The 55,354-nt window shown below is 60.0% G+C and carries 61 protein-coding genes and 1 tRNA gene (1 of these 62 cut by a window edge); 48 read left to right on the top strand and 14 right to left on the bottom strand.

Translation table 11 applies throughout. From position 1 onward, the window contains the following. The 4 genes from surE to rpoS all read left to right on the top strand — a co-directional run. Positions 1-61, top strand: partial view of a 5'/3'-nucleotidase SurE gene (surE, locus tag BMY45_RS21360; RefSeq protein WP_047227585.1) — the final stretch only. It extends 689 nt beyond the left edge of the window; only the last 61 of its 750 coding nucleotides appear in the window; the start codon falls outside the window, past its left edge; its stop codon occupies positions 59-61. A 41-nt stretch (positions 62-102) separates the two neighbouring features. After that, entirely contained in the window at positions 103-738 is a 636-nt protein-coding gene (locus tag BMY45_RS21355; RefSeq protein WP_161796107.1) for a protein-L-isoaspartate(D-aspartate) O-methyltransferase, read from the top strand. A gap of 226 nt (positions 739-964) precedes the next feature. Continuing rightward, the gene (locus BMY45_RS21350; RefSeq protein WP_092401154.1) at positions 965-1,810 is read left to right on the top strand and encodes a peptidoglycan DD-metalloendopeptidase family protein; all 846 of its coding nucleotides are present in this window, start codon (positions 965-967) and stop codon (positions 1,808-1,810) included. Positions 1,811-1,916: 106 nt separating this feature from the next. After that, entirely contained in the window at positions 1,917-2,924 is a 1,008-nt protein-coding gene (rpoS, locus tag BMY45_RS21345) for an RNA polymerase sigma factor RpoS (RefSeq protein WP_047227588.1), read from the top strand. A 497-nt stretch (positions 2,925-3,421) separates the two neighbouring features. Here rpoS and fdxA read toward each other — a convergent pair whose 3' ends face one another. The 3 genes from fdxA to BMY45_RS21325 all read right to left on the bottom strand — a co-directional run bounded on the left by fdxA (position 3,422) and on the right by BMY45_RS21325 (position 7,373). Further along, positions 3,422-3,745, bottom strand: a complete 324-nt coding sequence (fdxA, locus tag BMY45_RS21340; protein WP_092401151.1) for a ferredoxin FdxA — start codon at positions 3,743-3,745, stop codon at positions 3,422-3,424. Between the two features lie 139 nt (positions 3,746-3,884). Next, entirely contained in the window at positions 3,885-6,452 is a 2,568-nt protein-coding gene (gene mutS / locus BMY45_RS21335; protein WP_177193377.1) for a DNA mismatch repair protein MutS, read from the bottom strand. Between the two features lie 567 nt (positions 6,453-7,019). Further along, entirely contained in the window at positions 7,020-7,373 is a 354-nt protein-coding gene (locus BMY45_RS21325; protein WP_092401145.1) for a DUF6124 family protein, read from the bottom strand. Between the two features lie 605 nt (positions 7,374-7,978). Between BMY45_RS21325 and BMY45_RS21320 the strand changes: the two genes are divergently transcribed. The 38 genes from BMY45_RS21320 to recX all read left to right on the top strand — a co-directional run bounded on the left by BMY45_RS21320 (position 7,979) and on the right by recX (position 38,137). Beyond that, a complete protein-coding gene (locus BMY45_RS21320) occupies positions 7,979-8,713 on the top strand; it encodes a LexA family transcriptional regulator (RefSeq protein ID WP_092401339.1) in 735 nt (244 codons plus the stop codon). Positions 8,714-9,230: 517 nt separating this feature from the next. Continuing rightward, on the top strand, positions 9,231-9,581 hold the full coding sequence (locus BMY45_RS21315; protein WP_092401143.1) for a phage holin family protein: 351 nt from the start codon (positions 9,231-9,233) through the stop codon (positions 9,579-9,581). A gap of 44 nt (positions 9,582-9,625) precedes the next feature. Continuing rightward, a complete protein-coding gene (locus BMY45_RS21310; protein WP_092401140.1) occupies positions 9,626-10,135 on the top strand; it encodes a hypothetical protein in 510 nt (169 codons plus the stop codon). A gap of 3 nt (positions 10,136-10,138) precedes the next feature. Then, positions 10,139-10,750, top strand: coding sequence for a phage baseplate assembly protein V (locus BMY45_RS21305; RefSeq protein WP_092401137.1), 612 nt, complete (start codon positions 10,139-10,141; stop codon positions 10,748-10,750). A gap of 11 nt (positions 10,751-10,761) precedes the next feature. Beyond that, a complete protein-coding gene (locus BMY45_RS21300; protein ID WP_092401134.1) occupies positions 10,762-11,094 on the top strand; it encodes a phage baseplate protein in 333 nt (110 codons plus the stop codon). Further along, positions 11,091-12,086 (top strand): baseplate J/gp47 family protein, encoded by a 996-nt coding sequence (locus BMY45_RS21295; RefSeq protein ID WP_092401131.1) that lies wholly within the window; start codon positions 11,091-11,093, stop codon positions 12,084-12,086. The genes BMY45_RS21300 and BMY45_RS21295 overlap by 4 nt, the downstream gene beginning before the upstream one ends. Beyond that, positions 12,083-12,718: a phage tail protein I gene (locus BMY45_RS21290; protein WP_092401128.1), complete on the top strand. Its 636-nt coding sequence runs from the start codon at positions 12,083-12,085 to the stop codon at positions 12,716-12,718. Before BMY45_RS21295 ends, BMY45_RS21290 begins: the two co-directional genes overlap by 4 nt. Further along, a complete protein-coding gene (locus BMY45_RS21285) occupies positions 12,719-14,269 on the top strand; it encodes a phage tail protein (protein ID WP_092401125.1) in 1,551 nt (516 codons plus the stop codon). It abuts the gene before it with no gap. Between the two features lie 79 nt (positions 14,270-14,348). Then, entirely contained in the window at positions 14,349-14,786 is a 438-nt protein-coding gene (locus BMY45_RS21280; RefSeq protein ID WP_092401122.1) for a phage tail protein, read from the top strand. A gap of 101 nt (positions 14,787-14,887) precedes the next feature. Beyond that, a complete protein-coding gene (locus tag BMY45_RS21275) occupies positions 14,888-15,097 on the top strand; it encodes a hypothetical protein (protein ID WP_092401119.1) in 210 nt (69 codons plus the stop codon). Positions 15,098-15,099: 2 nt separating this feature from the next. Then, positions 15,100-16,266 carry a phage tail sheath protein gene (locus BMY45_RS21270; protein WP_092401116.1) on the top strand — a complete coding sequence of 389 codons (1,167 nt, stop codon included), beginning with the start codon at positions 15,100-15,102 and terminating at the stop codon, positions 16,264-16,266. Further along, positions 16,266-16,772 (top strand): phage major tail tube protein, encoded by a 507-nt coding sequence (locus BMY45_RS21265; RefSeq protein ID WP_092401113.1) that lies wholly within the window; start codon positions 16,266-16,268, stop codon positions 16,770-16,772. Before BMY45_RS21270 ends, BMY45_RS21265 begins: the two co-directional genes overlap by 1 nt. Positions 16,773-16,974: 202 nt before the next feature. After that, on the top strand, positions 16,975-17,550 hold the full coding sequence (locus BMY45_RS21260; RefSeq protein ID WP_092401110.1) for a phage tail assembly protein: 576 nt from the start codon (positions 16,975-16,977) through the stop codon (positions 17,548-17,550). Between the two features lie 128 nt (positions 17,551-17,678). Then, on the top strand, positions 17,679-19,856 hold the full coding sequence (locus BMY45_RS21255; RefSeq protein WP_092401107.1) for a phage tail tape measure protein: 2,178 nt from the start codon (positions 17,679-17,681) through the stop codon (positions 19,854-19,856). Beyond that, positions 19,856-20,239 (top strand): phage tail protein, encoded by a 384-nt coding sequence (locus tag BMY45_RS21250; RefSeq protein WP_092401104.1) that lies wholly within the window; start codon positions 19,856-19,858, stop codon positions 20,237-20,239. Before BMY45_RS21255 ends, BMY45_RS21250 begins: the two co-directional genes overlap by 1 nt. Next, complete coding sequence (locus BMY45_RS21245) at positions 20,232-20,444, top strand: tail protein X (protein WP_092401101.1); 213 nt, start codon at positions 20,232-20,234, stop codon at positions 20,442-20,444. The genes BMY45_RS21250 and BMY45_RS21245 overlap by 8 nt, the downstream gene beginning before the upstream one ends. Positions 20,445-20,453: 9 nt before the next feature. Next, positions 20,454-21,470: a contractile injection system protein, VgrG/Pvc8 family gene (locus BMY45_RS21240; protein WP_092401098.1), complete on the top strand. Its 1,017-nt coding sequence runs from the start codon at positions 20,454-20,456 to the stop codon at positions 21,468-21,470. Positions 21,471-21,626: 156 nt separating this feature from the next. Continuing rightward, on the top strand, positions 21,627-22,211 hold the full coding sequence (locus tag BMY45_RS21235) for a phage tail terminator protein (protein WP_092401095.1): 585 nt from the start codon (positions 21,627-21,629) through the stop codon (positions 22,209-22,211). Next, positions 22,208-22,390, top strand: coding sequence for a DUF2635 domain-containing protein (locus tag BMY45_RS21230; protein ID WP_047230004.1), 183 nt, complete (start codon positions 22,208-22,210; stop codon positions 22,388-22,390). The genes BMY45_RS21235 and BMY45_RS21230 overlap by 4 nt, the downstream gene beginning before the upstream one ends. Further along, positions 22,390-23,886 (top strand): phage tail sheath subtilisin-like domain-containing protein, encoded by a 1,497-nt coding sequence (locus tag BMY45_RS21225; protein ID WP_092401092.1) that lies wholly within the window; start codon positions 22,390-22,392, stop codon positions 23,884-23,886. The genes BMY45_RS21230 and BMY45_RS21225 overlap by 1 nt, the downstream gene beginning before the upstream one ends. A 163-nt stretch (positions 23,887-24,049) precedes the next feature. Further along, on the top strand, positions 24,050-24,397 hold the full coding sequence (locus BMY45_RS21220; RefSeq protein ID WP_003198314.1) for a phage tail tube protein: 348 nt from the start codon (positions 24,050-24,052) through the stop codon (positions 24,395-24,397). Continuing rightward, positions 24,394-24,690 (top strand): phage tail assembly protein, encoded by a 297-nt coding sequence (locus BMY45_RS21215; RefSeq protein ID WP_047230006.1) that lies wholly within the window; start codon positions 24,394-24,396, stop codon positions 24,688-24,690. Before BMY45_RS21220 ends, BMY45_RS21215 begins: the two co-directional genes overlap by 4 nt. Before the next feature lie 130 nt (positions 24,691-24,820). After that, positions 24,821-26,395, top strand: coding sequence for a phage tail tape measure protein (locus BMY45_RS21210; RefSeq protein ID WP_092401090.1), 1,575 nt, complete (start codon positions 24,821-24,823; stop codon positions 26,393-26,395). Further along, positions 26,382-27,620 carry a DNA circularization protein gene (locus BMY45_RS21205; protein WP_092401087.1) on the top strand — a complete coding sequence of 413 codons (1,239 nt, stop codon included), beginning with the start codon at positions 26,382-26,384 and terminating at the stop codon, positions 27,618-27,620. The genes BMY45_RS21210 and BMY45_RS21205 overlap by 14 nt, the downstream gene beginning before the upstream one ends. A gap of 3 nt (positions 27,621-27,623) precedes the next feature. Next, positions 27,624-28,664 (top strand): phage baseplate assembly protein, encoded by a 1,041-nt coding sequence (locus BMY45_RS21200; protein ID WP_092401084.1) that lies wholly within the window; start codon positions 27,624-27,626, stop codon positions 28,662-28,664. A 251-nt stretch (positions 28,665-28,915) separates the two neighbouring features. After that, positions 28,916-29,425: a phage baseplate assembly protein V gene (locus BMY45_RS21195; RefSeq protein WP_092401081.1), complete on the top strand. Its 510-nt coding sequence runs from the start codon at positions 28,916-28,918 to the stop codon at positions 29,423-29,425. Beyond that, positions 29,425-29,823: a phage GP46 family protein gene (locus BMY45_RS21190; protein WP_047230011.1), complete on the top strand. Its 399-nt coding sequence runs from the start codon at positions 29,425-29,427 to the stop codon at positions 29,821-29,823. Before BMY45_RS21195 ends, BMY45_RS21190 begins: the two co-directional genes overlap by 1 nt. Continuing rightward, positions 29,813-30,853: a baseplate J/gp47 family protein gene (locus tag BMY45_RS21185; RefSeq protein ID WP_092401077.1), complete on the top strand. Its 1,041-nt coding sequence runs from the start codon at positions 29,813-29,815 to the stop codon at positions 30,851-30,853. The genes BMY45_RS21190 and BMY45_RS21185 overlap by 11 nt, the downstream gene beginning before the upstream one ends. Beyond that, entirely contained in the window at positions 30,841-31,440 is a 600-nt protein-coding gene (locus BMY45_RS21180) for a YmfQ family protein (protein ID WP_092401075.1), read from the top strand. The genes BMY45_RS21185 and BMY45_RS21180 overlap by 13 nt, the downstream gene beginning before the upstream one ends. A gap of 11 nt (positions 31,441-31,451) precedes the next feature. Then, positions 31,452-32,615 (top strand): phage tail protein, encoded by a 1,164-nt coding sequence (locus BMY45_RS21175; RefSeq protein ID WP_092401072.1) that lies wholly within the window; start codon positions 31,452-31,454, stop codon positions 32,613-32,615. Then, entirely contained in the window at positions 32,612-33,121 is a 510-nt protein-coding gene (locus tag BMY45_RS21170) for a phage tail protein (protein WP_092401069.1), read from the top strand. The genes BMY45_RS21175 and BMY45_RS21170 overlap by 4 nt, the downstream gene beginning before the upstream one ends. Positions 33,122-33,172: 51 nt before the next feature. Next, entirely contained in the window at positions 33,173-34,273 is a 1,101-nt protein-coding gene (locus BMY45_RS21165; protein WP_092401066.1) for a phage tail protein, read from the top strand. Between the two features lie 7 nt (positions 34,274-34,280). Next, positions 34,281-34,838: a tail fiber assembly protein gene (locus BMY45_RS21160; protein ID WP_092401063.1), complete on the top strand. Its 558-nt coding sequence runs from the start codon at positions 34,281-34,283 to the stop codon at positions 34,836-34,838. Between the two features lie 34 nt (positions 34,839-34,872). Continuing rightward, positions 34,873-35,436, top strand: a complete 564-nt coding sequence (locus BMY45_RS21155) for a glycoside hydrolase family 19 protein (RefSeq protein WP_092401060.1) — start codon at positions 34,873-34,875, stop codon at positions 35,434-35,436. A 255-nt stretch (positions 35,437-35,691) separates the two neighbouring features. Continuing rightward, the gene (locus tag BMY45_RS28690) at positions 35,692-35,907 is read left to right on the top strand and encodes a lysis system o-spanin lipoprotein Rz1 (RefSeq protein WP_371913969.1); all 216 of its coding nucleotides are present in this window, start codon (positions 35,692-35,694) and stop codon (positions 35,905-35,907) included. 117 nt (positions 35,908-36,024) lie between these two features. Then, entirely contained in the window at positions 36,025-36,525 is a 501-nt protein-coding gene (locus BMY45_RS21145) for a CinA family protein (RefSeq protein ID WP_092401054.1), read from the top strand. 83 nt (positions 36,526-36,608) lie between these two features. Next, positions 36,609-37,661: a recombinase RecA gene (gene recA, locus BMY45_RS21140; RefSeq protein WP_047230023.1), complete on the top strand. Its 1,053-nt coding sequence runs from the start codon at positions 36,609-36,611 to the stop codon at positions 37,659-37,661. 8 nt (positions 37,662-37,669) lie between these two features. Continuing rightward, the gene (gene recX / locus BMY45_RS21135; protein WP_092401050.1) at positions 37,670-38,137 is read left to right on the top strand and encodes a recombination regulator RecX; all 468 of its coding nucleotides are present in this window, start codon (positions 37,670-37,672) and stop codon (positions 38,135-38,137) included. A 46-nt stretch (positions 38,138-38,183) separates the two neighbouring features. Here recX and BMY45_RS21130 read toward each other — a convergent pair whose 3' ends face one another. Beyond that, positions 38,184-39,302 (bottom strand): LOG family protein, encoded by a 1,119-nt coding sequence (locus BMY45_RS21130; RefSeq protein ID WP_092401047.1) that lies wholly within the window; start codon positions 39,300-39,302, stop codon positions 38,184-38,186. Positions 39,303-39,752: 450 nt separating this feature from the next. On the opposite strand from BMY45_RS21130, the gene BMY45_RS21125 reads away from it, so the two are divergent. Further along, a complete protein-coding gene (locus tag BMY45_RS21125) occupies positions 39,753-39,947 on the top strand; it encodes a hypothetical protein (protein WP_092401045.1) in 195 nt (64 codons plus the stop codon). On the opposite strand, the gene BMY45_RS21120 is transcribed toward BMY45_RS21125, so the two are convergent. Beyond that, the gene (locus BMY45_RS21120) at positions 39,948-40,370 is read right to left on the bottom strand and encodes a PA3611 family quorum-sensing-regulated virulence factor (RefSeq protein WP_092401042.1); all 423 of its coding nucleotides are present in this window, start codon (positions 40,368-40,370) and stop codon (positions 39,948-39,950) included. A gap of 181 nt (positions 40,371-40,551) precedes the next feature. Between BMY45_RS21120 and BMY45_RS21115 the strand changes: the two genes are divergently transcribed. The 3 genes from BMY45_RS21115 (at position 40,552) to BMY45_RS21105 (ending at position 42,605) form a co-directional block, all read left to right on the top strand. Then, positions 40,552-41,295, top strand: a complete 744-nt coding sequence (locus tag BMY45_RS21115; protein ID WP_092401039.1) for a tRNA-uridine aminocarboxypropyltransferase — start codon at positions 40,552-40,554, stop codon at positions 41,293-41,295. A gap of 223 nt (positions 41,296-41,518) precedes the next feature. After that, positions 41,519-42,172 (top strand): response regulator transcription factor ErdR, encoded by a 654-nt coding sequence (gene erdR, locus BMY45_RS21110; RefSeq protein ID WP_047230029.1) that lies wholly within the window; start codon positions 41,519-41,521, stop codon positions 42,170-42,172. A 70-nt stretch (positions 42,173-42,242) separates the two neighbouring features. Beyond that, positions 42,243-42,605: a diacylglycerol kinase gene (locus BMY45_RS21105; protein WP_092401036.1), complete on the top strand. Its 363-nt coding sequence runs from the start codon at positions 42,243-42,245 to the stop codon at positions 42,603-42,605. Between the two features lie 11 nt (positions 42,606-42,616). Here the strand turns inward: BMY45_RS21105 and BMY45_RS21100 are convergent, their stop codons facing one another. Further along, complete coding sequence (locus BMY45_RS21100) at positions 42,617-43,543, bottom strand: LysR family transcriptional regulator (RefSeq protein ID WP_047230031.1); 927 nt, start codon at positions 43,541-43,543, stop codon at positions 42,617-42,619. 121 nt (positions 43,544-43,664) lie between these two features. Between BMY45_RS21100 and fpr the strand changes: the two genes are divergently transcribed. Then, positions 43,665-44,444: a ferredoxin-NADP reductase gene (gene fpr, locus BMY45_RS21095; protein ID WP_003184787.1), complete on the top strand. Its 780-nt coding sequence runs from the start codon at positions 43,665-43,667 to the stop codon at positions 44,442-44,444. Positions 44,445-44,650: 206 nt separating this feature from the next. Here fpr and tsaA read toward each other — a convergent pair whose 3' ends face one another. The 5 genes from tsaA to rimO form a co-directional block, all read right to left on the bottom strand. Beyond that, the gene (tsaA, locus tag BMY45_RS21090; protein WP_092401033.1) at positions 44,651-45,349 is read right to left on the bottom strand and encodes a tRNA (N6-threonylcarbamoyladenosine(37)-N6)-methyltransferase TrmO; all 699 of its coding nucleotides are present in this window, start codon (positions 45,347-45,349) and stop codon (positions 44,651-44,653) included. Positions 45,350-45,420: 71 nt separating this feature from the next. Next, positions 45,421-45,882 (bottom strand): YehS family protein, encoded by a 462-nt coding sequence (locus BMY45_RS21085; RefSeq protein WP_092401030.1) that lies wholly within the window; start codon positions 45,880-45,882, stop codon positions 45,421-45,423. A 63-nt stretch (positions 45,883-45,945) separates the two neighbouring features. Further along, positions 45,946-46,656 (bottom strand): rRNA pseudouridine synthase, encoded by a 711-nt coding sequence (locus tag BMY45_RS21080; protein WP_047230034.1) that lies wholly within the window; start codon positions 46,654-46,656, stop codon positions 45,946-45,948. Between the two features lie 73 nt (positions 46,657-46,729). Continuing rightward, entirely contained in the window at positions 46,730-47,203 is a 474-nt protein-coding gene (locus BMY45_RS21075; RefSeq protein ID WP_092401026.1) for a GNAT family N-acetyltransferase, read from the bottom strand. A 235-nt stretch (positions 47,204-47,438) separates the two neighbouring features. Then, positions 47,439-48,779 (bottom strand): 30S ribosomal protein S12 methylthiotransferase RimO, encoded by a 1,341-nt coding sequence (gene rimO / locus BMY45_RS21070; RefSeq protein WP_092401023.1) that lies wholly within the window; start codon positions 48,777-48,779, stop codon positions 47,439-47,441. 334 nt (positions 48,780-49,113) lie between these two features. On the opposite strand from rimO, the gene BMY45_RS21065 reads away from it, so the two are divergent. Further along, positions 49,114-50,955 carry a potassium transporter Kup gene (locus BMY45_RS21065; RefSeq protein WP_371913970.1) on the top strand — a complete coding sequence of 614 codons (1,842 nt, stop codon included), beginning with the start codon at positions 49,114-49,116 and terminating at the stop codon, positions 50,953-50,955. Positions 50,956-51,177: 222 nt separating this feature from the next. Here the strand turns inward: BMY45_RS21065 and BMY45_RS21060 are convergent, their stop codons facing one another. The 3 genes from BMY45_RS21060 to BMY45_RS21050 form a co-directional block, all read right to left on the bottom strand. Further along, positions 51,178-52,461 carry a virulence factor family protein gene (locus BMY45_RS21060; protein WP_092401017.1) on the bottom strand — a complete coding sequence of 428 codons (1,284 nt, stop codon included), beginning with the start codon at positions 52,459-52,461 and terminating at the stop codon, positions 51,178-51,180. Next, complete coding sequence (gene mprF / locus BMY45_RS21055; RefSeq protein ID WP_092401014.1) at positions 52,461-55,103, bottom strand: bifunctional lysylphosphatidylglycerol flippase/synthetase MprF; 2,643 nt, start codon at positions 55,101-55,103, stop codon at positions 52,461-52,463. Before mprF ends, BMY45_RS21060 begins: the two co-directional genes overlap by 1 nt. 152 nt (positions 55,104-55,255) lie before the next feature. Next, positions 55,256-55,332: transfer RNA gene (locus tag BMY45_RS21050), tRNA-Met, on the bottom strand. Positions 55,333-55,354: the final 22 nt, after the last annotated feature.

The raw sequence follows: 55,354 nt of genomic DNA, 5'->3' as shown, positions 1-55,354 counted from the left end.
GGATCGCACCTTCAACGATGCTTTTCGAACGCTCGATGGCTGGCTGGAGGGGCTGCGCTGATGGCTCGCGAGCAAGACGACATACTGCGCCGCGGAATCGGCATGACCTCCCAACGTACCCGGGAGCGGCTGATTCAACGGCTCTATGAAGAAGGCCTTTCCAACGCCCAGGTGCTGGAAGTGATTCGCCGCACCCCACGGCATTTGTTCGTCGATGAAGCCTTGGCCCATCGCGCCTACGAAGACACCGCATTGCCGATCGGCCACAACCAGACCATTTCCCAGCCTTATATGGTGGCCCGCATGAGCGAGTTGCTGCTGGAGGCGGGGCCGCTGGACAAGGTGCTGGAGATCGGCACCGGTTCGGGTTACCAGACGGCGGTGTTGTCGCAGCTGGTGGAGCGGGTATTTTCCGTGGAGCGGATCAAGGTGCTGCAGGATCGCGCCAAGGAACGTCTGGTGGAACTGAACCTGCGCAATGTGGTGTTTCGCTGGGGCGATGGCTGGGAAGGCTGGCCGGCCTTGGCACCTTATAACGGCATCATCGTGACCGCCGTGGCCACTGATGTGCCCCAGGCCTTGCTGGATCAACTCGCGCCCGGCGGCCGGCTGGTCATTCCGGTGGGGGCTGGTGAAGTCCAGCAATTGATGCTGATCGTGCGCGAAGAACATGGGTTTTCTCGCCACGTACTGGGGGCGGTTCGCTTCGTTCCGTTGCTTAACGGGCCATTGGCCTGAGCATTTATAAACAGACGCTGAATTCCGTAGCGTGGGTCGTGTCTTACATCGGCACTGATCTTGTCACCGTTGTTTGGTTAAACGGATTCCAACGGCGTCGAGCAAACGTGTGCGCCAGCGCCTCGCGCTTCTTTAATAGAGGTGGGGTTGCGGCCAGCTGTATTTGTAATACCGTTGCCTGCATGGGCAGTTTCCAATTTTTCAACCACCACAAAGGGAGCGGCGGGTGAGTCTCACAGTCATTGCGCAGCGTATGGGTATCACGAGCTTTCAGCGCCTGGTGACTGGCCTTGTCTTGAGTACCTTGCTGGTCGGTTGCTCCAGTACCCCGTCGGGTAACGTCCGGGTTGTCGATCGCACCAATGCAACGCCTCAACGTCCTACAGTAACGACCGGTCAGTATGTAGTCCGTCGCGGTGATACGCTGTTTTCCATCGCTTTTCGCTATGGCTGGGACTACAAAGCCCTCGCTGCGCGAAACAACATTCCTGCGCCTTATACGATTCATCCGGGTCAGAGAATTCGCTTTGATGGGCGCAGTGGTTCAACGCCTACCGCGGTGGTCACTCAGTCCGGTTCGACGACTTCGTCGTCGAGTAAAACCACGGTGATTCGCCGTCCGGTCGGTGCTGCAACGGCAACAGTACCGTCCGTCGCGAGCAAACCGGCACCTGCTCCTACCCCTGCGGCAGGCCCCAGCCCGAGCGGCTGGGGATGGCCTTCTAATGGCGTTCTGATTGGAAAATTCTCTTCAAACGGTAGTTTGAATAAAGGAATTGATATCGCCGGGGATTTGGGACAGCCTGTTTTAGCCGCGTCTGATGGCACGGTTGTGTACGCCGGGAGTGGTTTAAGGGGCTACGGCGAACTCGTGATCATCAAACACAGCGATACCTACGTCAGTGCCTACGGTCACAACCGCAGGCTGTTGGTTCGGGAGGGGCAGCAGGTCAAGGTCGGGCAAAAAATTGCCGAAATGGGATCAACGGGAACGGACCGGGTGAAACTGCATTTTGAGATTCGCCGACAAGGTAAGCCAGTCGATCCGCTGCAATTCCTGCCACGTCGTTGATTTGATTGTCAGCCTGTTCCGTCACGTAGAGGGAACAGGCTCCAGCGTTGCCAAGGATAAAGGCGTCGCTTGAGCTTGAGGTCGAACTCACCAAAGGACTATAACAATGGCTCTCAGTAAAGAAGTGCCGGAGTTTGACATCGACGATGAGGTTCTCCTTATGGAGACCGGCATCGCTATGGATTCGATGTCGAATGATGAAGGGGCGACTCCACCTTCCGTTCGTGCCAAATCCAGACACTCCGCTTCGCTTAAACAACATAAGTACATCGACTACACACGGGCGCTGGACGCCACTCAGCTGTACCTCAACGAAATCGGCTTCTCGCCGCTGCTCTCCCCCGAGGAAGAAGTTCATTTTGCGCGTCTGTCGCAAAGTGGCGATCCGGCCGGGCGAAAACGCATGATTGAAAGCAACTTGCGCCTGGTGGTGAAAATCGCCCGACGCTACGTCAATCGTGGACTGTCGCTGCTGGACCTGATCGAAGAGGGTAACCTGGGGCTGATTCGCGCTGTCGAGAAATTCGACCCCGAGCGAGGCTTCCGTTTCTCGACCTATGCGACCTGGTGGATTCGTCAGACCATCGAGCGGGCGATCATGAATCAGACCCGGACCATCCGGTTGCCGATCCATGTGGTCAAGGAGCTGAACGTCTACCTGCGGGCTGCCCGTGAACTCACCCAAAAGCTCGACCACGAACCCTCGCCCGAAGAGATCGCCAACCTGCTGGAAAAACCGGTGGGCGAGGTCAAGCGCATGCTTGGGCTCAACGAGCGGGTTTCTTCGGTTGACGTCTCACTGGGTCCGGACTCGGATAAAACCCTGTTGGACACACTCACCGATGACCGACCTACCGACCCTTGCGAGCTGCTCCAGGATGATGACTTGTCCCAGAGCATCGACCAGTGGCTCTCGGAGCTCACGGACAAGCAACGGGAAGTGGTGATTCGCCGCTTCGGCTTGCGCGGTCATGAAAGCAGCACCCTTGAAGATGTGGGCCTGGAAATCGGGCTGACCCGTGAGCGGGTCAGGCAGATTCAGGTCGAAGGCCTCAAGCGTCTTCGGGAGATCCTGGAGAAGAACGGCCTGTCGAGCGAGTCGTTGTTCCAATAAACAGGAACGCGAGCGTAATAGGAAAAGCCCTGACTGGTTCGGGGCTTTTTCGTTTCTGTGGCGGCTGTTGCAGTGCTTACGTTGTTTGTCGTCTTGGTGTGTAAGCTTTTGCCTAGTGTTGCGTAAGCGTTTGGTTTGCCGGCGGAGGGATAGACGACTATAAAGGTCGTCGTATTTTTCATATCTTATTGATATATAAGGGTATTTATCTGTATTTCAGTGCTGTGACAGGGCCGGGCGACGGTGTGAGGCCAATTGCACTCGCCGAGGAAAATACTAATATCAGTCCTGTGTCGACGGACAGACACACCTGTCACGGACGATGGGGAAGGAAGGACATCGCAGGACGCGATTCATCAGGACGATGAAAAGGATCAAAGGGATTAGGGAAAAAATGTGGGCGGGTCAAACCGCCCCTTTTTTTTGCCTGCGATTTAGTGAATTCGAGAAAACAAAAAGGCCCGCAAGGGGCCTTTTTCGACGAACGCAGGGTGATATCAGCGTTCGAGGTCTTTGAGCTTGTCTGGCTTGCCATCCCATTCCTTGGCTTCTGGCAGCTCGTCTTTCTTTTCGGTGATGTTCGGCCAGATCTCCGCCAGTTCGGCGTTCAGCTCGATGAAGTTTTCCATGCCGGCCGGCACTTCGTCTTCCGAGAAAATGGCGTTCGCCGGGCATTCCGGTTCACACAGGGCGCAATCGATGCACTCGTCCGGGTGAATGACCAGAAAGTTCGGCCCTTCGTAAAAGCAGTCCACCGGACAGACTTCTACGCAGTCGGTGTACTTGCACTTGATGCAGTTGTCGGTGACGACGAAGGTCATTCTAATTCTCTCCTCAGGCGCGGCGTGCTGCGCCCCTTCACGTGGGGGCGTAGGTTCGGGAGCGATAGTCTGCGGACCAGGCTAAAAGTCCGCAGCATCCCAAACCGCGCGAGATTCTAACAGCTTGCAAGCCCGTGCGTTAGATCCGTGTCTTCAATGTATAGAGCAATTCAAGTGCCCGACGTGGCGTCAGGTCGTCCAGATCCACTTTGGCCAGTTCATCGAGCACCGGATGCGGCAGGCTGGCGAACAGGTCGCTCTGCTGCGGAGCAGCCGGTTTACCTTTGCTCGGGCGCGGTGCTTCGTGGGGCAAGCTGGTGGTTTCCAGCCGGCTCAAGTGCTCGCGAGCACGGCTGATGACTTCGCTCGGTACGCCGGCCAGTTGCGCGACTGCCAGGCCGTAACTCTGGCTGGCCGGGCCGGGTAGCACGTGGTGCAGGAACACGATGCGCTCGTTGTGCTCGGTGGCATTGAGATGCACGTTAGCCACCAGTGGCTGGCTTTCTGGCAGCACCGTCAGTTCGAAATAGTGGGTGGCGAACAGGGTGTAGGCCCGCAGGTGCGCCAGGCGTTCGGCCGCCGCCCAGGCCAGGGACAGGCCGTCGAAGGTGCTGGTGCCGCGTCCGACTTCGTCCATCAGCACCAGGCTGCGTTCGGTGGCGTTGTGCAGGATGTTCGCTGTTTCGCTCATTTCCACCATGAAGGTCGAGCGCCCGCCGGCCAGGTCATCGCTGGAGCCGATCCGGGTGAAGATCCGGTCCACCAGGGACAATTCGCAACTGGCCGCCGGCACGAAGCTGCCGATGTGGGCCAGCAGCACGATCAATGCGGTCTGGCGCATGTAGGTGGATTTACCGCCCATGTTCGGACCGGTGATCACCAACATGCGGGTGTTGTCATCCAGGCTCAGGTCGTTGGCCACGAACGGCGTGGTCAATACCTGTTCGACCACCGGGTGACGACCCTGGCTGATGCGCATGCACGGCTCGCTGACAAACCGCGGGCAGTTGAGGTCCAGGTTGAGCGCGCGTTCGGCCAAGTTACTCAGCACGTCCAGCTCCGCCAGGGCGCCGGCGGTGTCCTGCAGCGGCGGCAGTTGGCTGATCAAGTCTTCGAGCAGCGCCTCATAGAGCATCTTTTCCCGGGCCAGGGCGCGGCTCTTGGCCGACAGCGCCTTGTCTTCGAAGGCCTTGAGTTCCGGGGTAATGAAGCGCTCGGCACCCTTGAGGGTTTGGCGGCGAATGTAGTCAGCCGGCGCCTGTTCAGCCTGTTTGCTCGGCAATTCGATGAAGTAACCGTGGATGCGGTTGTAGCCGACCTTGAGATTGGCGAGGCCCGTACGGGCTTTTTCCCGGGCTTCGAGGTCGATCAGGAACTGACCGGCGTTCTCGCTCAACGATTGCAGCTCGTCGAGTTCGGCGTCGTAGCCGGTTTTCAGCACGCCGCCGTCACGGATCACCGCCGGCGGGTTATCGATAATGGCTTTTTCCAGCAGCGCGGCCAGCTCCGGGTAAGTGCGAGTGGTGCGCGCCAGTTGTTGCAGGTGCGGCGCTTCCAGGTCGGTCATCGCCACCTGAAGCTCGGGCAGGGCTCCGAGGGCATCGCGCAGGCGCGCCAAGTCACGGGGGCGGGCGTTGCGCAGGCCGATCCGCGCCAGGATCCGCTCGATGTCACCGATTTCCTTGAGCTGCGGTTGCAACTGTTCGAAGCGATAACGATCCAGCAGGCAGGTAATGGAACTCTGGCGCGCCAGCAGCACCGTCAGGTCCCGCAACGGACGGTTCAGCCAACGGGTCAGCAGACGGCTGCCCATCGCGGTCTGGCAGCGATCGACCACCGATTGCAGGGTGTTGTCGCGCCCGCCGGCCAGGTTGGTGTCCAGTTCCAGGTTGCGTCGACTCGCGCCGTCCAGCACCACGGTGTCATCCAGGCGCTCATGACGCAGGCTGCGCAAGTGGGGCAGGGCGGTGCGCTGGGTTTCCTTGGCGTAGGCCAGCAGGCATCCGGCAGCGCCAATAGCCAGGGTCAGGTTTTCGCAGCCGAAGCCTTTGAGGTCCTGGGTGGAGAACTGCTGGCAGAGACTTTTCAGCGCCGAGTCGCGCTCAAAATCCCACGGCGCCCGACGACGCACGCCACGGCGTTTTTCCGCCGGCAGGTCTTTGGGCCAGTCGTCCGGGATCAGCAATTCAACCGGATTGACCCGCTCCAGCTCCGCCAACAGGTTTTCCCAACCCTTGATCTCCAGCACCGAGAAGTTGCCGCTGGTGATGTCCAGCACGGCGAGGCCGAACAGGCGTTCATCGCCCAGCACGGCGGCGATCAGGTTGTCCCGGCGTTCATCCAGCAAGGCTTCATCACTGACCGTACCCGGCGTGATGATCCGTACGACTTGGCGTTCCACCGGCCCTTTGCTGGTGGCCGGGTCGCCGACCTGCTCGCAGATCACTACCGACTCGCCGAGCTTGACCAGCTTCGCCAGGTAACCTTCCGCCGCGTGGTAAGGAATCCCACACATCGGAATCGCCATGCCCGCCGATTGCCCACGCGCCGTCAGGGTGATGTCCAACAACTTGGCGGCCTTCTTCGCATCCTCATAGAAGATCTCGTAGAAGTCGCCCATGCGGTAGAACATCAACTGATCGGGGTGCTGATTCTTCAATCGCCAGTATTGCTGCATCATCGGCGTGTGGGAGGACAGGTCGTTCACGGCTGTATTCATGGGTGTCAGGGAGGCTCGTTGAAAGGTGTGGGGCAAAAGGAGGGGCATTGGCCCGGCTTTTCCGCGATGGGCGCAAGGTTAACATGGGCGGTCTGGTGCGACCCAGCGTTTGGGATTGTGTGCATATCCGTTGCTGCGGTAACGGCTGCTTATGGTTCCGCCCTTACGGCGGCTCACTTTCGAAAAGCCGGAAGCCGGCCCAGGCGAAAGTAAGCAAAGCGCTTTTGCCCCACCACTCGGTGCTCGCCTAGGCTCGGCATGCCTGAACGAAGGCATCGCTCCGTGGGCCGCCGCGAAGGGCCATCCATGGCCCAGCGCGGCTAACCCGGCATCCATGCCGGGTTGCCCACTGCGCAATACCTTCGTTCAGCCAGCGTGGTTAATGGGGCGCCGAGATCAACGTCCACCGCGAGGCGGCCTGATAGCCGGCCTGGTTCTTGGTGGAACCGCGTTTCCCCTGTGGGAGCGGGCTTGCTCGCGAAGGCGGCGGTGAATTCAACACTTTCGTAGCTGACACAATTGCTATCGCGAGGTGGCTCATTCCCATATGGATGCCTACCTCGGCTCAACCACATCCAACGCCCGATTCGCCAACAACTGCCCCAGCTCAATCATCTGCTGGACCCCCAGCGCGATATGCCGGCGCGAGCCCTGCAGGTCGAACGCCAGGTCACTGACCATGGCATTGGCCGAGGCCAGGGTTTCGCTGAGGTTGGCGAGCAGGCATTCGGCGTCGATGTTAGGGGCGATGATGAAAAGGGTGTCGAGGGTGTCGGATGTTTCTTTGTCGGCTTTCGGCTTGAGGTAATAGTCCAAGGCTCGGGTGGCGGCTTCGTCGAGTTTCTTGGCGTTGGCAGACTGGCTGTGGGAGATGTGATCGTTTGGGGGATTCGGTGTGTTCTTTGGCATTTATGGATCCTTGAAGTTGAGCCACCACTCACTCGCGACTAAACGAGGGGGTGGCAGCTGTACGCAGGTTAGTCGACCGGGGATCCAAGGAACCGGCGCGCCCGAGGGCGCCCTGCGCACAGCCACCATCGAGTGCAGGAAAAGGGAATACCTGACTGAATGGAGCAGTGAGCACCTTGGAATACCGAGCGACTAAACCCGATCACTGATGGGCAGTGACAGGAACCAAAGTACCGATGGGATCCAAGGTGAACAAGCCGGCGAATTCTGGCGCAGTCGTAGGCTGAGGCGCAAGGCGATGTAGCTTGGCGTCGCACATTTGAAGGACGCGGATCGAGGGATTTCCCAAGAAGCTGTAGGGGGAATTCCCCCGTGACCAGCAAGCTCTTGTGGCGAGGGGATTTATCCCCGTTGGCTGCGCAGCAGCCCCTAGAGTCATTCAATCTGCCTGACACACCGGCTGCGGCATTTTGGGGCCGCTTCGCGCCCCAGCGGGGATAAATCCCCTCGCCACAATGGACTGAATATGCTTCAAGTGAGCGGTATCCCATATTTATGCAAAACAGCATTTGTCTTCTACGAAAAGAACAAGCACTATGCGCGTTATGCAAAAACGCAACGTTTCTACCGTATTAAGAGCATTGCTCGATCAGCACGGGATCTCCCCCACGGAGCTTCACCGGCGTACCGGCGTGCCTCAGTCCACCCTCTCGCGGATTCTCAGCGGCAAGATCGTCGATCCTTCGGATAAACACATCTCGAAGATCGCTGAATACTTCGCCGTGAGCACCGACCAGTTGCGCGGGCGCGCGGACCTTTCGCCCGCGGGCAATAGCCGTCGCGACGAGCCGCATTCCGAACTCAAGGACATAAGCCTTTGGGACGACGAAACACCCGTCGAGGACGACGAGGTGTCGGTCCCTTTTCTGCGTGAGGTTGAATTGGCTGCTGGATCAGGAAGATTCGTCATCGAGGAAAGCGAGCGCTCAAGCCTGCGCTTCGGCAAGCGCAGCCTGCGGCATAACGGCGTGCAGTTCGACCAGGCCAAATGCGTGACCGTTCGCGGCAACAGCATGTTGCCGGTGCTGCGCGACGGCGCCACGGTCGGTGTGAATGCAGGCAAATGCGGGATCGGCGACATCGTCGACGGCGACCTCTACGCCATCAATCACAACGGCCAACTGCGGGTGAAGCAGCTTTATCGTCTGCCCACCGGCATCCGCCTGCGTAGCTTCAACCGCGACGAGCACCCGGATGAGGACTACACCTTCCAGGAAATGCAGGATGAGCAAATCGTCATCCTAGGCCACGTCTTCTGGTGGGGCATGTACGCCCGTTAACCCTCTCGCTGTCAGATAAAACCCGCCACCGTGCGGGTTTTTTTTCGCCTCTGAAAATCGCCCAACCCCCGTATCCATTGAACGGCGATGCGTTGATGCATGAGCTGCGCATAAATAAATGCATTTACGCATTGACTGTATATGCATGCATGCATATTCTGTGTCCAAGCCGCTCGACAAAGCGGCTGGCAACAAAGCTCTTTAGTTCCACCAACAGGCAGCGATGAACCGGCCTTAACGGTTCAGAGGGTTGGCAACTGACCCGGGTGTGCAGCGTAAAGCACCAGAAGCAGTTATCCGGCGGGCAGGGACCGCGGTCGGAAAAACAATTTGAATGGATCCGTACCGCGCCAGTCGCGCCGAAAGATCAACTTCCTACAGGCCACCGGCCAGGGAAGGCGAAGGACCGCATTACTGAAAAGCCCGGTTCACCCCGGGCTTTTTGGAATGCCTACCTCAAGAGACATCGTTTGAACCCAATACACACCTTTCATCCATCACCCCCAGGAGGCGTGACATGACAAACGAGCAACAAGCGTTGCTGGACATGCCGATCTGGCTGGTCATCGTGCTCGCCCTGGTGGGCGGGGTGTCCGGCGAGATGTGGCGTGCCGACAAAGAGGGCGCCCGCGGCTGGTCGCTGTTGCGCCGCCTGGCCTTGCGCTCCGGCGCCTGCATGGTCTGCGGCGTCTCGGCAATCATGCTGCTGTATGCCCTTGGCCTGTCGATCTGGAGCGCCGGCGCGCTGGGCTGTTTGACCGCCATGGCCGGTGCCGATGTGGCCATCGGTCTTTATGAGCGATGGGTTGCCAAGCGCATTGGCGTTTGCGAAGTGCCGCCGCGTGATTCTCGCCACGACCAACAGTGAGCGGCGGCTGATCCTCGCGTCGCCATAAAAACAGGAGGCCATCAATGCCCATCATCGAAAAACCTTCGCAGCTGTTTACCGCCATCGCCGAAACCCTGCGTACCACTGTTCCCGGTTTGCGGGCCGGCACGCTCCAGGATTTCGACGGTATTGGCGATCAACCCTGGGTGTTGATCGCTTTTGAGCGGGATGCGCCGGGCAACCGGGCCAACGATGGACGTATCGCGCATGACCTGACGGTTTCCATGCAGGTCGTGTTGCCCGGTACAGCGTTGGCGGCCTCCGATCTGGCCAGTGAGTTGAAGCACCTGGTCGTCAATAACCGCTGGAATCTGCCGGGCGATCAATGCGACCTGCCCATGAACATCGAAGGCATCGCATCCACGTTCACCCACGAAGCTCGGGCGTACACCGCCTGGACCCTTTCCTTTACCCAAACCCTCTACCTCGGCCCGACGCTGCTGGAGGACCCGTTGGGCATCCCGAAATTTGCCCGGACCTGGGAAGTGTCGGACATCGACGACCCGGCTCAATACACCGCACTCGAGGACTGACCCATGTTTGATGCGCTGTTACGGATGCATCTGGGGCCGCTCATCGAGCGTCTGGCCGAGATGGAAACCGAGCTGGAGGACCTGCACCGACGCGCCGACAGTTTTTGTCGCATCGGCGTTTGTCAGGAGGTCGACGCGGCCAGCAACACCTGCAAGGTCAGCCATGGCGAGTTGTTGACCCCGGCGATCCGTTTTTTCAATCCCAGTGCTGGCGAACAGAGCGAGTCGCGCATCCCCTCGGTGGGCGAGCAGTGTTTGCTGCTCAACCATGGCGGCGGTGAGAGCGGTGGGCAGTCGGTGGCCTTGTTCGGCCTCAACGGCGGTCAGTTTCCACCCGTCTCGACACAGGCTTCGCTGACGCGTCGTCTCTATCAGGACGGTTCGGAAAACGGCTACGACCACGCCAGTCATGTCCTGCATTGGAAAAATGGCCCGGCGGCGTTCGCCGGTTCCCGTGAGTCCCTCGACTTAAGCATTGGCCCGGCGAGGCTGGTAATGACGCCGCAGGCCATCGAATTGCAACTGGGCGCCGTCGGCCTGCGGCTCGACGCGTCCGGTGTGCACCTGAGCGGCCCGGTGGTGGACCACCAGGGGCGCGTCATCAGTACCGCATAAGAGATTTCCTCATGATTGGAATCGATCGAAATACCGGCGCCACGGTCGACGACTGGCTGCAGTTCGTGCAACGCGCCACCCGGGCGCTGACCACGCCGTTGGGCACTCGGCAAAAGCGCCCTTTATATGGCTGCGCCCTCACGCAATTGCTCGGGCAGAACCTCGGCGATGACGTGCTGATTCTTGCCCAGAGCCACGCAGCCCAAGCGTTCTATAACCCGGACAATGGCATCGGCGACTTCGAGCCGCAGGTCATTGTCGCCAGCCGACAGGGCGCCGGCTTGTTGTTGCGCTTCGCCGGCACCTGGAAAAACCGCAAACAGACTTTCGAGGTAGTGACATGAGCATGTTGATACCCGGCCAGAACCAGTTGGCCGAACCGGCAATCGTCACTGTCGAAGCGTTCGAGGACTTGCTCGCCGAATTCAAGACCTTCGTGGTCGAGTACGTCGGCGCTCGCTCTCCCGAGAGCGCGGCCAAGCTTGTGGACAGCCTGGAAAACGAAAGCGAATTGCTGACCCTGGCCCTGGAGGCCTTCTGCGTCCGCCTGCAAACCCACGAACGCAAATACAACGCCCGCATCAAGCAGATGCTGGCGTGGTGGGCCACAGGGACGAATCTGGATGCCCGCCTCGCGGACATGGGCCTTGAGCGTCAGTTGCTTGATCCGGGCGATCCGGCGGCGTTTCCACCTGTCGAGCCGATTTACGAAAGCGATGAGGACGCCCGCTTGCGCTACTACCTGGCGCCCCATGCCCCGGCGGCGGGCTCGCGCATGCAGTACCGGCGGGAGATATTCACCCTGGGTGAGCGGCCGTTGGTGAAGGTGGAAAACGCCACGACGGGTGTAGTGACGGTCACTTACACCTTCAACCCGGATGGCTATGCGGCGCAGGTCAAGGACGGTAACGGACGCCGCACCGCGCCGGGTGAAGTCACTGTCACGGTACTGTCCCGCGAGGGCGATGGCACGCCGTCGCAGACGCTGCTCGACGGTGTTCGCCAGCACTTCGCCCGGCCTGATGTGCGACCGGAGACGGATCTGGTCATCGTCCAGCCCGCGCAAATCAAACCCTACAAAATCCGCGTTCTGGCGAAGATCCACGCCGGCCCGGATTCGGGGTTGACCAAGATTGCTGCCGAGCAGCAGTTGCAGGCGTACGCCGAGGCTTGTCATCACTTGGAGGGCCGAGTGGACCCGAGCTGGATCGACTACACGCTGCACAGCGCCGGTGCGGTTCAGCTGCAGATTCTTGAACCGCTCGATCCGATTGTGACGACGGCTTTTCAAGCCCCGTACTGCACGGGCGTCGAGGTCGAGGTGGATACGTTATGAGTGACGACACACCTCGCCCGAGCCTGCTGCCGGTCAACAGTTCGCCGCTGGAAAGAGCGCTCGATCTGGGTTTCGCCCGGTTGCTGGAGCGCATCGATCCGCCGTTTCCCGAACTGATGAACCCGCTCGCAACGCCCGTGGCTTTTCTGCCGTATCTGGCGGCGGATCGCGGGGTCAGTGAGTGGAGTTCCGCGGCACCCGAGGCCGAAAAGCGCCTGACAGTTGAACTCGCCTGGCCCACCGCACGGCAAGCCGGAACGCGAAAGGCGCTGGAAAACGCCGCCAAGGGCTTGCAACTGATGCCGGAGGTGCGCGCGTGGCATGAGCAAACGCCGCCTGGCCCACCCTACAGCTTTTCTGTCAGAGCGTTTACCGAACAGCCCTACAGCGAAGCCATCGATGCTCGTCTCGATCGCCGTCTGGCCGATGCCAAAAGCGAGCGCGACACCTTGACGGTCTCTGTTGGTTTGAGGGCATTCGGCAGACACGTCATTGGCGCCGCCACGCTGTGCGGCGAACTCACCACGGTTTATCCGGTTGTCATCGAAGGGCTTGAAGCCTCGGGCCAGGCCTTCATGGCCGCCGCGCTCTACACCGTCGAAACCTCCACTATTTATCCACAGGGGTCCTAAATGGCCGACTATTACACCCTGCTCACCGATGCGGGGATCGCCTACGAAACCGCCTGCAAGGCGGCGGGCACACCGATCAAGCTGTCGCAGATTTCCGTCGGTGACGGTGGCGGCGAGGTTTACAACCCGGCCGCCACCGCCACGGCGCTTAAACGCGAAGTGTGGCGCGGGCCGCTCAATGCGCTGTTCCAGGATGAGCAAAACCCGAGCTGGTTGCTGGCTGAAGTCACCATCCCGCCCGACGTGGGCGGCTGGTATGTACGTGAGGCAGGGATCTGGACCGATACCGGGATTCTTTATGCCATCGTCAAATATCCGGAGTCGTTCAAACCGGTGTTGGCGACTTCGGGGTCAGGGAAAGAGTTTTACATTCGGTCGATTTTTGAGACCAGTAATGCTGAGTTGGTGACGTTGTTGATTGACGATACGGTCGTCAAGGCGACGCGGGCTTGGGTTGCCAGCTATGTCGCTGACGAACTCGCCAAGCTCGACAGAAAACAGTCTGTGCGGGTAGCGACGACGGCCAACATTGTTTTGAGTGGTGCGCAGGCGATTGATGGTGTTGCCGTGGTTGCCGGGAATCGGGTGCTTGTTAAATCCCAGACCTTGGCGAAAGACAATGGTATCTACGTTGCCGCGAACGGCGCTTGGGTTCGGGCAAAGGATGCTGATGCGAATGCCGAGGTTACTTCGGGATTGATTGTCTCGGTGGAGGAGGGCGCGACGCTTGCCAATACGATCTGGCAGTTGGTTACGGATGGGGCGATTGTTCTGGGCACTACGGGGCTGAATTTTCAGAACATCACTCATGGATTTGCGCCGGTTAATTCCCCCGCTTTCCAAGGAACGCCTACAGCTCAAACAGGGGCTCAGTTTGATAACACGAACAAGCTTGCTACCAACCTGTTTGTGCAACGAGCTCTGGGTAATCTTAGTGCCGCTATAGCTATTACCGATACGATCAGCCTGACGGCTGCGCATTGTGGCTTCCTACTGGTAGGGGCCGCTGGACTTCTTGGTAAAACTGTTACGTTGCCACCCATCAGTGGGCTGCCAACCGGAGCGACGATTCATTTTTCTGCCGGTGTGGCTGATACCACTATTGCGGCGGCTGGGTCCGACATTATAGGTCCCAACGTAGGCGCAACGGGTTCAACCATCACCTCGTTTTCAATTGACGCGCTTGATTCAATCACTCTTGTGAACGTCGGATCAGGCTGGCGAATGGTCGGTGGATCTCACCTCAATAAACATAGCGGGCAGTTTGGCTCCCGTCTCAGTGGCAATGGCTACCAAAAGCTCCCTAGCGGTCTGATCATTCAGTGGGGCGTCGCCGGAACTACAAATGGGTTTGGCACATGGACTTACCCGATAGCGTTCCCTAATGCAGTTTTTCGTGTGTTCGCGAGTAATGACGCGTCGGCCTCTGGCACAAGTATGTATGCATGCGGTGCTCATCCCACTTCTGGAAGTCCTAATGTGTCAGCCACCATAGCTAGTCAATTGGCGGCCGGTGGTGATGCCATCTTTCTATTAGCCATCGGTTATTGAGGGACAGAAGAATGCCTACTCAATTAACAACTGACTCACCAATCCTGGATACCGGTGCTGTTGAGTACGAGGTAAAAAAATGACTCTTTTTTCGAGCAAAACAACGGGTGGTTTTTATGATGATTCGATCCACTCCGCTGAGCAAATTCCTCAGGACGCGGTTGAAATAACCCAAAAGCTGTATGCAGAGCTTCATGAGGGGCAGTCCACAGGGAAGCGGATTTCAAGTGGCGAAACTGGTTATCCGATACTGGTCGATCCACCTACGCAATCGCATGAGTCTCTAGCAGGCGTTGAGCGTATATGGCGTGACGCTCAGCTTGTCATGACCGATGGCATAGTTGCCCGGCATCGGGACGAGTTGGAGGAGGTTTCAGAGACCACTCTTTCTGTCGAACAGTACTTGGAGCTTCAAGCTTTTCGGCGAGCGCTACGCAGTTGGCCGGAGGGGAAAGAGTTCCCGCTGTTCGATCAGCGTCCAATAGCGCCGTCCTGGCTGCTCAAACACCCCCAATAAACGCCCCGCACCAACGGGGCGTTTTCTTTTGCGCAACACATCAAAAAAACCTGACAACAGCCCCGCACCCACGGGGCTTTTTCGTATCTGGAGAACCCCAAATGGCACCACGCCAAACCTACACCGTGCTCCTCCCATTCCCCACCGGCGGCGGCCATTGGTCGAGCGTTGGGCAGGAACTCGACCTGCTCGACGTCGAGGCCAACGCCTTGCGCAGCGCCGGTCGCCTGGAACTGAAAAAAACCGAGACGGGCGAACCGGTCTCTGCATCCACCCCGGCCAAAAAGGCCACCACCAAGAAGGCTGAATAACCATGGCTGAGGTTTTGAACTTCGAGCACAACGGCATTACCGTCAATGCCACTGAATCCCCCGAGGCCATGGGTGGCCTGGGTGATAACGTCATCGGTTTGGTCGGTACCGCGCCGAATGCCAATCCGCTGATTCCGAAAAACACCCCGTTCCGCATCAACAGCTTCACCACCCAGTCCCAACTGGACCCGACCGGCGCCGAGGCGGGCACGCTGTTTCAGGCGGTTTATCAGATTCTCAAAGTGGTCAAGGTGCCGGTGTATGTGGTCATTGTCGAAGAGGGCGCCACGCCGGCTGACACGCTGAACAATGTCATCGGCGGCATCGAAGCCGAGACCGGTCGCAAGCTCGGTCTGGCGGCGTTGAGCGGGGTCGCTGAAGACCTGACCATCATCGGCGCGCCAGGCTTCACCGGCACCAAGGCGGTAGCGAGCGAGTTCGCCTCGTTTGGCAAGCGCATCAAGGCGCGTGTGGTGCTCGACGGCAAGGACGCCGCGGTTGCTGATCAAGTGACTTACAGCCAGGAACTGGGCGGCGCGGACCTGGGTTTCGACCGTTGCCTGGTGGTGCACAACATGCCGGCGGTGTACTCCAAGGCGGCGAAGAAAAACGTTTTCCTGGCGCCGTCGAGCCTGGCCATCGCCGCGCTCGCCAAGGTCAAGCAATGGGAGAGCCCGGGCAACCAGGTCACCTACGCTGAAGACGTCTCGCGCACCGTGGAATACAACATCCTCGACACCTCCACCGAGGGCGATCTGCTCAACCGCTACGGCGTTTGCTACTACGCCCGGACCATTCTCGGCGGCTTCTCGCTGCTGGGTAACCGTTCCGTCACCGGCAAGTTCATCAGCTACGTCGGCCTTGAAGATGCCATCAGCCGCAAGCTGGTCAAAGCCGGGCAGAAGGCCATGGCCAAGAACCTGACCAAGTCGTTCATGGACCAGGAGGTCAAGCGCATCAACGACTGGCTGCAAACCCTGGTCGCCGACGAAACCATCCCCGGCGGCAGCGTGTACCTGCATCCGGAACTGAACAGTGTCGAGAAGTACAAGAACGGCACTTGGTACGTGGTCATCGACTACGGCCGCTACGCGCCGAACGAACACATGATTTATCAACTCAACGCCCGCGATGAAATCATCGAGCAGTTCCTGGAGGATGTTCTCTAATGTTTACCAACCGCGTAAGACAGGCCATCGCGGCCACCCTGCAAGGCCTGCCGTTGTCGGCGACCGTGGAAGAGTTCTCCCCGCCGAAGATCGAGTTCGACATGGAAGCGATGACCGGCGGGCGCTTCATCGCCGAAGAAATGGCCAAGAGCGGCAAGGTGCTGAACGCTAGCCTTGTGCTGCAAGGGGCCGGGCCGGAAATCATGCTCGCCCTGGGGGTGCAATTGGGCGATGACATTCTGCTGAACGTGCGTGAAGCCGGCCAGGATCAGGATGGCAACACCTGGTTCACCTACCACACCGTCGGCGGCAAGCTCAAATCCCTGGAAGAAGCCAAGCTGAAGATGGGCGACAAACCCACCACGACACTTGAGCTGGCCTGCCGCACCTACAACCGTCTGGAAAATGGTGTCCCGGTGATCGACATCGACGTGCGTACTCAGAAGTTCGTGCTCAACGGCGTCGACATCCTCGGCGATGCCCGCCGTGCGGTGCTGCTGCCCTAAGCAAATGCCTGGCAGTTGAACGCAATTCCTGTGGGAGCGGGCTTGCTCGCGAAGAGGCCATCAGCTTCAACAACAATGTTGCCTGATCCACCGCTTTCGCGAGCAAGCCCGCTCCCACAGGGGTATCTGCGCAGCCAGAGATTTGCGGCACTGACTGGCATTGCGCAGCACCCTCCCCAGTATTCACCAAGGAATTCATTTCATGTCCTGGACACCTCCTGTTCACGCCCTGTTGTCGCCGATTACTGGTGATAACGGGGCGCAGATCGAGCAGCTCGAACTCAAACCCTTGTTCTACGCCGCACAGAAAGACGCCCTGGCCCGTGCAGGCGATGACGAGGACGATCAGTTTTTCGAATTGGCCAAACTCGCCACCGGCCTGTCGATCAAGGAGCTGGATCAGCTCAAGCGCCCGGACTACGTGAGCATTGCGCAGTACGTGCACGAAATGTCCACTCGCCCGACGTCCCACTTCCTGGAATCAACGGATGGCGCAGCAGTGGACCCCGACCAGATACAACTGCTCCAACCGCTCAACGTCGCTGGCCGCAGCCTGACCTCGCTGACCCTGGAAATGCCCGTGCTGCGAGCGACCAAGGCGATGAAAAAACTGAAGACGGCCAAGGAACGCGCCGAGTTCATCACCGCCCATTGCACCGGCCTGATGATCCCCGATCTGGATCTGCTGACCGTGCCCGACTGGACACAACTTCAGGTACGCATCGACGATTTTTTAAACAAACCGGCGGACTTCTTTCGGAGCGCGACATCGAAGTGATCTTCGATGTGGTGCCGCTCATTTACGCAGTAAGTGAGGCAGAGATTCTGGAGTGGGACGTCGGCAAGGCATTACGTCGTTACGACATCGCGATCACTCGCCTTGGCGTGAAAAAGGAGTAGCGCGGGATGGCGGACGATAAATATTCGCTCAAATACGCAGTCTTCAATGAGAGTGGGCTGGCGTTCGGTAATACCAGCCTCACGAGTGGTGTGGCATCGCAAGGTGCGTTCGCCGGGGATCAGCTGTCGAGCCTCGATCTGGTGCTGGAATCACTCGGGCTCAAACTCGGGTTGCTGACCACGGCGATTGAGTCGCTGACCGTGAAACTGTCGGCGCAACGATTGTTCTCCCAAACGATGGTCGCCGGCGCCAAGGGCGAGTCGGCCAGTGAGCCCAAGGGTCAGTCGGGTGCCGGTATCGAACCACCGACGCTGCTCAAACCTGCGATAGCGATGGATTCGGCCATGGCCGATCTGAAAAAGGCCACCCAATTTGGGCCGCGTCAGATTCGACAGGTGGCTGAGTCAACCCAGCAGATCGCCACCGCACCGCTGGTGGCGGCCGGGGGCACCACGGCGGTTGACGTGGTGAGGATGCAAAGCCTGGCGGCCAGGAAAGGCATCGGTAGCGAAGTGCACGATGCCTCGGAGCGACAGTTGCTCCTGTCGAATTTCGCCTCGGATGCTGGCGTCACCGCGGCGGCGTTCGAGATGCCGGCCATGAAGGCCGCCGAAATGCTGGCGGACTGGCGCCTCTCCATGAAGCTCAGCGGCGCGCAAGCCTTTGACTTGGCGGATGCCGCCAACCAATTGGGCAAATTACCCAATGGTGCGAAAGCGGCTGAGATCGGTGCGGTCTTGCAGCGTGACGGTGCGGCTGCGACGGCGGTGGGCCTGGCCCCTGCACAAGCCGCCGCGTTGACGGCGGCATTGCTCAATACCGGTACCCAACAAGCTGAAGCCGGCGTGGCACTGGACAGTTTCACGACGGCCCTGGGCAAGGGTGAGCAGACCTCCGCCACCGAGCAAACGGCCTGGAAACAGCTGGGGCTGGCGCCCATGGCGGTGGCGAGCGGTTTGCGTGACAAGGACACGGCGTCTGGCACGGTAATGACGGTGCTGGCGGCCTTGAACGCACAACCGGCCGAAAAGCGCACGGCCCTCGCCGCCACGCTCTTCGGCAATGGCGATGAGGCGGTGCTGCGCATGGCGCAGAAACTGCCCGATGTGAACGCCGCCTTCTTGCAGGTGAAAGACCCAAGCCAATATGCCACGTCGCAATTGGGCAACGACGGCTCGGTGCGGCAGGACGCGTTGGCGCTATCGAAAACCCATCAAGGCCAACTGAACATCCTCAACGCCCGCAGCGAGCGTCTGTCGGTGGCCACGGGAAATGCCCTGATGCCTTCGGCGGATACCTCGTTCCAGTGGCTGGGTTCGCTGGCCGATGGCATGAGTGAGTTGGCTGAGTCCTCACCTAAAGCCACCGCAGCCATTGTGGTGATAGGCGCGGCGCTCAAACCGCTGGTGGGTGTGCTGCTCAAGGCCGTAGTGGATGAGATGTCCAGTCAGGTGGCCAAGCGGGTGTTAGGTCGGGCTGCCCCACACCTTCCCGGCCGATTGGGTGAGGTGATCTCCGAAGACTTCAGAAATCCTCGTGCGAACAAGCTGGATACAAGCAATGCCAGCCAGCGTTCCGAATCCACGAGAGGACCGAAAATAAGCGTGAGTACACGAGGCTCAGGGGGAGACGCGGGGCGTTCTTCATTCGCGCCAACGGCCTCATTACGCTCGATGACTCGCAAGGCGCCCGGTCCATTAAAAGTAGTCGGCGCCGTCGCTGATGTGGCCGAGGGTGTGCTTACCGGCGACAAACGAATGATGGGCGCAGGCCTGGGAGCCGCCGGTGGCGGCTGGGCCGGCGCTGCTGCCGGGGCTGCGGGCGGTGCCGCTTTGGGCAGTGTCGTTCCGGTGATCGGCACTGCCATTGGTGGCTTGATTGGCGGACTGCTGGGCAGTTGGTTGGGGAGCGATGCCGGGGCGTCTCTGGGGGAAAAGCTCGTCGCCCCCACCGACAGACTCGCCGCTCCAGACCAGGTCAGCAAAGACCTGACCAGCACCCAGACAGCCACACAACAAAACACCATGACCGCAAACATCTACATCAACGGCCAGGACCAGGCCAGTGCCAGTCAGTTGGCCAACCTGGTGGTACAGCAGCTCTCGGCTCAATTCGCACTGACAACCATGCCCAACTCACTCGCCATGCGCAGTGATGCGGCTCTGACCGACGGAGGTACGTGATGCGTCAGCAAATGGCACTGGGCAGTTTCATTTTCGGTCTGTCCAGAAACTTCGCTTACCACTCCCTGGTCCGCACTTCGGACGGTGGTTGGAAAAGCATCGACATCCTCACCAGCAAACCCAAATCCAGTCAGGTCGGTCAAGGACTGCAAGGGCTGACCATCACCGGCAAATCGATGTACGCGACCGCCATGGATCGGCTCGATGAGCTGCGTGCATTACAGGCGCAGCGCATTCCTGTGCCGTTGGTTGACGGCATCGGCCGCAACTGGGGGCTGTGGCAGATCAACAAGGTGTCGGAAACCCAGACCGAGGTCATTGATGACGGCACGGCGATGGTGGTCGGCTGGGTGATTGAATTGACGGAGTTCGCCAATGCGTAGGGTTCGAAGTATTGCCGGTGATTCGGTGAATCTGTTGCTGTACCGCGAGCTTGAGCGTTGTGACGATGTCGCCGAAGAGGCGCTCTGGCGACTCAATCCGAAGCTGGCCGAGTGGGGGCCGGTATTGCCGGCCGGTGTATGGATTGTCCTGCCGGAAGTGGATCTGCAACCCGTCGCACCCACACCGGTTTCGGCCTGGGATTAAGGAGGCAACATGTCACTGGGTTTCACGCCAGCGGTGGAAATCTACGGTGCGAACGCGGCGCTGCTCAACGAACGCTTGCTCAGTTGGACGCACATCGACGCGGCGGGGATCGAGTCCGATCAACTGACGCTCACCATCAGCCTGGAAGGGCTTGAAGGATTGCCCAGCCTGGGCGGGAAAGTCGGCCTGCGGGTTGGTTATCTGGAGTCGGGTCTGGTGGATAAAGGCGAGTTCGTCGTGACCCGGCGCACGCCAACTCTGTTTCCTCTGCGCCTGACGCTTGTCGCGACGGCGGCGCCGTTCAGTGCGGCCGATCAGACCGGTTTCAAGCAGCGCCGATCCGTCAGTCATGGCCCGACGACCTTGGGCGCGCTGTTTCGTCAGTTGACTTCCAGACACGGGTTTTCCCCGCGTGTGGCGCCGGACCTGGCGCTGATAAAAATCGAGCACATCGATCAGTCCAACGAAACCGACATGGGTTTTCTGACGCGACTGGCTCATCGTTATGACGCCGTCGCCAAGCCGGTCAACGAGTTGTATGTGCTGGCGCGCCGGGGGCAGGCGAAGTCTTTAACGGGCAAAGTCCTGCCAGAGACAAAGCTGTCGGTGACCACGAATAACCGCCCGGGCGATAACGCTTTTATCTCCGCCGTCCTGGATGACACCGCGCGGGCGAAATACCAGGGCTGCAAGGCCAGTTGGTGGGATGCGAAGGCGGGGAAAATGCGGGTCGAGGAGAGCGGCATCGCGCCGTTCAAGACCCTTCGCCAGCGCTTTCAAAGCGCCAACGATGCTCGCGCCGCCGGTGAAGGAGAGGTGCGCCGGATGATGCGCGAAGCACTCAAGGTGGCGATCGAATGCCCCGGCAATCCAGGCTTGTGCGCCGAAGGCATCGTGCTGTTGGACGCCTCCTGGCCGGACTTCATGCGCGGTCGCTGGTCGATCGACAAAGTCACCGCCAGCGGCGACCGGGAAAAAAGCTATCGCAGCAGGATTGATGCGACTTGTCTGGATGCCAGGGCCTGACGTGCTCCCTTCCAAAACACCGCTGACCCTGTGGGAGCGAGCCTGCTCGCGATGAGGCCGTCATAGCCAGCATTGATGGTGCCTGACACACCGCCATCGCGAGCAGGCTCGCTCCCACAGTTTCTGACTGCGATTCTATACAACTGGAGCACCTCCATGAAGATCACTCCGATCCTCACGCAACTGCGTGAGCAATGTCCCGCGCTCGCCAATCGCGTGGCGGCAGGTTTTGACCTCGCCACGTTGCAAGCCGACACGCCACTGCAAACCCCTTGCGCCTATGTCCTGCCAAGCGCCGACATTGCCAGCAAGAACGCCGCCCAGAACGCCACGCTGCAAGCAGTACGCGACCGTTTCGACACCGTATTGGTGCTCGACGCCACCGACGCGACAAAAGCGCTGGATCTGTTGCACGACCTGCGCGCCGAACTGTGGCGGGCACTGGTGGGGTTCAAGCCCGGTGGTGACTACACCGGCATCGAGTACGACGGCAGTGAACTGGTTTCCATCAATAGCAGCCGCGTGTCGTACCGGTTGCACTTTTTCGCCGAGTTCCAGCTGGGCCGCAATCTGGCGAGCCAGCCTGCCGAAAGCTGGCACGAGCGTGAACTGGACGGCTTGTCGTCCTTTAGCGGGGCCACCGTGCGGGTCGATGCCATCGACCCGGCGGACCCCAATCTGAAACGTCCCGGGCCCGATGGGCGCGTGGAACTGACTTTCTCTGGAGACGTAACCCCATGAGCAAACGCATCACCGTGCTGCCGGCCCCGGGCCGTGCCGTACCGGACCCGGAAGCGGGCGATCTGTTGCCCCTCGAGGGCCGTGAAGTACCGGACAGCGCCTGGTGGCGTCGACGTCTGGCCGATGGCGATATCACTACCAAAACCGTGAAAGCGGCAAAACCACAGGGAGCCAAATAATGGCGATCGGATTCAGCAACATTCCCGCGGATATTCGTGTTCCGCTGTTCTACGCCGAAATGGACAACTCGGCCGCCAATAGCGCGTCGTCGGCCATGCGCCGTTTGATCGTGGCTCAGGTCAACGACAACGTGGCTCCGGCCGAGGTCGGCAAACTGGTGCTGGTGTCCAGCGTCGCGCTGGCCAAGAACATCGGCGGCCAAGGCTCGATGCTTGCCTCGATGTACGAAACCTGGCGCAAGACCGACCCGTTGGGCGAGATCTGGTGCTTGCCGCTGCACAACGTCGAAGGTTCCATCGCCCAAGGCGTGCTGACCCTGACCGGCGCCGCGACTCAAAGCGGCCTGCTTAATCTTTATGTGGGTGGTGTGCGTGTTCAAGCCGCCATCGTCAATGGTGCGACTGCAGCTCAAGCCGCCACTGCGCTGGCGCTGAAAATCAACGCGAGCGCCGATCTGCCGGTGATCGCTGCGGCCGCCGAAGGTGTCGTGACGCTGAGCGCCAAATGGACCGGCGACAGCGGCAACGACATCAGCCTGCAATTCAATCGTCTGGGCAAGAGCAATGGCGAAGACACCCCTGCTGGCCTGACCACCGCCATCACGGCAATGACCGGTGGCGCTGGTGTGCCGGACCAGACTGCCGCCGTCGCGGCCCTGGGTGACGAGCCATTCGAGTTCATCGCCATGCCGTGGTCCGATGTGGCGAGCCTCAACACCTGGCAAGCGGTCATGGACGACAGCACGGGTCGCTGGTCCTGGGCCAAGCAGTTGTTCGGCCATGTCTACAGCGCCAAGCGCGGCACCATCGGTACTCTGGTGGCGGCCGGTCAGGCGCGTAACGACCAGCACATGACCCTCCAGGCCCTGGAGCTGGGCGTACCGCAACCGTTCTGGGTCCAGGCCGCTGCGTTGGCCGCCCGTACTGCGGTGTTCATCTCCGCTGACGCCAGCCGTCCGACCCAGAGCGGCAGTTTGCCAGGCCTGGATCCGGCACCGGCCAGCGAGCGTTTCACCCTGACCGAGCGTCAGTCGTTGCTCAACTACGGCATTGCCACGGCGTATTACGAAGGTGGCTACGTGCGCATTCAGCGCTCGATCACCACGTATCAAAAAAATGCCTTCGGCCAGGCTGACAATTCCTATCTGGACAGCGAAACCATGCACCAGTCGGCGTTCATCGTGCGTCGCCTGCAAAGCGTGATCACCAGTAAATACGGGCGGCACAAACTGGCTGCCGACGGCACCCGTTTCGGCGCCGGCCAACCGATCGTGACGCCGAGCACCATTCGCGGCGAGTTGATTGCCCAGTACGCCAAGCTGGAGTTGGAAGGTCACGTGGAAAACGCCGAGCTGTTCGCCGAGCACCTGGTGGTCGAGCGTGACAGCCAGGACCCGAGCCGGGTCAATGTGCTGTTCCCGCCGGATTACATCAATGGCCTGCGGGTGTTCGCGCTGCTCAACCAGTTCCGTCTGCAATACGACGACGCTGCCTGACTGTGGCGAGGGAGCTTGCTCCCGCTGGGTTGCGCAGCAACCCCAACACAGAGCTGGCGCTACGTAATGCAGCGCCAGCCCGGTCAAGCGAGAGCAAGCTCCCTCGCCACGATGATCTACACAAATCCTAAGTGAACAGCTTTTATTCGAAGGGAGAAACACCATGGGTCAACTGATTGCGGGCACCTGCTACGTCAAAGTGGACGGCGCTCAACTGACCATCAATGGCGGCTGCGAAGCACCGCTGATGTTTACCAAACGCGAAACCGTCGTACCGGGTTTCTACAAGGAAACCGACATTGCACCGTCCTTCAAGGTGACAGCCCTGCACACCGCGGATTTCCCGCTCAAGCAATTGGTCGCTGGCACCGACATGACCGTCACCTGTGAATTCAACAACGGCAAGGTCTACGTGCTGGCCGGCGCTTACCTGGTGGAAGAGCCGGTGTCCAAGGGCGACGACGCCACCATCGAACTGAAATTCGAAGGCATCAAGGGGACCTGGCAATGAGCGATGTCGTGACGCTGCGCGTGGCCATCGAGGCCCACGGCGAGCCGCTGAGCGAACTGACCCTGCGCCGTCCGACGGTGCAAGAAGTCCGGGCGATCAAGGCGCTGCCGTACAAGATCGACAAGAGCGAGGAGGTGAGCCTGGACATGGATGTCGCGGCCAAGTACATCGCGGTCTGCGCCGGCATCCCGCCGTCGTCGGTCAACCAGTTGGACCTGGCAGACCTCAACGCATTGAGCTGGGCCGTCGCGAGTTTTTTCATGAGTGCGGCGTCGCAGCCATCGGCGACCTGATCGCAGCCGCCTATGATCTGGCCTGGTTCTGGAAGGTTGACCCCGAACAGATGATGGCCAGGCCACTGGATGTGCTCCGCGAGTCCCTGGAGCACGCGCAACGGATCAATGCGATGCAGCAGGTGCAGTGATGGCAGAGACACAGAAGCTAGAGAAAAAAGCAGTGCTGCTGACCGGCATCGATGAGCTGTCGCCCAAGCTTGCCAGCCTTCGGGCCAAGGTCGCCAGCTTCAAACAGAACCTCGATGCCACGGGCCTTGGCAGCCTGGATATTTCCGCTCTGCTCCCCGAGGGCGGCCTGGCCAAACCGTTCATGGAGGGGCTCAAGTCAGCAAACGCTTTCAAAGGTGAAGTCGGCGCGGCCAACGCGGCGGCCAGCAGCTTGAAGGCCCCTGAAGCGCCGCGTGTAGCGGCACAGAGCCTGGATGGATTGAAGACTTCCATCAGCAATGTGTCGGTGCAGTTCGGTTCGGCCCTGGGGCCGGCGGTCAACGCGGCGGCAGCCAGCTTGCAGCCGATGGTCACGGGTGTGGCCCAGGTGCTGCAGGACAACCCGCAATTGGTGCAGGGCCTGGCGACAGGCGTCGTGGCGTTCAACGCGATTCAAACGGCGGTCAGCGGTGCGAGCCAGGCGCTGGAAGTGGTCAACCTGGCCTTGAAGATGAACCCCATCGGCTTGATTGCCATGGGCATCGCCTTGGCGGCCGGGATGATCATCGCTAACTGGACACCGATCTCGGCGTTCTTCGCCGGGCTTTGGCAAAAGCTGTCGCCGATCGTCATGCCGATGGTCGAGTTCTTCAAGACGGTGTTCGCCTTCACCCCGATGGGGCAGGTGATCAGCCATTGGGGACCGATCAGTAGTTTTTTCGGCGCGCTCTGGAATGTGATCGTGGCGGCGGCAACGCCGATTATCGGTTTCATGCAGACGTTGTTTGCCTGGTCACCCTTGGGTTTGATCATCAGCAACTGGGCGCCCCTGACCGGGTTGTTCGCAGCGATCTGGGATCTGCTCAAGGCACTGACGGTGCCGGTGATGGACGCCTTGAAAGGCCTGTTCGACTGGACGCCGCTGGGGTTGATCATGGCCAACTGGGGCACGATTGGTGAAGTGTTCGCCGGCATCTGGGAAGGCATTCGCAATCAGGTGTCGATCATGCTGGCGGTGTTCAGCGGTTTGTTCGACTGGTCGCCCATTGAGGGCCTGACCAAACAGTGGGGACCTGTGGGGGAGTGGTTCAGCCAATGGTGGGATGAACTGCAGGGTGTGATTGCGCCGATCAAGGCGTTCTTCAACGGCGGCTTCGGCGAAATCATCACCTCGTTTACCGTTAAGGTCGAAGGATTGACCGAGGCGCAACGGCAGACCAATGCCGAAGGCAAGGGTGAACTGGCGCCAGCATTTTTTGGCGGGGCCAGTGAACAGCCTGCGGGCTTGTCTTCCAGCCTTGCGCCGGCGTCCGGCAACCTGCCGATGAAAACCTCATTGGCGGCAGGCGCACTGCCGCAAACCTCCAGTGCCCTGGTGCAACAAAGCGCCGCCAACAACCGCACGCAGCTCGAAGGTGGCCTGACCGTGCGCTTCGAAAACGCGCCGGCCGGGTTGCGCGCCGACCCGCCGCAGACCAATCAACCGGCCCTGGCGGTGAGTTCGCGCATTGGCTATCGCTCACTTTCCACAGGAGGTTCCAATGAGCTGGCGTGATCGTTTGTTGCCGGCGTCGTTTCGCGGCGTCGGGTTCTGGGTCGATCAGGCGAAAACTCCGGTCGGCCACAAGGGTCAGTTGCATGAATATCCCCAGCGTGACCAGCCATTCTTCGAAGGCCTCGGTCAGCAAGCGAAGATTCATGAGCTGACCGCGTTCATCGTCGGACCCGATTGCCTGGAGCAGCGTGACAAGTTGCTTAGGGCCCTGGAGCAGGGCAGCGGAGAACTGGTGCATCCGTGGCTGGGGCGCCTGCAGGTCAAGGTGGGCGAGTGCGACATGACCCAGACCCGTCAGGATGGCGGCCTGGTGACGTTCGCTCTGAAGTTCTACCCCGACCAGCCGCTGCAATTCCCGTCGGCCGCGATCAACAGCCAGAAACTGTTACTGGTGTCGGCTGACAGCTTTCTGGGTTCGGCGGTGCGGCGCTTCGAAGAGGCCATGACGTTGATCAAGGCTGCGCGGATCGGCATTGCTGACCTGCGCAACAGCCTTAAGGAGGTCTATGGCGTCATCGAGCAGGAACTCAAGCCGTTGATCGAGACTTATCGGCAACTCAGCGATCTGGTCAAGGCGGTGAAGGAGCTGCCCAGCGAAGTGGCCGCCGAGTTTAAAGGGTTGCTGGGGGACATCCGGGAATTGAAGGACTTTGCCCGTGACGGCTATCGCGGCGTGATTGCCAGCGTGTCGCAGCAGGTGGAAGCCATTCGCAAGGCGGACGCTCCCAAACTCACCACCGGCAAAGACACCACGGCGGCGGCCCAGGCCGTGGCCGATCTGGTGCAGGACACGCTGCTGGTGCAGGCCGCGCAATGGATTGCGGCGATGCCGGTGGCGGCACCGGCGGTCAAGTTGGGCGCCACCCCATCGGTGGCGCAACAGGCGGTACAGCCGGTCCAGCGCCGAGACGTGCCGGTGGCCGATGATGTCCTGGCCCTGCGCGATGCCCTCAACGAGGCCATCTGGCAAGCCTCGCTCAAGGCCGATCCGGATCACTACCAGGCGCTGAACAACCTGCGTCAGCAAATGGCCGCGCACCTGACGGCGGTGGCGTCTTCCGGTGTCAGACTGATCAGCCTGTCGTTCAAGCAAAGCCTGCCGGCGCTGGTAGTGGCGTATCAGCAATTTGCCGATGCCACCCGGGTCACCGAAGTGACTCAGCGCAATGGCGTGGCTCACCCTGGTTTCCTGCCACCCAACGACCTGAAAGTCTCGAGGGAATAAGCCATGAACGAGCTCGACAACGCTGTCTCGCTCACCGTCGGCGGGCTGGATTACGGCGGCTGGAAAAGCGTGGAAATCAGTGCGGACCTGGAGCGGCAGTTCCGCACCTTCAAGCTTGACATCACCTGGCAATGGCCGGGGCAGACCCAGTCTGTGCCAATTCGTCCGGGGGATGAATGTCAGGTGCGCATCGGTGCCGACCTGGTGCTCAGCGGCTACGTGTTCAAAGCCCCGGTCAGTTATGACGGGCGCCAGATCAGCCTGAGTATCGAGGGTGGCTCCAGGACCCAGGACTTGGTGGACTGCGCGGCGATCAATCGCCCGAGCCAATGGCGCGGGCAAACGGTGCTGAGCATTGTCCAGGCCCTGGCCTCGCAATATGGCGTGGGAGTGATCAGTGAGATCCCTGAAACCGCTCGGTTGAGCGAACACAGCATCGTGCCGGGGGAAACGGTCTTTCAATCCATCGACCGTCTGCTGACGTTGTTTCGGGTGTTTTCCACTGACGACGCCGAAGGCCGCGTGTTGCTGGCTAAACCCGGTAGTGGCGGGCGAGCCAATGATGTGCTGGAACTGGGTAAAAACATTCTCTCGGGCAACGCACCGATGGACTACAGCCAGGTGTTCTCCGAATACCGGGTCATCGGCCAGCACAAGGGCAATGATCAGCAGAGCGGGGCGGCGGTGAGCGAAGTTTCCGGCACCGCTACGGACCTGGGCTTCAAGCGCAAGCGGGTCACGGTGATCAGCGAAAGCGCGCAATTGACCTTCGAACTGGCCCAGCAGCGAGCCGACTGGGAAAGCGCAATCCGCACTGGCAAGGCCCTGACCACGACCTATCGCGTGCAGGGCTGGCGTCAGGCCAATGGCGATTTGTGGCGGCATAACACCCTGGTGCGGGTGATCGACCCGGTGCTGGGGTTTGACGGCGACATGCTGATCTCCAAAGTGACGTATTCACTGTCTGCCCAAGGCTCCGTCACCACCCTGCAAGTCGCCCCGCCCCATACGTTCGACGCGAACCCGACGCCACCCAAATCCTGAGCCCAACGCAAAACTCCTGGTGGGAGCGGGCTTGCTCGCGAAAGCGGTGGGTCAGCTTGCCTCAATGTTGAATGAGCCCACGCCATCGCGAGCAGGCTCGCTCCCACAGGGGGATCTTTGCCGAATACAAAACTTGATCCACTGGAGATCTCTTGTGGGAGCGAGCCTGCTCGCGATGGCGTCGGTACAGCCAACAGAAGTTATGGCCAATAAACATCGCTTTCAAACTTCCGATTCTCAAGGAAACCTCAATGAGCCTACTGACCCGCCTCCTGGCGCGCGGCACTGTCGTGCTCGCCAATTCGGCTACCAAGTTGCAATCGCTGCAAATGCGCCTCACTGCCGGCGAAGTGAATGACGATATGGAGCACTTCGAACCCTACGGCTTCACCAGCAATCCGCTGGCCGGGGCAGAGGGGATCGCCACGTTCCTGGGCGGTGACCGTTCCCATGCCGTGGTGCTGGTGGTCGCCGACCGTCGTTTCCGCCTCAAGGCCCTGGCCCCTGGCGAAGTGGCGATCTACACCGACGAGGGCGACAAGATCCACTTCAAGCGTGGCCGGGTCATCGACATCCAGACTGCGACCCTGAACATCCGCGCCAGCAGCGCGGTGAACATCGACAGCCCGGTCATCAACCACACCGGCAAGCTCGTTTCCCAGGGCGACCAGATCGCCGGCGGCATCAGCCAGATCAAGCATGTGCACGTCGGCGTGCAGGCCGGTAACGGCCAAACCGGCATGCCGGCGGGAGGCCAGTGATGTTCATCAGCCAGAACCTTCACGCCGCGCTGACCCGCTCGGTGCTGATCAGCCTGTTCACCTGGCGCCGCGCCGCTGACGACGATGCCGTGGATGACGAGCAACGTTTCGGCTGGTGGGGCGACACTTTTCCCACCGTCGCCGACGACCGTATTGGTTCGCGGCTGTGGCTGTTGCGCCGGGTCAAGCTGACCCGGCAGACCCAGCTCGACGCCGAATTCTATGCCCGCGAAGCCTTGCAATGGCTGATCGACGATGGCCATTGCAGCGCCATCGACATCATCAGCGAACGCCTCGACGCCCAGCGCCTGAATCTGCGCACGGTTTTGACCCTGGCCGACGGCGAGCGCCTGGACATCAACCCCGATAACAGTTGGCAGGTGACCTATGCCGTTTGAAACCCCTTCGCTGCCGGTGCTGATCAAGCGCGCCCAAAGCGACCTGGCCAGCGATTCGCTGCGCCAGTCCGATGCTCAAGTGCTGGCTCGCACCCTGGGTGGCGCCGCCTATGGCCTGTATGGCTATCTGGATTGGATCGCTGAGCAGATCCTGCCGGACAAGGCCGACGAATCCACCCTGGAGCGCATCGCCGCCCTGCGCCTGAACCAGGCGCGCAAAGCGGCCCAGGTGGCCAGCGGCAGCGTCAGCTTCACCGCCACCGCAGGCGCTGTGCTGGATGTCGACACGCTGCTGCAGTCCAGCGATGGGCGCACCTACAAAGTGACCAGCGCCCGCACCACCAGCAATGGCCTCAATAGCACCACTGTCGCCGCGTTGGACGCCGGCAGCCTGGGTAATGCCGATGCCGGGCTGGTGTTGACGTCGGTGCAGCCGATCCTTGGGATCGGCAACAGCTTCACCGTGCTGGCGCCCGGGTTGACCGGCGGCCTCGCTCGGGAAAGCCTCGAATCCCTGCGGGCCAGGGTGATCCGCTCCTACCGCATCATTCCCCACGGCGGTTCCGCGCAGGACTATGAAACCTGGGCCCTGGAATGCCCTGGCATCACCCGCGCCTGGTGTCGCGGCAGCTACCTGGGGCCGGGCACCGTTGGCGTGTTCGTCATGCGTGACGACGACCCACAGCCGATTCCCAACACCGAGCAACTGGAAGAAGTCCGGGCCTATATCGAGCCACTGCGCCCGGTCACCGCCGAAGTGCATGTGCTGGCGCCATCCCAGGTGCCGGTGACCTACCGGCTGCGCATTACCCCGGACACCAGCGCCGTGCGCGCCGCCATCGAAGCGCAACTGCGAGACCTGCATAACCGCGAAGCTGGCCTTGGCGAAACCCTCCTGCTGACCCACATCGCCGAAGCCATCAGCAGTGCCACCGGGGAAACCGACCACGCACTGACTGCACCCATCGCCGACGTGGTGGCCGCCAGCAATCAGTTGCTGACCTTCGGAGGCTGCGTATGGCAAGCCTGAGAACCGCCGAGCAGTACCAGGCCCAACTGCGCAGCCTGCTGCCCAGCGGCCCGGCATGGGACCCGGAGCGGGTGCCGGAACTGGAAGAGGTGCTGCAAGGCATCGCCCAGGAATTGGCGCGTCTCGACGCCCGCGCCGTCGACCTGCTCCACGAAATGGACCCGGCGGGTGTGAGTGAACTGGTGCCGGATTGGGAGCGGGTGATGAACCTGCCTGACCCGTGCCTGGGCGCTACACCGCTGTATGACGACCGCCGTTTGGCGGTGCGTCGGCGGTTGTTGGCGGTGGGCAGCCAGGCCATTGCTTATTACGTGGAAATTGCCAAGAGCCAGGGCTATCCCAACGCCACCATCACCGAACTCAAGGCCCCCCGCATGGGCCGCGCCCGCTTCGGCGAAGCGCACTTCGGCACCTGGCAGGCGCAATTCATGTGGACCCTCAACACCGGCGGTCGCCTGCTGCTCGGCCGACGTTTTGGCGCCAGCTATTGGGGGGAGCGTTTCGGCGTCAATCCGGGTTCGGCGCTGGAGTGCCTGATTCATCGTAGTGCGCCGGCGCATACGAAAGTTCACATCAATTATGACTAGGGAGTAGATGAATGGATTATCCGAAGAGTGTGCCCAGCGCAGGCCTGGTGAATGGGAAGTTCGTGGATGAAAATCCGTTGACCGGGACGCCGGGATCATTGATTCCAGCAGCCTGGGGGAACGGGGTGACGCAGGAAATTGTGAATGTCATCAAGGCGGGGGATTTGACACCGGATGAGACCAACAACGATCAACTGCTCCAGGCGATTCAATCGGTCACCGCGAAGGGCTGGAACCAGGACCTTGCTTTACCGCTCGCCGCGTTGCCGCTGCCGACAATCGCAACGGCCGATGCTCGTCTGCCAATAGCGCCAGCAGCAGTATCAACCAGTGGCGGGCGCGTTTCGATTCCGGCGGGCGTGTATATCAGCATTGGTCAGGAAGTGGTGAGCGGGCGGTTGGGCCGGTCACGCACCTTTGTAACTTCGGCCTGGAGCAGTACCGATTTATTGCCCAGCTCTGGCTATTTTTTAAGAGCGCAGGTGACGGGGGATTCGCTGACTTTTTATATGCAGCGTGGAAGCCTCTACGACGTCGCTCCTGAGTCGCTGAAGGGCACTATAAACGGCGCTTCGGGCGGTGGATTCCAATCCACGCCGTTGGATATGTGCCTGGCTTGGGTGTTGACCGGGGCGCCCGGCTCCTTGCCTGTAGTTCGCTCGATCTACAACCGTTCACGATTGAGTTGGACTCAGACTGTCAATGGCACTGGCGTGGTGTATTTGCCGCTTGATCCGCATGCGCGTGCCGGGCGTCTCGTTTCGGGTAACCCCACGCCTTCTTCAAGTGCCGTGACTTCGCTCGCCTTTGCCCAGGCCGGGTGGGTTGGGGGAAACTACAGCTATCTAAACCCAGCCTCGACAACTATTGTCAACCAGCCAAATGGCTGGACCAACCCCGCAAGCCCTGGGATGTGTGTGCTGTCTTCCAATAACGTTGTCAACGACGTAATGGTCTCTACGATTACGGCCAGTTTTGATCATTCCCAGTTGCGTTCGCTTTGGCAGTCTTATCAGGCCGAGCACACGTTGGGCGCAACCAATGCCGACAGCGACGAATTGCTACTGAGCATGGGGATCAAGGGGCACCAGGCGTTGACTGATTACAGCGTCGGTATCGCTGTCAATTTCACTAATGCAATCAATGTTCACCTGTCTTGGGAGCTGATTCGATGAGAGTCATTCAAGAACTGCATCAGTACGAAGATGAACTCCGTCCGGCTCCGCCGTCCCCCGCCCACACTTGGGAGGGCGGTAAATGGCTATTGAACGAAGAAAATGCCGCCGAGCTATTGCGTATCGAAGGTGAGCGACTGTGCGCCAAAGTGGATGCAGCCGCCGACAGTGCGCGTCGTGCCTTGGTCGGTGATCCGTTACGAGCCATGGAATACCAACAAGCGGCTCTAGAGGCGCAGGCGTTCAAGGATGAGGGTTACCCGAAGAAATCTGTGCCTGTGGCGGTTTCAGCGTGGGTCATCAAAGGGCGAACAGCCAGGCAGGCGACAGACCAGATTCTCGCCAAGGCTGCGGAATGTGATTCGAACTTGCTAATGCTTCGCGAGTGGCGGCTTAAAGCCAAGGCGCAAATCCGAGGGCACATCGCCAAAAACGCCATTGAACTGGCCAACCAAACCAGCGATGACGCGATCAGCGCGCTTAGCCAACTGCGAAGTTCACTCTGACCCCGTCCGTTTTGAGCGTGGTTCTTCTAATTTCAGGTAGAGAACAGAAATATGGACTATCCAAAAAGCGTTCCCAGCGTCGGGCTGGTGAACGGCCGGTTCGTGGATGAAAATCCCGTTGAAGGCACGCCGGGATCTTTGATTCCCGCCGTGTGGGGTAACAGCGTTACCCAGGAGATTTTGGGCGTGATCTCCGCCGCAGGCATCACACCGTCTGAAGCGGACACCGGCCAGTTGATCAAGGCGTTGCAGGCTATTCTCGGGCGTAGCAGCCCGATGCGTTCGGTTGTTACGCGCTTAACGGCTTCAAAAGTGCTGGCGGCCGAGGAACTGGGTCTGGTGCTGATTGATGCCAGTGCTGGAGTGAGCACCGTTACTCTGCCAGCGGCCAACACGGCGCTGGGCGTTCGTGATGTGATTGTGCGGCGTGTGGATAACAGTGGTAACCGTTTGACCGTATGGGCCTCCGGTAGCGACAGGATCCGGTTTCACACTCATCTGGCGGCCAGCGGTTATCCGTTTCTGGTGTTGATGGGCAGCGGTGACTGGTGGCATCTGCGCAGTGATGAAACTGGGGTTTGGTGGCCGGTGGGGCGGTTTGATGCGACGGCGCTGGGGCGTATTTCCTTTGAGAGCACGCGTCAGGTCATTCCCGGTGGGTATGCGGTGCTTAATGGAAATTTGCTGGTGCGTAGCGATTGGCCGTGGTTGTGGGATTACGCGCAATCGTCCGGTGCGTTAGTGACGGAGGGTTCCAGAGGAGGGAACGAGGGCGCGTGGACCAGCGGTGACGGTGCGACGACTTTTCGACTTCCGGATATTCGCGGTGAATTCTTGCGCGTGCTGGATGAGGCCCGCGGGGTGGATGTCGACCGTTCGGCGGGAAGCAGACAAATGCATTCCCTTGAAAGCCACAACCACTTTTTGCCCACCAGTTCAGGTAGTGCTAACCGTCCAGGGCCTAGTATTGCTGATGGTTCTTGGGACGTGACCCGCGACGTTAATGCTGCTCCTGCAACGGGAATAGTCGGTACGACGTACCCCAACCCACTGTTCTTTTCCAGTGGAGAGCTTGTAGGCAATATTGGTACTTTCAGTGCTGAAACTCGTCCCAGAAACATCGCCTATCCCGCCCGAATCAAGCTGATCTGAGGTAGTTATGTTTATTTATCTGTTCGATGATTCCGGTGTTCTATCTGGCCCGGTAGAGCTTTTCGTAACGCCCGGTATGGGCATCCAAATTCCCAGTAACGGCATTCAACTTTCCTTCAAACTTCCAGCCGCTCAAGAACATCATTCGTGGGTCATGGTGAACGGCGTTCCACGAGAAATGGTGGACTGGCGCGGTTCGGTTTATCGCAAGGACAACGGCGCTCATCTGGAGTGGACCGAGTTCGGCCAATTGCCGGACATGTACACAGCCGAACCATGGCCGGGCAATTACTATGTATGGCGCGATACCACCTGGGTGTTTGACGAGATGCTGCAGCTGGCCGACCTCAAGCGCGAAGCCCTGTCAAAGCGCGATAAATTGCTGCGCGAAGCCGTTCAGAAAGTCGCTCCTTTCCAATATGCCGAAGACATCGGCGACGCCAATGATCAGGAACAACTCGCCCTGATGGAGTGGAAGCTTTACAGCGTAGAGTTGAACCGTATCCAGCATCAAACCGGTTTCCCAACCGACATTAACTGGCCGATTGAACCTGTCGCGGGTTGAGCCTCTAAATAAACGTGCTCTCGAAGATTCGACTATGGAAGTCACCCAACAACAACTCCTCACTATCATGCCCAACGCCCGCTCCCAAGCGGGCGTTTTCGTTTCGGCTCTTAATAGCGCCATGTCCAGCCATCGTATCGACACGCCCAAACGCATTGCCGCGTTTCTGGCCCAGGTTGGCCATGAATCGGGGCAACTGCGCCATGTACGCGAACTCGGCGGTGATCAATATCTCAGTAAGTACGACACGGGGCCGTTGGCCGTTCGCTTGGGCAATACACCCCAGGCCGACGGCGACGGTCAGCAATATCGGGGGCGCGGGCTGATTCAGATTACCGGGCGCGACAATTATCGGCGTTGCAGTCTGGGTTTGTTTGGCGATGAGCGATTGCTGGCATTGCCGCAACTGCTGGAGAAACCGCAATGGGCGGCTGAGTCTGCCGCCTGGTTCTGGGATCAGAACGGTTTGAACGAACTGGCTGACCGTGACCAGTTCAATAGCATCACCCGGCGCATCAACGGCGGTTTGAATGGCTTGCAGGATCGTCTGCAACTCTGGGCGCGGGCGAGGGCGGTGATATGTCAGCCTTTGGTTTGATGCCTGTTTCTTCTCGCACCCTTGGCGTCGCTGTGTTGCTGGCGTTGGTGGCCGGCGGCCCGGCGATGTTGGCGTGGCAAGTCCAGACGTGGCGTTATGAGCGGCAACTGGCGCAAACGGCCCAGATCCAGGCGCAGATGTTGAATCAAATAACCCAGGCGGCAGCTATTCAACAAAAGGCCGAGCAAGACAAGCGTCTGGCCCTGGAACAGCAACTTTCCGCCAGCGAACAATCCCATTACCGAGCCTTGAGCGATGCCCAACGTGATCAGGATCGCTTGCGCGATCGTCTTGCTACTGCCGATGTCCGGCTGTCAGTCCTCCTCGACGCCGACGATGTTGCCGCCGGTTGTGCAGTGTCTGCCACCGCCGGCACCGGCGGCGTGGATCATGGCCCCCCACGCGCCCGACTTGACCCGGCGCATGCTCAACGAATTATCGCCATCACCGACGAAGGGGATCGCGGATTGATCGCTCTGCAGGCCTGTCAGGCGTACGTCAGGGCATTTGGGCGGTGATCCGGCGAGCCTTGCAAGCCTGGCATGCTCGTGTACGGTAGGGCCCATTGCATCGAATCAGGAGAGCATCATGGATGACATTACCGAACTGGCCGCTGAGCTGGGCCGACGTCTGCAGCGGGTCAATGCCCATGTGACCACGGCCGAGTCCTGCACCGGAGGCGGGATTGCCGAGGCGATCACTCGTATTCCCGGGAGTTCGGCGTGGTTCGAGGCGGGTTATGTCACCTATTCCAACCGCCAGAAGACTCAGCAACTGGATGTGCCGGCCGAGCTGTTTGCAACGGTGGGGGCGGTCAGTCGCGAGGTGGTGGAGGCCATGGTGCGGGGGGCGCAGCAAAAAAGCCTGGCGCGTTTTGCTGTGGCGGTCAGCGGCGTGGCCGGTCCCGATGGTGGCTCGCCGAACAAACCGGTGGGTACGGTGTGGCTGGCCTGGGGCGTTGGTGACACGGTTGTCAGCGAGCAGCGATTCTTTGCCGGCAACCGCGACGAAGTCCGCCGACAAACGGTGAAGGCCGCGCTAGAGGGGCTGTTGCAACATGCCGCCGCAGAAATCTCAAATCAGGGGTAGGCGATCCTCAATCGCTGTGGAATAATACTGGCTACTTATACAGGTGTTGGCCGTCAGGCCTTATTGATTACGTGAGGACTTTAATGGACGACAACAAGAAGAAAGCCTTGGCTGCGGCCTTGGGTCAGATCGAACGTCAATTCGGCAAGGGTGCCGTAATGCGTATGGGCGATCAGGACCGTCAGGCTATTCCTTCCATCTCCACCGGCTCCCTGGGCCTGGACATTGCGCTTGGCATTGGCGGTCTGCCAAAAGGCCGTATCGTTGAAATCTACGGTCCTGAGTCTTCCGGTAAAACCACGCTGACCCTGTCCGTGATCGCTCAGGCTCAAAAAGCCGGTGCGACCTGCGCTTTCGTCGATGCCGAACACGCCCTGGACCCGGAATATGCCGGCAAGCTGGGCGTTAACGTCGATGACCTGCTGGTTTCCCAGCCGGACACCGGTGAACAGGCCCTGGAAATCACCGACATGCTGGTGCGTTCCAACGCCGTTGACGTGATCATCGTCGACTCCGTGGCTGCACTGGTACCCAAAGCGGAAATCGAAGGTGAAATGGGCGACATGCACGTGGGCCTCCAGGCTCGTCTGATGTCCCAGGCCCTGCGCAAGATCACCGGCAACATCAAGAACGCCAACTGCCTGGTGATCTTCATCAACCAGATCCGTATGAAGATCGGCGTGATGTTCGGCAGCCCGGAAACCACTACCGGTGGTAACGCACTGAAGTTCTACGCCTCGGTTCGCCTGGACATCCGCCGCACTGGCGCGGTGAAAGAAGGCGATGAGGTTGTCGGCAGCGAAACCCGCGTCAAGGTTGTGAAGAACAAGGTCGCTTCGCCGTTCCGTCAGGCGGAGTTCCAGATTCTTTACGGCAAGGGTATCTACCTCAATGGCGAGATGATCGACCTGGGTGTGTTGCATGGTTTTGTCGAAAAATCCGGCGCTTGGTATGCCTACAACGGCACCAAGATCGGTCAGGGCAAGGCCAACTCGGCCAAGTTCCTGGCGGACAATCCGGAAATTGCAGCAACCCTCGAGAAGCAACTGCGTGACAAGCTTCTGAGCCCAGTTGCAGACGTCAAGTCGGTGGCTAACCGCGAGACTGCAGACGACCTGGCTGACGCTGACATCTGATCGATTCGATGACCGTCGTACTCGATACCCTCGTCGCGGTGCGGCGAACCGCGATGGACCTGCTCGCCAGGCGCGAGCACGGTCGAGTCGAGCTGACGCGTAAGCTGCGTCAGCGCGGCGCTGCCGATGAGCTGATCGACACGGCCCTCGACCGTTTGACGGAAGAGGGTTTGTTGTCGGAGTCCCGTTACCTTGAGAGTTTTGTCTCTTATCGAGCTCGTTCGGGGTATGGTCCCTTGCGAATTCGGGAGGAGCTCGGTCAGCGTGGTCTGCAACGCCCGGACATTGAACTTGCCCTGCGCGAAAGCGGTATCGATTGGCAGGCGCAACTGACGGACACCTGGCGCCGCAAGTTCTCAGGGCATTTGCCCATCGATGCAAGAGAGCGAGCCAAGCAAGGGCGTTTCCTGGCATATCGTGGATATTCCATGGAAATGATCAACCGTTTGTTCAGCGGTCGCGGCATGGACGACTAAACAACAACGGCCCGCTATTTTGATAGCGGGCCGTTTTTTTATGGGTTCAGGTCACCTTGATCGGCTCCCAGGTGAGGGGTTGGACCTTGGTGGCGGGCTGGGCCCAGTTTTCCGACAGGTTGATGTAATCCACCAGTTCCCTCAAACGACCGTGATCGCGGGCATTGAAGGTAAAGGCCAGTCGGGTCAGATGGCTGAAACGGGCCTCGTCGTGTTCCTCGCCGGCGTAGGCGTGTTGATGAAAACAATCGTTGAGGCACAGGTCGGCAAACTCCGCCTGCAAATGCCCAAGGGCCTGTTCGTTCAGCTTGTGATTCATACGGATCACGAATTGATGTTTTAGCCAGCGGCTGGAGTGGAAGTTGCTGTAGAACTGATTGATCTCCTCTACGGCCTCTTGAGCGCTGTACACCAGGCGCATCAACTTCATATCGGTTGGCAAGATGTAGCGGTTTTCCTCCAGTTGCTCACGGATGAAGTGCAGGGCGCCTTGCCAGAATTTGCCCCCTGGTACATCCAGCAATACCACCGGCACCAGCGGGCTTTTACCGGTTTGCACCAACGTCAGGACTTCCAACGCTTCATCGAGGGTGCCGAAACCGCCTGGGCAGAGCACCAGTGCGTCGGCCTCTTTGACGAAAAACAGCTTACGGGTGAAGAAGAAGTGGAACGGCAGCAGATTCTGCGTGCCTTCAACGGTCGGATTCGCATGCTGTTCGAAAGGCAAGGTGATGTTGAAACCCAGGCTATGGTCCCGGCCAGCGCCTTCATGGGCCGCGGCCATGATGCCACCGCCGGCGCCAGTGATGACCATCATGTCCGAGCGTGCCAACTCCGCCCCCAGTTCCCGGGCCAAGCCGTACAGCGGATGTTCGATGGGCGTTCGGGCCGAGCCGAAGACCGTGACCTTGCGTCGACCCTTGAATTGTTCGAGCGTGCGAAAAGCGTGCTCCAGTTCTCGCAAGGCCTGCAGCGTGATCTTGGCATTCCAGCGGTTGTGATCTTCCTGGGCCATGCGCAGGACGGTCAGGATCATGTCGCGGTAGATGGGGAGGTTCGGGCTGTTGGGGGAGACCAGGTTGAGTTGCTCTTCGACCTTGCGGGTGAGGTCGTGTCCATGGTTCTCAAAATGACGACTCAGCGAGTCATTCGGTTTGTAAGGCATTCAGCTTCTCCTTCTTGGCAAAACCCCAGCCCGAACGAGAGATTCGTCAGGGCCACGACACTCCGTGTGTCGTTGTCAGCCCAGGACCGTGCCTGGACGTTCGACCTGGTTCGACGCGGCGTGCGACAGGCGACCAAGCCATCCTGCGGGTTCTGCGTTTCCCTTGTATGAAAGAACTGTCACGCGCAAAGGTGTCGGTGGGGCAGCCTCGTTCTGCCCGAAGCAAAGAGATACTTTTGAATCTAGTCCCTCACGCGGATCTTCGCTGCCTTGATCATGGCGCTCAAAAAACATCGTTGGCAACCGCTCAAATGTCATGCCGCTCGTCAGATTGCCAACTAGGTGCGTGCCGCTCTGATTAACTGATTAGCAAGCATTCAATGCTATGGCGCGTCCGGGACTGGACGCTGCGCGATGGATTGAAGTGGATCGGGCATGGAGGCGGGACTGATGACCAGAGTAACTTTGGAGCTCGACAGGCAGTTGTACCTGACGCTGTTGGAAGCGGCTCAGGCTAATCGAGTAAGCCTCGAAGAGGAATGCTGTCGCCGGTTGGAAGGCCGAGCATGGCGCTCGCGCTACCTGCAGGCGCTGGTGGCGGAACTGCGCGCCGACGATGAGCAGCGGCGCGCCAGTTCGGGGTGATTATTTTTTGGTCTTGGCCGGTTTCGGGCAGTCGGATTCCTGGAAGCGCTCAGTCGCAATGGGGCGATTGGTCTTAACTTCGGTGAACTCGTAGCGCATGGTCGCGCCTTGGGCCATCAGCTTGCGCAAGCCAGGGTTGGTACACACCGTGGCGCCCAGCTGGAAATACACGGCCTTGGGGTCGGCCCGCATTTTTTGGGCGTGGCTGCTTTGCACGCTCAGATGATTGATCAGCTCATTGCCTTCTACGGTGTAGCCCTGGTCGAGAATGTCCTCGTTGATTGCCCGGGGCGTGCCGGCGCTGCTTTGCGCGGCGACATTGCGCAGCATCTTGTTCAGTTCGAGTTCTTTCAGCGAAGCGGCCTGTGCGGTGACGGACGTCGCCAGTAGCACGGCAACGGTGGGGACGATAAGGCGCAGCATGAAACTCTCCTGGTTCAGTGACTGGTGGTTCGACCGATCACATGACTGTGCGTTCAGTGGCGGCAAATTATAGGGGAGGCCGGGTGGAGGGTACAGGTTTACACGCTCTGGTAGACTGCCGGCCTTTACCCTGTAGAGTCTTGTTCGTGTCGAGTTTTCCTGTCTGTCGGCGTCGCCTGCGATGAACCATGCCCCCAACGCTGTAGCCCGTCTGCGCGACCAGCGCATCGATGAAGGTATCAAGCCGATTCAGGCCCGTGGCTGGCGCGCCCCCCGTTGCAGTGCCTGCCGGGTGATAGAGAGTCATTGCCTGTGCGCCTGGCGTCCGAGCGTCGAGACTCGCTCGGGTGTCTGCCTGATCATGACTAACAAGGAAGTGTTCAAGCCGAGTAACACGGGTTGGCTGATTGCCGACGTAGTGCGGGACAATCACGCGTTTATCTGGTCACGCACTGACGTCGACGAACAACTGCTGGCGCTGCTCAACGACCCGCAATGGCAGCCATATCTGGTGTTTCCCGGTGAGTACGTCGAGCCAGCGCGGGTCACACATACCGTCAACCTCGATCAGGGCAAGCGTCCGTTGTTCATTCTGCTGGATGCGACTTGGACCGAGGCGCGGAAGATTTTCCGCAAAAGCCCGTATTTCGACCGTTTACCGATTCTGAGCCTGCTGCCCGACAGGCTGTCGCGCTACCGCTTGCGCCGTTCGACTCGCAGCGAGCATCTGTGCACCGCCGAAGTGGCGGCATTGTGTCTGGAGCTGGCTGGGGACAGTGGCGCTGCGTCGGCCCTGGATGCCTATTTCGATGTGTTCAGCCAGCATTATCTGGGGGCCAAACGGCAGCAGGAAGTGGATGTGTCTACCCCAGCCCACGCCGAGTTGCAGCCCTTTATTCCTGCATTGAAGCCGGTGTTGGCCTAATAGTGGCGCATACTCAACACGGCAGCGGCCGTGCTGCTTGACCACCCCGGTTTCGCTGGGCATGCTTGGCGCCGATTAGGGTACGGCCAAGGTTTGAAACGCCGTGTTTTACGTGTTGGCGTTGAACGTACCCCTTTGATGCCGCTGCATGTCGGTATCTTGAGTTGCTTGGGCGAGGCGTGAGTGCATCGGGCCTGCCATTAAAAACAGGATCATTTGAAAAATGGCCACATACGAAATCCTGATAGCCGATGACCATCCGCTCTTTCGCAGCGCGTTACATCAGGCAGTGACCATGGGGCTCGGTCCCGATGTCCGACTCACGGAGGTGGCCAGTATTGCGGAACTGGAGGCCCGGCTGACTGAAAAGGCCGATTGGGATCTGGTGCTACTGGATCTGAATATGCCCGGCGCGTATGGCTTTTCCGGGCTGGTCTTGCTGCGCGGCCAATACCCGCAAATTCCCGTGGTGATGGTTTCGGCACAGGAAGAAGCTTCGGTGATGGTCAAGGCCCGGGAGTTCGGTGCCAGTGGTTTCATTCCTAAATCCAGTTCCCTTGAGATGATTCAGGTCGCCGTGAAGGCGGTCCTGGATGGCGATGTGTCCTGGCCCCCCCAGGCATTCGAAGCAGTGAGCGTGTCCGACGAAGCCAAGGCCGCCAGCGAGGGGCTGGCCAGCCTCACTCCGCAGCAGTTCCGCGTGTTGACCATGGTGTGTGAAGGTCTGCTGAACAAGCAGATTGCCTATGAGTTGAACGTGTCCGAAGCCACCATCAAGGCCCATGTCACTGCAATCTTTCGTAAACTGAATGTGCGCACCCGGACCCAGGCGGCCCTGCTGCTGCAGCAACTTGAGTCCATTTCACCGCAATCGTAGCGTCTTGTTCACGCTTTTTTGACCGGGTTTGAATTAGCTTCTCCACCCCTTTTTGATCAGTTACCCACTTATGTCGCCTTTTAAAGGCCAAACCGGCCTGAAACGCATCCTCAACGCCTCCGGCTATTCTCTGGACGGCCTACGCGCGGCCTTCGTTGGTGAAGCCGCGTTTCGTCAGTTGGTCTTGCTCGACGTCATCCTGATTCCGTTGTCGTTTTTCCTGAATGTCAGCCGTGTCGAGCAGGCGCTGCTGATTGCGGTCTGCCTGCTGGCGCTGATCGTGGAGTTGCTCAACTCGGCGGTGGAGGCGGCCATCGACCGCATTTCCCTGGAGCTACACCCGTTGTCGAAAAATGCCAAGGACATGGGCAGTGCCGCTCAGTTCGTCGCTTTGACCATGATTGCCTTGGTGTGGGGCCTGATTTTGCTCTAGCGTCCCGGCGCTCAGGCAATGGGGGGCAGGACGATTTCGTCGCTGCGCTGCACGCCAGCGGTGAATGCCCGGCACAGCTCGAGGAATTCGCGCATGGCCGACGTCTGGTATTTTTGTTTGTGCCAGATGAAATAAAACTGCCGGGCCAGGTCCATGTCCGGGGTTTCCACGGCGACGAGGCTGCCGCGCCGGAAGGCGTCACGCAGGGCCAGGCGTGAAATGCAGCCAATCCCCAGGCCCGACTCCACGGCCCGCTTGATGGCTTCGGTGTGTTCCAGTTCCAGACGCACGTTCAGCGCACTGCGATGGTGACGCATGGCCTGGTCGAAGGTCAGGCGGGTGCCGGAGCCCTGTTCCCGCAGAATCCACGCTTCATGGGTCAGTTCCTCCATGGTCGCCTGGCCGCGTTTGGCCAGCGGATGTTGAGGGGCGCAAAACACCACCAGCTCATCCTCGACCCAGCTCTGGACCTCGATGTCCGGATGGCTGCAGTCGCCTTCGATTAGACCCAGATCAATTTCATAGTGGGCAACCTGGTGCACGATATTGGCAGTGTTTTGCACGTGCAGCTTCACCTGGCTTTCCGGATGACGCTGCATGAAACTGCCGATCAGCAAGGTCGCCAGGTAATTGCCGATGGTCAGGGTCGCGCCGACCGCCAGTGAGCCGAAACCGGACTTGCCGTTGAGCAGGTCTTCGATCTCCTTGGATTGGTCCAGCAACGCCACCGCCTGGGGCAGCAGTTGTTTGCCCAAGGCATTGAGACTCAGGCGTTTGCCGGCGCGGTCGAACAATTGGCAGCTGGACTGGCGCTCCAGTTCGGTGATGGAGGTGCTGGCCGCCGACTGCGAAAGATTGAGCAGGCCCGCAGCACGGGACACGCTTTCTTGCTGGGCGACGGCGACAAAAACCTGAAGTTGACGGAGAGTAAATCGCATATCTATATAACCGATAACCCTTATCTTGATAATTCATTTAACAGATATTGTCGCCGCCATTAGAATGCGATGCAATTGCGCATATTAACGACGCAGGCATCATTCCCAGGAGTCCCCGTACATGAGCAACATGAACCACGAGCGTGTCCTCAGTGTTCATCACTGGAACGACACTCTGTTCAGCTTCAAGTGCACCCGTGATCCGGGCCTGCGCTTCGAGAACGGTCAGTTCGTGATGATCGGCCTGCAGCAGCCCAACGGCCGCCCGCTTATGCGCGCTTACTCGATCGCCAGTCCGAACTGGGAAGAGCATCTCGAATTTTTCAGCATCAAGGTGCCTGATGGTCCGCTGACTTCCCAGTTGCAGCATCTGAAGGAAGGCGACGAGATCATCATCAGCAAGAAGCCCACCGGCACCCTGGTGCTGGACGATCTCAAGCCTGGCAAGCATTTGTACCTGCTCAGTACCGGCACCGGCCTGGCGCCGTTCATGAGCGTGATCCAGGATCCGGAAACCTACGAGCGTTTTGAAAAAGTGATCCTGTGCCACGGCGTACGTTACGTCAATGAAGTTGCCTACCGCGAGTTCATTACCGAACACCTGCCGCAGAACGAGTTTTTCGGCGAAGCGCTGCGTGACAAGCTGATCTACTACCCGACCGTGACTCGCGAGCCGTTCGAGAACGAAGGCCGCCTGACCGACCTGATGCGCAGCGGCAAACTGTTCCGCGACATCGGCCTGCCACCGATCAACCCGCAGGACGACCGCGCCATGCTGTGCGGCAGCCCGAGCATGCTCGACGAGACCAGCGAAGTGCTCAACAGCTTCGGCCTGACCGTTTCGCCGCGCATGCGTGAGCCGGGTGATTACCTGATCGAGCGGGCGTTTGTAGAGAAGTAAGCCTCGGCTTACGCGGTGGTTGATCGGTCGCTATCGCGAGCAGGCTCGCTCCCACAATGGAATATGTGTGAACGCAAATCTTGTGGCCACTGCTGTTCAAATGTGGGAGCGAGCCTGCTCGCGATAGCAGAAACTCGGTCTGCAGTTACCATGAAAAAGCCCGCGCTACCTGAAGAAGGTAGCGCGGGCTTTTTCGTTTCTGGCGGTTACGATTTCGCCGAAATCACTTCCAGCACCTTGATCACCCCCGACTGCGGATAATGCCAACGCACGTCCAGATCCCAGAACTGCGCACCATATTCCCGTTCGGGTGTAGGAATCTGGTACGCCGGACGTGGGTCTTGGGCCAGGCACTGTTCGATCAGCTCCACCAAGGGCTCTGCCAGGCGCCTGGCGTGATCCTGGGCTTGTAGCAGGGCTGTGTCCACCCATTGCACGGGGATCAGCTCAGGCGCTGCGCTGGCGATGTTGTTGTGCGCCGAGCCGATGATGTCTGCGTAGGGCACGTAGGGTTTGATATCCAGCACCGGGGTGCCGTCCAGCAAGTCGATGCCCGAGATCCACAGGCGCCCGGCTTCGACCCGCTCCAGTTTCACCACCGACTGGCCTATGCCGTTGGGGCGATGGGTGGCGCGAGTGGCGAACACCCCCATGGACTTATTGCCGCCCAGACGCGGCGGGCGCACTTTCAGCCGTGGCTTGTCTTCCAGGGCCTGGTGGAACAGGAACAGCAGCCAGACATGGCTGACCTGCTCAAGGCCCTGCACCGCGTCGCCCTGATCGAATGGCGCCACCAGTTCCAATACCCCGCGCGCGGCCGGGGCCAGTTGCGGTTGACGGGGAATGGCGAACTTCTCCTTGAAGCAGGAGCGGACGTAGCCGATGGGGGAGACGTTGTAGGGCATTTGAAACGCTTCAAGTTGCAAGCTACAAGCTGCAAGCTTTGAACTTGTCGCTTGAAGCTTATGGCTGCTGTTTACGCTCTGACGCGCAGCGTCAGGCCCTTAAGGAAATTGCGCAGCAACTGGTCACCGCACGGGCGATAGTTGGTGTGGCCAAACTTGCGGAACAATGCGCTCAGTTCCGGCTTGGACACCGGGAACTCCGCGGCCTTGAGGATAGCGTGCATGTCGTCTTCTTTCAGTTCGAAGGCCACCCGCAGCTTCTTGAGGATGATGTTGTTGGTGACCGGCACTTCGATCGGCTGCGGCGGACGGCTTTCGTCCTTGCCGCGCTTGAAGATCACCAGGCCGTCGAGAAAATGCGCCATGACTTCGTCCGGGCAGAACACGAAGCCTTCTTCCTCGTCTTTCTTGAGGTAACCCACCAGATCCGCCATGGGCACTTCCAGGCCGCCCAGCTTGATGATCTCGATGACTTTTTTGTCGCTGATGTCGAGCATGTAGCGCACGCTGCGAAGTACGTCGTTGTGAACCATGTGTGCAATCCTGATCAATCGGCAGTGGGCGCCGCAGCTCGGTGCGGCGCCGGAAAAAAGAAACTAGAACTTCTCTTTGGTGGACAGGTAGCGCCACTGGCCCAGGGGCACCTTGCCGATGGACACGCCGCCAATGCGGATGCGCCGAATGGCCACCACCTTGAGGCCGACCGCCTGGCAAAACAGTGCGATCACCCCCGGTTGCGGGTTTTTCATGGCAAAGCGCAAGCGGTTCTCGTTCTGCCAACTGGCCTTGACCGCCGGCAACTCCTTGCCTTTGTAAGTCAGGCCATGGTTCAGGCGATTGAGGCCATGGGCGACCATTTCGCCTTCGACTTCCACCACGTATTCCTGCTCGATCTTGGCGGCGTCGGCGGTGAGCTTGCGCAGAATCTTCCAGTCCTGGGTGAACACCAGCAACCCACTGGCGTTGGCCTGCAGGTCGGCGCTGGCGGTCAGGCGCAGAAAGTGCCCCTTGAGGGGGCGCTTGCCGAAGCGGTGTTCTTCGCTCAGGGTCTGTGGCCCAAGGGACGCCATCGCCGTGTCTGCATCCATGCCCGCAGGGGCGTTCAACAGCAGGGTCACCGGCTCTGGCGCGGTGGCCTTGGCCTCGGGGTCGAGTTCGACTTTCTGGGTGGTGACCTTGAACTGCGGCTCGTCGATCACTTCGCCGTCCACGGTGACCCAGCCGCCCTCGATGAACAGCTCAGCCTCCCGACGGGAACAGCCGACGAGTTCGATGAGGCGTTTGGAGAGACGAATCGGGTCAGTCATGACAGGGCCGTAACAAAAAGAGGGTGGGCATTGTACCTGCCTGGCGCCGGTTAATCGCGGGTCCATTTGCCTTTTAGCCGCGTTGGACCTTCAGGTCGGGCTGTTTGTAGCGCATGTGCAGCAGCGGGTACGGCTGGTTCATGCCGTCCTTTGCCGAACGGCCTACCACTTCGAAGCCTTGCTTGAGGTAAAAACCCAGGGCTTGCGGGTTCTGTTCGTTGACATCCAGTTGATCGGCGTTCATGTGCTCCATGGCATAGCGCAACAGCTGCTTGCCCAGGCCCTGGCCACGGTGTTGCGGGTCGATGAAAAGCATCTCGATCTTGCCGGCTGCGACACCAGCGAAACCGGTAATGCGCTGGCGAGCATCCCGGGTGCAGATGAGCATGACTGCGTCCAGATACCGGGTGAGCACCAGGTTTTTCAACAGTTCGATGTAGCTGTCTGGCAGGAAATCATGGGTGGCCCGCACCGAGGCCTCCCAGACCCGGGTCAGTTCCTGATAATCGCTGGGTTTCGGTGTATGGATGACCGAATGCTGACGCATGCCCGCCTGCTCCTTGTGCTGATGCCCTGGGTTTCTCCATACGATAGCCGTAAAAAAGCCCCGCATCTTGGTGCAAGAGCAGGGTTTGTTTATTTTTCGGAGCGCTAGAACGTGTGGGAGCCGAGCTTGCTCGCGATGGCGTCCTGTCAGCCAACATTAATGCTGACTGCTCCACCGTCATCGCGAGCAAGCTCGGCTCCCACAGGTATTGCTGTGCCCTTAAAAATGCGGCAGATCAGCCGATCTGTTCAGCCCACAGATCGTACTCGTCGGCGTCGGTCACCTTGCACCAGACCTTGTCGCCCGGCTTGAGGTTGCTGCCGTTGTCGATGAAGACGTTGCCATCGATTTCCGGGGCGTCGAAGAAGCAGCGGCCGACGGCACCTTGTTCGTCGACTTCATCCACCAGCACTTCGATTTCACGGCCGATGCGCATTTGCAGGCGTGCCGAGCTGATGGCCTGCTGGTGCGCCATGAAACGCTCCCAACGGTCTTGTTTAACTTCGTCCGGCACCACTTCCAGGTCCAGGTCGTTGGCCGGGGCGCCTTCGACGGGTGAATACTGGAAGCAACCGACGCGGTCGAGTTGGGCTTCGGTCAGCCAATCGAGCAAGTACTGGAAATCTTCCTCGGTTTCGCCGGGGAAGCCGACGATGAAGGTCGAGCGGATGATCAGGTCCGGGCAGATCTGGCGCCAGTTCTTGATACGGGCCAGGGTCTTGTCTTCGAAAGCCGGGCGCTTCATGGCCTTGAGGACTTTCGGGCTGGCGTGCTGGAACGGGATGTCCAGGTACGGCAGGATCTTGCCGGCGGCCATCAGCGGGATCAGTTCGTCGACATGCGGATACGGGTAAACGTAATGCAGGCGGACCCACACGCCGAGGGTGCTGAGGGCTTCGCACAGTTCGGTCATGCGGGTTTTCACCGGCGCGCCGTTCCAGAAACCAGTGCGGTATTTCACGTCGACGCCATAGGCGCTGGTGTCCTGGGAGATGACCAGCAACTCCTTGACGCCAGCTTTGACCAGGCGCTGGGCCTCGTCGAGCACATCACCCACCGGACGGCTCACCAGTTTGCCGCGCATCGAGGGGATGATGCAGAAGCTGCAACTGTGGTTGCAGCCTTCGGAAATCTTCAAGTAAGCGTAGTGGCGCGGGGTCAGCTTGATGCCTTGTGGCGGCACCAGGTCGATCAGCGGATTGTGATCCTGGCGCGGCGGCACCACGTCGTGCACGGCATTGACGACCTGCTCGTACTGCTGCGGACCGGTCACGGCCAGCACGCTGGGGTGCACGTCGCGGATATTGCCTTCTTCCACACCCATGCAGCCGGTAACGATGACCTTGCCGTTTTCCTTGATGGCTTCGCCGATCACTTCCAGGGACTCGGCCTTGGCCGAATCGATGAAGCCGCAGGTGTTGACCACTACCACGTCGGCGTCCTGGTACGTGGATACGACGTCATAACCTTCCATGCGCAGCTGGGTCAGGATGCGCTCGGAGTCGACCAGAGCCTTCGGGCAACCCAGGGATACGAAGCCAACCTTGGGGTTGGCCGGCGCGGTAGTGGTGGACATGTCTAACCTCGGTGTAGGGGAGATCGTCTCTTGTGGAGACAGGACGCTTGACGCGCCTCTGATCAAAAAGTGCGCAATTCTAGCGGTGCTGGAAGCGCTTGACCAGCTTTATACGGGGAAAAACGACGAGTGCTGCGCTATGCTTCGCGCCGTCAAGCGCAACTGAATCGGTACAGTCAACCATTCGTCTGTAACAAGAAGTAAGGTGGCGTCGACCCAAGGTCAATCAGAGTGCTTCTTTCCAGCAGTGTGGATCAGGTAGTGGGAGTGTTGGATGGGGCAGGCAGAGAGTCAGGTGTCGGGGGCAGGGCATGCAGCGGCCAAGCCAGTCGGAATGTTGGTGGCCGCCGCGGGAGTGGTCTATGGCGACATCGGCACCAGTCCGTTGTACACCATCAAGGAAGTGTTTTCCGGTCAATATGGTGTGCAGGTCAACCATGACGGTGTGTTCGGGATTCTGGCGCTGATCTTCTGGTCGTTGATCTGGGTTGTCTCGATCAAATACGTGCTGTTTATCCTGCGCGCCGATAACCAGGGCGAAGGCGGCATCATGTCGTTGACCGCGCTGGCCCGGCGGGCGTCCGCCCGTTATCCCCGGTTGCGTTCGGTGCTGGTGATTCTCGGGCTGATCGGCGCCTCGTTGTTTTACGGTGACAGCATGATCACCCCGGCCATTTCCGTATTGTCGGCCGTGGAGGGTCTGGAAGTGGCCTTTGATGGCCTGGATCACTGGGTTGTGCCGATGGCGCTGGTGATTCTGGTGGCGCTTTTCCTGATTCAGAAACACGGTACCGACCGGATCGGTAAATTGTTCGGGCCGGTCATGGTGCTGTGGTTCGTGGTCCTTGGCGGCCTGGGCATTCATGGCATCGTCCAGCATCCGCAGGTGCTCGAGGCGTTGAACCCAGCCTGGGGCGTACGCTTTTTCATGGTGCATCCGGGGGTTGGCGTTGCGATCCTGGGTGCCGTGGTACTGGCCTTGACCGGCGCCGAAGCCTTGTATGCGGACATGGGGCATTTCGGCCGCAAACCCATTGCCCGGGCTTGGTTCGCCCTGGTATTGCCAGGCCTGGTGCTTAACTATTTCGGTCAGGGCGCTTTGCTGTTGGAGAATCCGGAGGCCGCTCGTAACCCGTTTTATTTGCTGGCCCCGGGCTGGGCGCTGGTGCCGCTGGTAGTGCTCTCGACCTTCGCCACCGTGATCGCTTCCCAAGCGGTGATTTCTGGCGCGTTTTCCCTCACCCGCCAAGCCATCCAGCTCGGTTATATCCCGCGCATGTACATCCAGCACACCTCCAGCGCCGAACAAGGGCAAATCTACATCGGCGCGGTGAACTGGGCGTTGATGGTGGGCGTGATCCTGCTGGTGCTTGGCTTTGAGTCGTCCGGCGCGTTGGCCTCTGCCTATGGTGTGGCGGTGACCGGCACCATGCTGATCACCAGCATCCTGGTGTCGGCGGTGGCATTGTTGCTGTGGAAATGGCCCCCTCTGCTGACGGTGCCGTTGCTGGCCGGTTTTCTATTGGTGGACGGCCTGTTCTTTGCCGCCAATGTCCCGAAAATCCTGCAGGGCGGCGCATTTCCAGTCTTGGCGGGGATCGTGTTGTTCATTCTGATGACCACGTGGAAGCGCGGGAAGGAGCTGCTGGTGGATCGGCTGGATGAAGGTGCTCTGCCGTTGCCGGTATTTATCAGCAGCATCCGTGTCGAACCTCCCCATCGGGTCAAGGGCACGGCGGTTTTTCTCACCGCCCGCCCGGATGCCGTGCCTCACGCGCTGCTCCATAACCTGTTGCACAACCAGGTGCTGCACGCGCAAGTGGTGCTGCTGACGGTGGTGTACGAAGACATCCCCCGGGTGCCGCCGCAACGGCGCTTCGAGGTGGATTCCTACGGCGAAGGTTTCTTCCGGGTGATCCTGCACTTCGGTTTCATCGACGAGCCGGACGTGCCCGAGGCGCTCAGGCTGTGTCATCTGGATGAGCTGGACTTCAGCCCGATGCGCACCACCTATTTCCTCAGCCGCGAGACGGTCATCGCGTCCAAGCTCGAGGGCATGGCCCGTTGGCGCGAAGTGTTGTTCGCCTTCATGCTGAAAAACGCCAATGGCAATTTGCGGTTTTTCAATTTGCCGCTGAACCGGGTGATAGAGCTGGGGACCCAGGTGGAAATGTAGCCCAAACAAAAAGCCCCCGTTGCCTGGTGGCGGGGGGCTTTTGGGTGGGCGTGGATGTGTGTGGACAACAACCTGTGGCGAGGGGATTTATCCCCGCTCGAGTGCGAAGCACTCGCACAGGTCATGAACTCAGGAAAATCCAGAGGGTTGCTTCGCAACCCAACGGGGATAAATCCCCTCGCCACATTAGGTTCGCAGCGTTCACAAAAAACCAGGCTCAGTTCACTGTTCGGCACCTTTGTGCTGCCGCTTATTGATTTCGTCCACCAGGCGCTTGGCCAGTGCTGGGTAGTTCTCGTCGAAATGATGGCCACCCGGTAGCTGGATGGCTTCGCCCACCGCGGTCTTGTCGGTGCAGCCACTCTCAGCCGCTTCTTCTACGCCATAGATGCACACCACTTTGTCGGCGGGCAGCTTGGCCATTTCCGGGCCCGTGGCGGCTTCGGTGCCGGCATTGCCGAGCCAGCCTTCGACTTCGATCTCGAAGCTGCCGGTGCGCGCGAAGGCCAGCAGGATGATTGCGTCGACCCCTTGTTGCTCGCTGGCCGGAAGGCGATTGTAGATGGCGGGCAGCACGTCGGCGCCAAAGGAATAGCCGGTCAGGATGAAGCGCTTGGTGCCCCAGACCTGACGGTAGTGCTGCATCAGTTCGGTGAGGTCCTGGGCGCTTTGTTCCGGGCTCTTGTGCTGCCAGTAGTAGCGCAGGGTGTCGATGCCGACGACCGGATAACCGATCTTGGCCATTTCTTCGGCCACGTCCCGGTCCAGGTCCCGCCAGCCGCCGTCTCCGGAGAGAAACAGCGTCACGGTGTCCCGGGCCTGGCTGGCGGGCACTTCCACCACGGGAATGCTCAGGCCGCCCTGGGCGGTGCCTACCAGGATCTTGTGCAGTTCGTTGTTCAGCACCTGTGGCAGGTTGATGTCGTAGTTGCTGATGCTGGTTTCAGCGTTCGGTTGATCCCGTACGAAACCGGCGCTGGTGTCGTCGGGGTTGTCATTCCAGGCCACCAGCCAGTGGCCGTGGGCCGCGCTTTTAGGCAGCAGGTGGGTGCAGCCGGGTTTTTCCAGGGCCAGGTCCACCGACACGGCCTGGGCCTTGTCGTTCTTCTGCTCGGCCAGCCAGCGCCAGGCCAGCACGGCTCCGGGGCCGATACCGCTGACCAGCGTCGCCGGCCCCTGGAGCTGCTTCAGGCCGGCCTGCAGGGCACGGCCTTGCAGCATGCAGTCCTTGGGCAGGATCACTTGGACGATCTGCGCCGAGCCGCTGCGGCTGAGGGTCAGCAATTGCGTGTCGCTGAGTTTCTGGTCTTCGTTGACCGCCACCAGCACCTGGGCGCGGGGCGGGGTGCCGGGAGTGATCCGGGTCATGGGGGCACCGTCGACCGGCGACAGCTGTTCAAGGGTTGGTTGCGGGGCAGGGCGGTTCCAGTACCAGTAACCGCCACCGAGAATCACCGCCAACACCAACAGGGTGGCCACTACGTATCGCCAGGAGCGTTGCATCATCAGCGTTTCACCAATCCAGTCAGGCCGCCTGCAATCAGGGCGGCGGTATCGGCCAGGGCTACCAGCGGATCAAGTCCGGCGGGCACGGCCATGTAACGAGGTTCCCAGTCAGGCTGGAATTTATCTTTGAAGCGGCGCAAGCCCTGGAAGTTGTAGAGCTGTTCGCCACGGCGGAACACCATCGAACCCAGGCGCTGGGTCAGCGGTGCGCCGCGTCGCGGTTGCAGGCCCGACAGGGGGACCATTCCGAGGCTGAAGCGGGCATAGTCGTGGGCTTTGTAATGCTGAATCAGCCCGACCATCATGAATTCCATGGTCAGTTTCGGGGCGTCGGGATGGGCGCGCATCAAGTCCAGGCTGGCCAATTCATGGCTGTGCGTCTCCAGCAGATTGGCGAATGCCACCGGACGGCCTTCGAAACGAATCACTGCGATGCGAAAATGCTTGAGGTAGTCATCACTGAAGCGGCCCAGTGAAAAGCCCTTCTCCCGCACGTTCTTGCCGGTCAGCCAGGCGTCGGAAATGACCTTCAGTTCATCCATTGGCGCCTGGCCCGGTTCGTGGATCTCCAGCGACAGACCGTCCCGGGTGCCGCGGTTCCAGGTGTAGCGCAAGTCCTTCATCTCTTTGCCCTTGGCTTCGAGATCGAAATGTTTGAGGTCGACCCGTGCTTCTTCACCCAGCTTGATCGCCGTCAGGCCGATATCCATGTAGTACGGCAGGTTTTCGGCGCGCACTTGGTAGAACACCGGACGCGCATGATGGGTATCGCACAGGTCGCGGAACTGCCAGATCATTTCAGCGCGTTGCTGGGTGGGGCCGATCGGGTCGTACAACGCCACCAGACTGCGGCCACGGCGGGCATACATCAGAAACGCTTCGTCGTTGGGGTGAAACAGCAGTGCCTTGTCACCGGTCAGGGCCAGGCCACCGTCGGGCTGCGAAGAGGCCATGAGAATCTTTTTGGCTCGCTCCAGTTCTTCTGCCGCCGGCAGCTGGATCACCGGTCGGGCGGTACGCAGCAGCCAGGTCAGGGACACCGCCACCAGCAGCACCGCCGCGCCCAGCAGTGAGCGCAGACCTCGAGGGGCATCGGCATCGAGGGTGAATTGCCACCACAGTTCATGGCTGTAGGGCACGTCCTGGTAAGCAAACAGCAGCAGCCATATCGACGCACCGAGCACACACAGGCTGGCAATCAGAAACAGCGGCGAAAATGGCAGCTCGGTCAGGCGACTCGGACGATAAAACGAACGTCGGAACACCGCCAGCAAGCTGGCCGTCAGCGTCAACAGCGTGGCCTCTTCCCAATCGAAGCCCTTGAGCAGTGAGAGCAGGGCGCCCACCAACAGTAAAACGGTGGTCAGCATCCAGGCGGCGGACAAGCGACGGCGCAGGCCCTGGGCGAGCAACAGGCACAACACGCCTACAAGGCTGGCGCCCAAGTGCGAGGCGTCCACCAGCCGATGAGGGATCAGGAAACCAATGTGCTCCAGGCGCGTATCAATCTCCGGGGTCACACCGGAAAACAGCAGCACCACGCCCGAGAGGAACACCAGCACTGCCAGGATCGGCGCGGCCAGGCCCGAGGCAACCCGCAGGGACTGACGGGTCTGGAACAGCCGTTGCGCTTCATTGATCAATAGCAGCACACAGGCCGCCAGCATCGGCAGCAGCACGTAGATCAAGCGATACAGAAGCAGCGCGGCGGCCAATGGCGCGGCCCCCAGTTTGTCGGCAAAGGCCGCCAGCAGGATCGCTTCGAACACCCCGACCCCGCCGGGTACATGACTGAGCACGCCGGCTGCCAGCGCCAGCAGGTACACCAACAGGAATGCGCCGAACGGTGGTGTTTCGGGCAGCAACAAGTACAGCACCGTGGCGGCCGCCGCGACATCCAGCGTGGTGATGATCAGTTGCAGGAGCGTCAAGCGCCGGCCCGGCAGGCGCAGGGTGCGCCGCCCGGCCTTGACCAGCAGGCTGTCCCGATAGGGCTGTTCTGGCAGGCGCCGACGGTAGATGCCGATAGCCAGCGCACAGGTGAGCAGGAGCACCGCCACGCAGATCGCTCCCAGCCAGGTGGCCGGCAAGTGCAGGGCGGCGGAAGCGGCGGGCAGATCACTGAGGGTTGCCAGGGCCGCCAGCGGCGGCAGTGCACAGCCCAGGGACAGGCTGGCGAACAGTGTCATGTGGGCGACATCCGTCGCGCCCAGGCCCTGGCGGGCATACAGCCGGTAGCGAACCGAGCCCCCCGACAATAACGAGAGCCCGATGGCGTTGCCGATCGCAAAAGCGCTGAATCCGCCCAGGATCAGCGTTTTCGCGGGCAATTTCACACCGGCATAACGGCTGGCGGACCATTCATAGCCCAGCAAGATGACGAATCCGACGACAGTCGCGGCGACGGCGCCGAGCAGGGCTGAGCGCGGCACCTGCATGATCGAGTCGTGCAGCGCGTACAGATCGAGCTCGCTCAGCAGGTGGCGACAGGCAATCAATGCAAGGGCGAACAGCAACAGCGTGACGGTGAGGCCGATAGGCTGACGGTACTGGCTGATACGCTCCAGCCAGCGCAAGCGCCCGGCCTTGATCGGTTGTACCGCAGTAACAGTGTCTTGTGGGGCAGACGAGTGAGCGCGCATCAATCACCTCTTGAACTATGCGCGACAGGATGGGGGCAACCCGCTCAGTTACCAATCCCTGCTGAAAAAAATAATTACAAAATATTTGTTATGAAAGCTTTTTTCGACAGGCACAAAAAAGGCCACTCTTTCGAGTAGCCTTTTTTGATGTTTGGTTGCGGGAGCCGGATTTGAACCGACGACCTTCGGGTTATGAGCCCGACGAGCTACCAGACTGCTCCATCCCGCGTCTGTGTGGCGGCATTCTACAG

The sequence above is a fragment of the Pseudomonas sp. NFACC39-1 genome (assembly GCF_900110355.1).
Classification (GTDB): Bacteria; Pseudomonadota; Gammaproteobacteria; order Pseudomonadales; family Pseudomonadaceae; genus Aquipseudomonas; species Aquipseudomonas tehranensis.
Note: the sequence above shows the minus strand (reverse complement) of the source record. Positions and strands in the feature narration are given on the sequence as shown.

Bases quoted from the DNA above. Each gene is read 5' to 3' on its own strand.
- BMY45_RS21275 (WP_092401119.1), top strand. From the start codon at position 14,888: ATGGCACCACGCCAAACCTACACCGTGCTCCTCCCATTCCCCACCGGC.
- BMY45_RS21220 (WP_003198314.1), top strand. From the start codon at position 24,050: ATGGGTCAACTGATTGCGGGCACCTGCTACGTCAAAGTGGACGGCGCT.
- BMY45_RS21255 (WP_092401107.1), top strand. From the start codon at position 17,679: ATGGCGGACGATAAATATTCGCTCAAATACGCAGTCTTCAATGAGAGT.
- rpoS (WP_047227588.1), top strand. From the start codon at position 1,917: ATGGCTCTCAGTAAAGAAGTGCCGGAGTTTGACATCGACGATGAGGTT.
- BMY45_RS21225 (WP_092401092.1), top strand. From the start codon at position 22,390: ATGGCGATCGGATTCAGCAACATTCCCGCGGATATTCGTGTTCCGCTG.
- BMY45_RS21075 (WP_092401026.1), bottom strand. From the start codon at position 47,203: ATGCGTCAGCATTCGGTCATCCATACACCGAAACCCAGCGATTATCAG.
- BMY45_RS21120 (WP_092401042.1), bottom strand. From the start codon at position 40,370: ATGCTGCGCCTTATCGTCCCCACCGTTGCCGTGCTACTGGCGACGTCC.
- BMY45_RS21155 (WP_092401060.1), top strand. From the start codon at position 34,873: ATGGAAGTCACCCAACAACAACTCCTCACTATCATGCCCAACGCCCGC.
- BMY45_RS21235 (WP_092401095.1), top strand. From the start codon at position 21,627: ATGAAGATCACTCCGATCCTCACGCAACTGCGTGAGCAATGTCCCGCG.
- BMY45_RS28690 (WP_371913969.1), top strand. From the start codon at position 35,692: ATGCCCAACGTGATCAGGATCGCTTGCGCGATCGTCTTGCTACTGCCG.
- recX (WP_092401050.1), top strand. From the start codon at position 37,670: ATGACCGTCGTACTCGATACCCTCGTCGCGGTGCGGCGAACCGCGATG.
- recA (WP_047230023.1), top strand. From the start codon at position 36,609: ATGGACGACAACAAGAAGAAAGCCTTGGCTGCGGCCTTGGGTCAGATC.
- BMY45_RS21145 (WP_092401054.1), top strand. From the start codon at position 36,025: ATGGATGACATTACCGAACTGGCCGCTGAGCTGGGCCGACGTCTGCAG.
- BMY45_RS21240 (WP_092401098.1), top strand. From the start codon at position 20,454: ATGTCACTGGGTTTCACGCCAGCGGTGGAAATCTACGGTGCGAACGCG.
- BMY45_RS21260 (WP_092401110.1), top strand. From the start codon at position 16,975: ATGTCCTGGACACCTCCTGTTCACGCCCTGTTGTCGCCGATTACTGGT.
- BMY45_RS21270 (WP_092401116.1), top strand. From the start codon at position 15,100: ATGGCTGAGGTTTTGAACTTCGAGCACAACGGCATTACCGTCAATGCC.
- BMY45_RS21215 (WP_047230006.1), top strand. From the start codon at position 24,394: ATGAGCGATGTCGTGACGCTGCGCGTGGCCATCGAGGCCCACGGCGAG.
- BMY45_RS21290 (WP_092401128.1), top strand. From the start codon at position 12,083: ATGAGTGACGACACACCTCGCCCGAGCCTGCTGCCGGTCAACAGTTCG.
- BMY45_RS21190 (WP_047230011.1), top strand. From the start codon at position 29,425: ATGTTCATCAGCCAGAACCTTCACGCCGCGCTGACCCGCTCGGTGCTG.
- BMY45_RS21085 (WP_092401030.1), bottom strand. From the start codon at position 45,882: ATGGTTCACAACGACGTACTTCGCAGCGTGCGCTACATGCTCGACATC.
- BMY45_RS21210 (WP_092401090.1), top strand. From the start codon at position 24,821: ATGGCAGAGACACAGAAGCTAGAGAAAAAAGCAGTGCTGCTGACCGGC.
- BMY45_RS21175 (WP_092401072.1), top strand. From the start codon at position 31,452: ATGGATTATCCGAAGAGTGTGCCCAGCGCAGGCCTGGTGAATGGGAAG.
- BMY45_RS21300 (WP_092401134.1), top strand. From the start codon at position 10,762: ATGATTGGAATCGATCGAAATACCGGCGCCACGGTCGACGACTGGCTG.
- BMY45_RS21245 (WP_092401101.1), top strand. From the start codon at position 20,232: ATGCGTAGGGTTCGAAGTATTGCCGGTGATTCGGTGAATCTGTTGCTG.
- BMY45_RS21200 (WP_092401084.1), top strand. From the start codon at position 27,624: ATGAACGAGCTCGACAACGCTGTCTCGCTCACCGTCGGCGGGCTGGAT.
- BMY45_RS21355 (WP_161796107.1), top strand. From the start codon at position 103: ATGACCTCCCAACGTACCCGGGAGCGGCTGATTCAACGGCTCTATGAA.
- BMY45_RS21170 (WP_092401069.1), top strand. From the start codon at position 32,612: ATGAGAGTCATTCAAGAACTGCATCAGTACGAAGATGAACTCCGTCCG.
- BMY45_RS21105 (WP_092401036.1), top strand. From the start codon at position 42,243: ATGTCGCCTTTTAAAGGCCAAACCGGCCTGAAACGCATCCTCAACGCC.
- BMY45_RS21315 (WP_092401143.1), top strand. From the start codon at position 9,231: ATGACAAACGAGCAACAAGCGTTGCTGGACATGCCGATCTGGCTGGTC.
- BMY45_RS21125 (WP_092401045.1), top strand. From the start codon at position 39,753: ATGACCAGAGTAACTTTGGAGCTCGACAGGCAGTTGTACCTGACGCTG.
- BMY45_RS21310 (WP_092401140.1), top strand. From the start codon at position 9,626: ATGCCCATCATCGAAAAACCTTCGCAGCTGTTTACCGCCATCGCCGAA.
- BMY45_RS21060 (WP_092401017.1), bottom strand. From the start codon at position 52,461: ATGATGCAACGCTCCTGGCGATACGTAGTGGCCACCCTGTTGGTGTTG.
- BMY45_RS21325 (WP_092401145.1), bottom strand. From the start codon at position 7,373: ATGCCAAAGAACACACCGAATCCCCCAAACGATCACATCTCCCACAGC.
- BMY45_RS21305 (WP_092401137.1), top strand. From the start codon at position 10,139: ATGTTTGATGCGCTGTTACGGATGCATCTGGGGCCGCTCATCGAGCGT.
- rimO (WP_092401023.1), bottom strand. From the start codon at position 48,779: ATGTCCACCACTACCGCGCCGGCCAACCCCAAGGTTGGCTTCGTATCC.
- fdxA (WP_092401151.1), bottom strand. From the start codon at position 3,745: ATGACCTTCGTCGTCACCGACAACTGCATCAAGTGCAAGTACACCGAC.
- BMY45_RS21265 (WP_092401113.1), top strand. From the start codon at position 16,266: ATGTTTACCAACCGCGTAAGACAGGCCATCGCGGCCACCCTGCAAGGC.
- BMY45_RS21205 (WP_092401087.1), top strand. From the start codon at position 26,382: ATGAGCTGGCGTGATCGTTTGTTGCCGGCGTCGTTTCGCGGCGTCGGG.
- BMY45_RS21165 (WP_092401066.1), top strand. From the start codon at position 33,173: ATGGACTATCCAAAAAGCGTTCCCAGCGTCGGGCTGGTGAACGGCCGG.
- BMY45_RS21080 (WP_047230034.1), bottom strand. From the start codon at position 46,656: ATGACTGACCCGATTCGTCTCTCCAAACGCCTCATCGAACTCGTCGGC.
- BMY45_RS21160 (WP_092401063.1), top strand. From the start codon at position 34,281: ATGTTTATTTATCTGTTCGATGATTCCGGTGTTCTATCTGGCCCGGTA.
- BMY45_RS21185 (WP_092401077.1), top strand. From the start codon at position 29,813: ATGCCGTTTGAAACCCCTTCGCTGCCGGTGCTGATCAAGCGCGCCCAA.
- BMY45_RS21180 (WP_092401075.1), top strand. From the start codon at position 30,841: ATGGCAAGCCTGAGAACCGCCGAGCAGTACCAGGCCCAACTGCGCAGC.
- BMY45_RS21295 (WP_092401131.1), top strand. From the start codon at position 11,091: ATGAGCATGTTGATACCCGGCCAGAACCAGTTGGCCGAACCGGCAATC.
- tsaA (WP_092401033.1), bottom strand. From the start codon at position 45,349: ATGCCCTACAACGTCTCCCCCATCGGCTACGTCCGCTCCTGCTTCAAG.
- BMY45_RS21100 (WP_047230031.1), bottom strand. From the start codon at position 43,543: ATGCGATTTACTCTCCGTCAACTTCAGGTTTTTGTCGCCGTCGCCCAG.
- mprF (WP_092401014.1), bottom strand. From the start codon at position 55,103: ATGCGCGCTCACTCGTCTGCCCCACAAGACACTGTTACTGCGGTACAA.
- BMY45_RS21065 (WP_371913970.1), top strand. From the start codon at position 49,114: ATGTTGGTGGCCGCCGCGGGAGTGGTCTATGGCGACATCGGCACCAGT.
- erdR (WP_047230029.1), top strand. From the start codon at position 41,519: ATGGCCACATACGAAATCCTGATAGCCGATGACCATCCGCTCTTTCGC.
- BMY45_RS21320 (WP_092401339.1), top strand. From the start codon at position 7,979: ATGCAAAAACGCAACGTTTCTACCGTATTAAGAGCATTGCTCGATCAG.
- BMY45_RS21285 (WP_092401125.1), top strand. From the start codon at position 12,719: ATGGCCGACTATTACACCCTGCTCACCGATGCGGGGATCGCCTACGAA.
- BMY45_RS21250 (WP_092401104.1), top strand. From the start codon at position 19,856: ATGCGTCAGCAAATGGCACTGGGCAGTTTCATTTTCGGTCTGTCCAGA.
- BMY45_RS21280 (WP_092401122.1), top strand. From the start codon at position 14,349: ATGACTCTTTTTTCGAGCAAAACAACGGGTGGTTTTTATGATGATTCG.
- BMY45_RS21230 (WP_047230004.1), top strand. From the start codon at position 22,208: ATGAGCAAACGCATCACCGTGCTGCCGGCCCCGGGCCGTGCCGTACCG.
- BMY45_RS21130 (WP_092401047.1), bottom strand. From the start codon at position 39,302: ATGCCTTACAAACCGAATGACTCGCTGAGTCGTCATTTTGAGAACCAT.
- BMY45_RS21115 (WP_092401039.1), top strand. From the start codon at position 40,552: ATGAACCATGCCCCCAACGCTGTAGCCCGTCTGCGCGACCAGCGCATC.
- fpr (WP_003184787.1), top strand. From the start codon at position 43,665: ATGAGCAACATGAACCACGAGCGTGTCCTCAGTGTTCATCACTGGAAC.
- BMY45_RS21195 (WP_092401081.1), top strand. From the start codon at position 28,916: ATGAGCCTACTGACCCGCCTCCTGGCGCGCGGCACTGTCGTGCTCGCC.